The sequence below is a fragment of the Burkholderia sp. AW49-1 genome (genome assembly GCF_053427845.1).
Map to the genome: position 1 here is coordinate 1 of NZ_JBSAXF010000014.1, position 56,341 is coordinate 56,341.

Consider the following 56,341-nt stretch of genomic DNA (forward strand, 5'->3'; position numbering starts at 1 on the left):
TGCCTTGGCCAGCTCCAGTGCGATTTCCTTGCCGATGCCGCTTGCGGCGCCCGTGACGACTGCGGTCTTGCCATTCAGGTTGCTCATTTCGAATATCCCGTGGTGAAAGGTTTGACAGGGAGAAAGGACGGCGGAGGTGTTACTGAGCGAGGTAATCGTAGACGACTTCGCCGAGGCCGAGTGTCAAATCCGCGACGAGGTGGCGCGCCTCGACGATCTCGAGCACCGGCAGGTCGGCCACCGGCGCAAGTGCGTGCGGTGCCAGTTCGAGCGAGGCGGGGCCCGTCCACGCGCCCTTCATCTTGATGTCCTGCATGTAGTAACGCACCAGTTCGCATACGCGTGCGGTGCCGTCGACGTGCGGGATGATCTTGAGCAGGAAGTTCGGGCCGGCGAGGCGCTTCGTCTGCTCGTCGATGTCGAGTTCCTTGTGCTTGTAGCCCATCGTGCCGGTCGCGACGCGCACCTTGCCGTAGTCGAGCGTGCCAAGGATGTGATCGGTGTTCACGTGCAGCGTGGGCGACGCGAGTTTCTTCGGGAAACCCCACAGTTCGCGGCCGCCGGCGATCGGCGGGTGATCGTCGAGATACATCGCGAGCGTATAGCCGCCGGCCTGGCCGTTGTACTCGACGGGGATCACCTGGCCGCTTTCCGTGTAGTCGCCGAAGCCGGTCGAATCGGCCATGCGGATGAATTCGTAATGGACGAGCGGCTCGGTGACCTGCAGCGGCTCGGGCACGATTTCACGCAGACGGTCCGGATCGGTGCGATACGTGATGATCAGAAACTCACGATCGACGAAACGGTACGGGCCCATCGGAAAGGCAGGGCTGGTCAACGGCATCGCAAACGCTTTCGATCGGACATCGCTGGGTTTCATGCGGACTCCTTGTTGTTGATCGCTTCGTGGATGAGTGCTCGTAAGCTCGTAATCCTATGCCTATGCGTTGCCGTTGTGCGATGCCGCATCCGGAATTAATTGTTGCCGATTTCGAATTATTTGCAACGCAAATATTGAGACGAACGGTGCAGACCGCACCGAGCGAGCGCGGCGGCCCGATACTCGCATGTGTCGATGACGCCGCGATGTGAAAAAGGTGAGCCTTTACAGGATGACCGGTGAGCTTTTACGGGAGACGGTCGCGCGGGAATGTGTCAATTGTGTGAACTTGTGTTGCAGTGCAGGCTCTAAGTGCGTTCGCGCGCGACGCGCGCGCCCGGTTCTTATCCCCGGCCGTCCGACGCGTTAAGCATTGCTTAAGCGAGTGAGCACTAGCATCGTTCCAACCGACCGGCACGCCCGGTCCAATCGTTACGCCCCCACGCAACCGCATCCATGCAGAACCTCAATCTCACCCTGTTTTCCGCCGTCAATGCCGGCGCCGTGTCGCACCCCGGTGCTGCTCGCGTCGCGATCTTCGCCGCCGACTGGCTCGTCTATGCGCTGCCCGCGATGCTGCTGCTGACCTGGATCTTCGGCGAGCGCCCGACGCGCCGCCAGGCGATCGAAGCCGGCGTCGGCACGTGCGTGGCGCTGGCGCTCGCGCAGGTGATCGGGCATTTCTGGTTTTCGCCGCGGCCGTTCATGGCCGGCGTCGGCACGCAACTGATTCCGCATGCGCCGGACAGCTCGTTTCCGAGCGATCACATGACGTTCGCGTGGAGTCTCGCGGTCGGCATGATGCTCGCCGGCAGCACGCGGCTGACCGGGTTCGTGATGGCCGCGATGGCCGTCGTGATTGCATGGGGGCGTGTGTATGCGGGCGTGCACTGGCCGTTCGACATGGCCGGCGGCGTGCTGGTCGGCACGTCCGGCGCGCTGGCCGCGCATCTGTACGGACAACGCGTCGTCGAGCTGCTCGAACGGATCGGCGACGCGGTGCACGGGGTGATGATGGGGCGCGAGCGCGCGCCCTGAGCGGGAGAACCAGGGGCCGGACGCCGTCAACCGGGCGTCTTGGCCGCTTCAGCCGAAGCGGACGGGCCGCCGCCCGCTTCGTGCAGTTCGGGCGTCTCGCCCGGGTGCTGTGCGGCGTCACGTTCGAGTGCGCTTTCCTTCAGGATCGCGCACATCGCAACGAACAGCGCGAGCACGACGGCCGCCAGGCCGCAATAGCCGGCGATCTTCAGGTTGCGAAGGAAAGGCGAAGCGTGGCTTTCTTTTGTCATGACCGGGCGCTCCTGGGCGGGCTGCGGCGGCTGTCGCCCGACAGCGGCGTCGCAGACATAGATATATACCAGCCGCCCCGCCGATGCCAAGCCCGCTGCTGCGCGGGCACCCGTTCGCGTCAGTCTTCCAGCGTTTCGTGCACGGCCGCCGCGCCGCGCTTCCAGTATGCCGCCGCGCGGATGCGCGACTTGTCGACGCCGCGCTCGCCGGTCAGGTGCTGCCGCACCGCGCGCATCGACTGCGCTTCGCCTGCCGCCCACACGTAACCGTCGCCCGAGGACGGCAGCGGCAGCTCGCGCACCGCATTCAGCAGCACGTCGCCGTCCGCCGCGTCGGCTTCGTCGCGAAAGCGCCAAATTTCATGCACGTCGGCGCGCGTATCGAACGCGATTTGCGCGGTGCGATCCGCGACTTCCAGCACGACCGCCGCGCGCGCACCGGCCGGCAATTGCTCGAGACGCCGCGCGACTGCGGGCAGCGCCGTATCGTCGCCGATCAGCAGATGCCAGTCGAAATCGATCGGGACCACGAACGAACCGCGCGGACCGCCGATGCCGAGCCACTGGCCGACGCGTGCCTGCGCCGCCCATTGCGATGCGGGGCCCGGATGGTTCAACACGAATTCCAGATCGAGTTCGCAGGCGGCGCGGTCGAAACGGCGCGGCGTGAAATCGCGCGCGACCGGCTTCGGTTGGCCTTCGGGAAATTCGGGGCCATTCGCGCCGAGCGTCGGCATCGTGGGCCGGTCGGCGCCGGGCGGCGGGAAAAACACCTTCACGTGATCGTCGAACGACGACGATTCGAAATCCGCGAGGTCGGGGCCGCCCAGGGTGACGCGCAGCAGGTGCGGCGTCACTGCGTGCACGCGCACGACCTGCAGCAGGCGGAACTTGAGCGTATGGCGCACGCGGGTGACGGCGCGTCCGGATGGGTTCTGCATCAATCCGTTCTCCTTGGGTTTTGACGGGCGGCGCGGATCACGTGCCGGTGCCGCCTTCGATTTCGGCCGTCGCGCGGCGCATGATTGCGGCGATGCGCCGCTGTTCGTCGGCGTCGGCGGCGCTCTTGTGGAGCAGCGCCCGCTTCAGCGCGAGGCGGGCCTCGACGAACTCGGGCAGCCAGCCGGGCTGCGCTTCGTCCCGCGCTTCGCCGCCTGCCGATTCGCCGGCGAACGCGCGGCGCATGAATTCCATCTTGCGCGCGAGGTGCGTGAGGCGTGCGAACAAGGTGTCGACGCGTTCGCGCTGCGCATCGAGATGCGCGCGGCCGGCGTCGGTCAGCGCATAGCGCTTGCGGTTGCCTTCCGCCTGCGAGGCGACGAAGCCGACTTCCTCGAGATACGTGAGTGCCGGATACACCATGCCGGGGCTCGGGCTGTAGAAACCGTTCGAACGCGTGTCGAGTGCCTTGATCAGTTCGTAACCGTGGCTCGGCTGCTCGGCGACCAGCGCGAGCAGCAGCAACTGGAGGTCGTCGGAGCTGAACTGACGGCCGCGCGGCATGCCATCGTCGCCGAAGTCGCCAAAGCCGCCGCGTCCGCCACGGCCACCAAACGGGCCGCCGCCGAATGGATCGTGGCCGCGCCGATGGCGGCCGATCGCTTGCCAGATGCTGGCGTACCAGCCAGGGCCGGCATGCGCACCATGACCGTCGCATCGGGCATGGCCGCGGGAGGGGTTGTGTCGCATGATTGTGTCCTGTATGTCGTAAAACATATCTAAAGATATATATCGAAAGATATAGCGTCAAGCGGCAAATAAGGGGGCGGATGAAGTGAGGGCAGATCCGTAGGTTTGCGGGGAAGGTGGGTTTTTTTGCGGTATTCAGTCCTTCCACCAGCCGCGACCGGATACACGGCAATCTGCCCTTTCGCAGCGAGGGCACTTCAATACGTTGCCGACCACGCCGAGCGGGCCATCGCGATATCGCGACTCCATCGTGACTTTGCGGTGACCGTGGACGCCGTCACGGGCCAGCCTCAAAGCTCGATATGGGTCCAGACCGCGCTGGCGCTGATGATGGGTTATGGCGACGGGAAGACGAGCGCACTGATCGACATACGGGATCCGCTGCATGCCACGATCGTCATGCTGACACCGCCGGACGCCGCGTCGCGGCAGGCGCCCGCAGACGTTCAGCTGGGATTTTTGACGAACCGGATCAACACGTCATGGCGCACGCCCGGCCGCGACGCCGGGCACGGCGCGATGCAGATCGGAGAGCCAGACGATCAGTGCGAACTGCAATTCTTCGAGAAAAGCCCGCGTGTAGGGAATGAGCTTCTGCTGCTCGCTGCTGCCACTCGTGCACTCGAAGAAACGCGGCGCTTGCGCGGTCAGGACCGGACCGAAATCCTGGAGTGCACGATCGATCCATGGGGACATGTCGGCGTAGAGGACCGCCGGCACGCGCTCGCGAAATTGTGCCGGATCTGCGATTTCGACAAAACAGTTGGCAGTACAGAGCGCTACGCTCCAATTTGCGTCGAGCACGCGTGATAGATAAGCTGCCCGCACATCGCCTGGCGCATCAAGTGGTCTTCAGACCGCGCTCGCTGCGTCGATCTTGCGGATATCTTCCTCGTCGAGCCGCACGCGAATCGCTTCGCCCAGCAATGCGAGCTGCCCGAGCGACGTCGCACTCGCGATCGGTGCGGTGATCGTCGGCCGCGCGATCTGCCATGCGAGCGCGATCGCGGCCGGTTGCGTGTCGTGCTTCGCCGACACGTCGTCGAGCGCCGCGAGAATGCGCAGGCCGCGCGCATCGAGATAACGGGCGACGCGATCGCCGCGCACGCTCTTCTTCAGGTCGGCTTCGCTGCGGTACTTGCCCGACAGGAAGCCGCTCGCGAGCGCGTAGTAGTTGACGACGCCCAGTTTCAGGTCGCGCACGACCGGTTCGAGATCGCGCTCGTACTCGGCGCGGTCGATCAGGTTGTATTCCGGCTGGATCACCTGATACGCGGGCAGGCCGTTGCGCTTGCTGACGTCGGCGGCTTCGCGCAGGCGTGCGCCGCTGTAGTTCGACGCGCCGATGATGCGCACCTTGCCCGCGTCGATCAGCGTCTGGTAAGCAGAGAGCGTTTCTTCGAGCGGTGCCGTGTCGGCGAGATCGCGGTGCGAGAAATACAGGTCGATGTAGTCGGTCTGCAGGCGGCGCAGCGACTCGTCGGCGGCCTTCAGGATGTTGTCCTTCGTCAGGCCGGCGCGCGCCGCGAGCAGGCCGACCTTGGTCGCGATCACGACCTGATCGCGCTTGCCGGAACGCTTGAGCCACTTGCCGATGATCGTTTCCGATTCGCCGCCGCTGTTGCCGGGCGCCCAGGCCGAATAGACGTCGGCCGTGTCGATGAAGTTAATGCCGGTGTCGGCGAGCGCGTCGAGCAGCTCGAACGATGTGTTCTCGTCGACGGTCCAGCCGAAGACGTTGCCGCCGAAGGCGAGCGGGGAAACCTGGATGTCCGACGTGCCGAGGGTGCGTAGTGCCATGTTGCTCTCCGGAATCTGAAGGGTGACGGGATGAGACGGCAGGATTGACCGGGATGAATGCGACGGGAAGGCGAACGGGCGAAGCGCCTTCGCCGTTGTCGCGGAGACCGGAACATTCTCACCGATCGAGCGAAATCGTGCAGCCTACGGGGATGGTCCGTCCGGCAGATGGATGATTCGCGCGGCGGCGTTCGATCCGGAACTGAATCTTGATGCGTCCGGGGAGAGGCAGGCGGAGATCCGGCGTATCGCACCACTCCGACGGAGCGGAACGAAAAACGGGCGGCGAAATTGCCGCCCGCGATCGATCGGCGCCCCAATCCGTTACCGCAACTGCACGGCCGCCAGAAACAGCACCATGCTGCCGATCGCACCATCCAGCACGCGCCACGCGACGGCCTTGCGGAACCACGGCGCAAGCAGCCGCGCGCCGTATCCGAGCCCGAGGAACCACACGACGCTGACCGACATCGCGCCGATCGCGAACGCAAGCCGCGAGCCTTCCGGCTCGCGCGCGCCGGCCGTGCCGATCAGCAGGAACGTATCGAGATACACGTGCGGGTTGAGCCACGTGAACGCAAGCGTCATCAGCACGATTGCGACCGCGCTCTGCGGCGGCGGCGCGACGGCATCGCCGCGAACGTCGAGCGTTTCGTGTCCCGGCTTGAACGCGCGACGCAGCGCGTTGATGCCGAACCACGCGAGATATGCGAGGCCGACGTACAGCACGACGTGGACGAAGGTCGGATAGCGTTCGACGAGGACCGACGCGCCACCGACGCCCGCGCCGATCAGGATCATGTCGGACAACGCGCACAGCAGCACGATCTTGCCGACATGCGAGCGCATGATGCCTTGCCGGAGCACGAACGCGTTCTGCGCGCCGATGGTGACGATGAGCGACCCGCACAGGGCGGCGCCGTGGGAAAAAGCGATCCAGTTCATGATGGGAAGAGGTGGAGCAGTAGACGGGTGAATCGGTTGGCGCTAGTCTGCGGTCAGCCATAACGTAAAAAAAGCTAATTCACCTAATGCCGATTAAGGAAATCTAATGCTCGACTACGCATTGCTCGACGCTCTCGCGGCGGTGATCCGGCACGGCTCGTTCGAGCGGGCGGCCAGGGAGCTGAACGTCACGCCATCGGCGGTATCGCAGCGCGTGAAACTGTTGGAGGAGCGCGTCGGCAGCGTGCTCGTCAAGCGCGGGCAGCCGTGCGTCGCGACGACGTCGGGCGCGTTGCTGTGCCGGCATACGGAGCGCGTGCAGTTGCTCGAGGCCGAACTGGGCGGCCGGATGCCGGCATTGCCCGGGCAGATCGCGAGCGCATGGCCGATGTTGCGCGTGGCCGTCAACGACGACAGCGTCGCGACCTGGTTCATCGACGCGGTCGGGCCGTTCTGCACCGAGCGCGAGACCTTGCTCGACCTCGTGATCGACGACCAGGACTACACGGCCGCGCGCATTCGCGACGGCAGCGTGCAGGGCGCGGTGACCGCGCAAGCCGAGCCGATCCAGGGATGCCGTTCGACGCGGCTGGGGCGCATCCGCTATCGCGCGGTGTGTTCGCCGGCGTTTTTCGATCGCTATTTCGGCGCGGGCATCACGCGCGATGCGCTGCGCCGAGCGCCGTGCGTGATGTTCAATCCGAAGGACGGTTTGCAGGCCCGCTTCATCCGGCGCGTGACGCGCGCGGATCTCGATCCGCCGCAACACTGGATCCCGCACGTCGCGGGTTACCTGCGTGCATGCGAAACGGGGCTGGGATGGGGAATGTGCCCGGACCGGATGGTCGATCGCCAGCTGGCGGCGGGCGAACTGGTCGACATGTCGCGCGGGCGGACCGTCGATATCGACCTTTACTGGCAGAGCTGGCGCCTGTCGATCGGCTGGCTCGACGATTTCAGCGCGGCGCTGAAGGCGCGCGCCGCGCTGTTTCTCGACTGAGCGGGGCGGGAGAGACGGACGGCGGCGCGCAGGAGACGCGCCGCGCGGGGTCAGACGTGGTGCAGGCCGTCGAAGTCGACGATCTGTACGAGGCGGCCGTGCATTTCGATCAGGCCGCGCTTCTGGAACTTCGACAGCGTGCGGCTGACCGTTTCGAGCGTCATGCCGAGGTAGCTGCCGATGTCTTCGCGCGTCATCCGCAGGTTGAATTCCGACGGCGAGTAGCCGCGCTTCAGGTAGCGCGACGACACGTCGAGCAGGAACGCGGCGACGCGCTCTTCGGCGTTCAACGAGCCGAGCAGCATGGTTTGCGACGTTTCGCGCACGATCTGCTCGCTCATCAGCTTGTGCATGCGCAACTGCATCGTGCCGGCTTCCGAGCACAGCGACTTGAGCGCGCTGTATGGAATCACGCATACCGAGCTGTCTTCCAGCGCAACCGCGGTGCGCGGGTGCGTGTCGTCGCAGATGCCGTCGAGGCCGAGCGCTTCGCCCGCGAGGTGCAGGCCGGTGACCTGCTCGCGGCCGTCATGGCGCGTGGCGACGGTTTTCAGGGAACCCGAGCGCACGGCGTACAGGTTGTCGAAGGTGTCGCCTTCGCGGAACAGCGCTTCGCCGCGCTTGACCGGGCGCGTCGCGCAGATGACCGATTCGAGGCGGCTGAGCGCTTCGGGTGCGAGGCCCTGCGGCATGCACAGGTGCCGCATTGCGCACGACGAGCAGTGCGGTGCCTGGCGGGGAGCCCAGTTGCCCGCATGGGACGAGGCGGCGGGACGTGTGGCGACGGGCGTCAACATGATCGTTTACTCCGGCATTGAATCGACCGAATCATTGTCCCACCGCAAGTTGCCGCTGTCGGGTGACAAAACGTCGCGACCGCGCGCACATGTCGCGGGCATCGAAGCGACATGCACGCATGCCGTTGCGATGCCCGCCGACGCCGGCGCCGCTCAGACTTCCTGATCGTCCGTATGCGCGGCGGCCGGGATCAGCAGCACGGGCAGCGTCGCATGCCGCACGCACTGTTCGGCAATGCTGCCGAGCACGAGGCGACGGAACCCGCGGCGGCCGTGTGTGCCGAGGACGAGGAGGTCGGCGCCGAACGCTTTCGCACCGTCGAGAATCAGCGTCGACACGTCGTTGAGCGACGACGCCTCGCTCGTCAGCGTCTCGCCCTTTACGCCGGCCGCCTGCATCAGCTTCTTGAACTCTGCCGCGAGCGCATTGCCTTGCGCGATGAGCTGGTCGCGCAGCACGGACGGATCGTAGCCCGGCACGTTGTAGTAGATCGCGGCGTTCTCGACGACGTAGAACGGCTGCAGTTCGGCACCGTGCTCCTTCGCGAGCGCGAGAGCGGCATCGAACGCGTGGCGGGCCGTGTCGCTGCCGTCGATGGCAACCAGAATGCGCTTGTACATGGTGTCTCCAAGTGGCGGGTTGAACGAAAGTCGGCGGAACGGCCGAGCAGGCCGTGCGTTGCTGCGAGGCAGGGTAAACCAACGTCAGGCAGTTTGCAGCGACGTGCCGGTCGTCGCGAGTGTGCATTGAACATCGTCCGTATCGCGACGATGTGACTTCGGTCAACGCCGATGCATCGATGTCGCGAAACCCGAATGTCGAAACCGAGCCCGGCGCTGATGTCGATTTCAGCGCCGGTTCGAACGGCCGGCACGCGAACGCATGTCGCTCCGCCGCCATCGGGCTCGCATCGACCCGCCAAACGAACGATCGATTCAAACGCCGCGCGCGTCACCGCGGCACCGCCGTGATTTCGATCACCCGTTCCGGCCGGCGTCCATGGCCGGGCCAGTACGCGCTGCCGTACATCCGGTGAATCGGGCCGTACAGCGCGTCGCCCCCCTGGGACGGCGCGTCGAATCCCTTCTCGATCACCATGTAGCCCGCACGCAGCGCGAGCGCCGGATGATTGCCGCCCGGCCGGCTGTCGAAGCCGGCGAAGCCGTCGCCGGCTTCTGGCATCGCATTGACGAGCGACGCGTTGCTGCGTGTGATCTGGTCGGGCGAGAAGGCGCCACCGCTCGCGAGACGCGCGGCCTCGCGATTCTTGCCGTCGGTGTCGACGGTGCTGTCGTGCGTGTCGTCGTTGTCGAGTTCGATGCTGCGCGGATGTGCGGCGTGCGCTTGAGCTGACGTTTCCATCACGGCTCTCCTGGCGGCGAAGCGCTCCGGATCGAAGCAAATCCCGTTCCGGGCAAGACGGGAAAACGGCGCGCGGGCGATCGCCGCGGTCGTGTGGCGCGCGCTGATTTGTCATGATTTATTTCAGCTAGAACACCTGTTTTCTACAGAGTATGATTCATTTCCTGCGAAGCGGCGACAGGGGATGCGGTCTTGCCGCCTCTGCCCGCACCGGGGCACCGCAGCACCCTTAAGACGGGTAGTGAACAACAAATCAAGGGACTAGAGGTGGCGGATTCATGCAAGCGACTACTGCCTTCACGCACCGCGGATATCTGTTGAATTGCGCGCCCGCGCGCGCCAGCGACGGCTCGTTCAAACCCTACGTCGTGATCTCCCGATCGAGCGACGGGGAACTCGTCGCGAACCGTTTTTTTCCGACCGAGCTCCAGTTCAACGACGAAGGCGACGCGATCGCGCACGCGCGCGACTGGGCCGTGCGCTGGATCGACGCGAGCAGCATCACGATCTGACGCCGTCGCGCGACGGCGGCCTTTGCCGTCCGGCCGATGCCCCGGCGTGCCGCTGCCGGACGAAAACGCGGTAATCTTCTGGAACCCGTCACTTTATTCGCGGCCGTGCGATCGAGCGCGGCCGCCTGCATTGGCATATGTCGACATCACCCGCCCGTCAGTGGGGCCTCGAAGAAATCGTTGCCGGCTTGCGCGAATCGCGCGAGGAACTTCATCGCACGCGTCACCCGCGCGGCATCCGCGAGCTGCCGTCGCGCGACGCGATCTGCAAGATCGTCACCGGCCTGCGCGCGTCGATGTTTCCGACGCACTACGGCGCGCCGGATCTGACCGACGAAAGCGTCGACTACTACGTCGGCCACACGCTCGAAAGCACGCTGCGGATCCTGTCCGAACAGATCCGCCGCGCGCTGCCGTTCCTGCCCGAGCATGCGGACACACCGTTCGCCGAACTCGACGAGCGCGCGTTCGAGATCGCGCGCGAGTTCGGCCGGCAGTTGCCGGCGGTTCGCGCGCTGCTGGTCAGCGACATCCAGGCTGCCTACGCGGGCGATCCGGCCGCGCAGCACATCACCGAAATCCTGCTGTGCTACCCCGGCGTGCTCGCGATGATGCACCATCGGCTGGCGCACGCGCTGCACCAACTCGGTGTGCCGCTGCTCGCGCGTTTCATCAATGAAATCGCGCACTCGGCCACCGGCATCGACATTCACCCGGGCGCACAGATCGGCCCGAGCTTCTTCATCGACCACGGCACCGGCGTCGTGATCGGCGAAACCGCGATCATCGGCGAGCGCGTGCGCGTGTACCAGGCCGTCACGCTCGGCGCGAAGAGCTTCCCGGCCGATGGCGACGGCGCGCTGGTGAAGGGCAATGCGCGGCATCCGATCGTCGAGGACGACGTCGTGATCTACGCGGGCGCGACGATTCTCGGCCGCGTGACGATCGGGCGCGGTTCGGTGATCGGCGGGAACGTGTGGCTCACGCACAGCGTGCCGCCCGGCACGAGCGTCGCGCAGGGCAAGGTCCGCGAAGGCGGCAGCGCCGAGAAGCCGTAACGCGGCGCGCGAACGGCGCATCGGTCGTTCGCGCAGCGTAGATGAAGGCGTGTGCCGATACCCGTGCGCCGGTGTGCGAAGGGTGCACACGGCTACCGCCGGACATACCGTTCGTCAGTGCTTGCCGGCCGGCGAGCGATGCTTGTACAGCACGTCCTGGTCGACGCGGATCAGGTTCTGCCCCGCATCGACGACGAAATCCACGCCGTTGTATGCACTGCCCGTCAGCAGCAGGATCGCGCCCGCGACGTCGTCGGGGCCGGCAATGCGCGCGAGCGGCGTCGATGCGCGGCTCGCGTGTTCGAAGTCGGCCTGCGTCTGGTCGTCGCTCGGCAGCATCAGCCCGGGGAACACCGCGTTCACGCGCAGCACCGGCGACGACGACAGCGCGAGCATCTGCGTGAGGTTGCCGAGCGCGGCCTTCGCGACTGTATAGCTGAAATGGTCGCGGTGGAAGTTCTCCTTGATCTTCTGGTCGACCACGTTGACGACGACGCCCTGCGTGCCGGCCGCGCGGGCCCGTTCGTAGAATGCGCGCGTGAGCAGGATCGGCGCGCGGCAGTTGACGGCCCATGCCTGGTCGAACGCCGCGAGGTCGAAGCTCGGGAAATGGTCTTGCCAGAACACCGACGCGTTGTTGACCAGCACGTCGAGGCGGCCGAAGCGCGCATACACCTGGTCGATCAGCGTGGTGATCTGCGCGGCATCCGACAGGTCGGCCTGCAGCGCGACCGAATCATGCCCGCGTTCGGCGATCGCGCGGGCCGCCGCCTGAGCAGCATCGGCGGAGCGGTCGTAATGGACCGCGGTGCGATAACCGTGCGCGGCGAAATACTCGGCGAACGCGCGCCCGGCCCGGCGCGCGGCGCCGGTCACGAGCACGACCGGCGCGTTTGCCGCTTGCTTCGTGGACTGCATTACGTATTCGTCAGGTTGACTGAAGAAGGATTCGCGACGATCGACAGGAATTCGCGCCGCGTCGACGGATCGGTGCGGAACGTGCCGAGCATGCGCGACGTGACCATCTCGACGCCCGGCTTGTGCACGCCGCGCGTCGAGATGCATTGATGCGCGGCTTCGAGGATCACACCGACGCCCTTCGGCTGCAGCACGTCGAACAGCGTGTCAGCGATCTGCACGGTCATCTTTTCCTGGATCTGCAGGCGCTTCGCGAACGCGTCGACGAGGCGCGCGAGCTTCGAGATGCCGACGACGCGATGGTTCGGCAGATACGCGACGTGCGCGCGGCCGATGATCGGCACCATGTGGTGCTCGCAGTAGCTCTCGAAGCGAATGTCCTTCAGCACGATCATTTCGTCGTAGCCGTCGACTTCGCTGAACGTGCGGGCGAGGATGTCGCGCGGCTCCAGCGCGTAGCCGGCGAAGAACTGCTCATACGCGCGCACGACGCGTGCCGGCGTGTCGAGCAGGCCTTCGCGGGCGGGATCGTCGCCGGCCCAGCGCAGCAGCACGCGAACGGCATCCTCGGCTTCTTCCCGGCTCGGCCGGGATGCGGCCGGCTCGGGCCGCGCGGATTTTTTACCCATCTAGTCGCTCCATCGAATGCGGCCGCCTGCGGCGGCGCGGATATCCGGGCATTGTTTCATGCTTTCGCGGGTCGTGCGTGCGGCCTGCCGCACACCCCGCGTCACTTCGGCCATTCGTCCTGCTCGTCGTTGAACAGCGACGCGACGACGCCGCGCAGCCACGCGGTGCGCGGATCGTTGTGGAACTTGCGATGCCAGTGCTGCTTCAGGTCGAAGCGCGGCAGCGGCAACGGCGGCTCGACCGGCACGATGAACGCATGCTCGGCCGCATACGCATAGCCGATCGCATGCGGCACCGTCGCGATCAGGTCGGTGCGGCTCAGGATGAACGGCAGGCTCATGAAGTGCGGCGTCTCGAGCACCGCACGGCGGTGCATGCGCTGCTTCGCGAGGTATTTCTCGAGCACCTCCTGGCTGCGTCCCTCGGCACGCACCACCGCATGCCCGCACGCGAGGAACTGCTCGGCCGTGAACGGGCGCGCCTGTTCGAGCGGATGGCCGCGCCGCATCAGGCAGACGAACCGGTGCGTGAACAGACGCTGCTGGAAGAAGTTGTTGCCGTCGAGATCGGGGAAGTAGCCGACCGCGAGATCGATCGACCCGGCTTCGAGGCCGCGGCCGACTTCGTCGTGCGCGAGCGAGACCGAGCGCAGGTTCGCGTGCGGCGCGCGCGTCGCGAATGCCTGCAGCAACTTCGGCAGGAACACGATCTCGCCGACGTCCGACAGCGCGATCGAGAACGTATGCGTGCTCGCTGCCGGATCGAAGTCGTGCGGCGCGACGAGGCCGCGCTCGATCTGCGCGAGCGCATCGCGCGCGGCCGGCAGCAGCGCGAGCGCGCGCGGCGTCGGCTCCATCCCGCGCGACGTGCGCACGAACAACGGATCGCCGAAATACTCGCGCAGGCGGCCGAGCGCGGTGCTCACGCGCGGCTGGCTCACGCCGAGCAGGTCGCCCGCGCGGCTGACGTTGCGCGTGTCGTCGAGCGCGACGAGGTAGGGAATCAGGTTCAGATCGAGCGTATCCATCGTGAGGCCGGTATCCGGAAGGCGTATACAACTTATCTCCAAAATCGCGTTGCCGCATAGTCGGGAAAGCGCTCAAATGGGTTCCATTATTCGAACCAATGTTCAGGAGACGAACAATGCGCACCCAGGTCGCCATCATCGGCGCCGGTCCGTCCGGCCTTTTGCTTTCCCATCTGCTGCGCCTGCAAGGCGTCGATTCCATCCTCGTCGAAGCGCGTTCACGCGAATACTGCGAGAACCGCATCCGCGCCGGCGTGCTGGAGCAGGGCACCGTCGACACGCTGAACGAAGCCGGCCTCGGCGAGCGGATGCGCCGCGAAGGGCTCGAACATCACGGCATCGAGCTGCTGTTCTCCGGCCAGCGCCATCGCATCGACCTGAGCGCGCTCACCGGCGGGCGCGCGATCACCGTCTATAGCCAGCACGAAGTCGTGCGCGACCTGATCGCGGCCGGCGACGTGCATGGCCACCAGATGCACTTCGAAGTCAGCGATGTCGCGCTGCACGATATCGAAAGCGAGCACCCGTTCGTCACGTTCAAGCACGCGGACGGCCGCGCGGACCGCATCGACTGCGACTACATCGCCGGCTGCGACGGCTTCCACGGCATTGCGCGGCAGACGATTCCCGCCGAGCGGCTGAACACGTTCGAGCGCGTCTACCCGTTCGCGTGGCTCGGCATCCTGGCCGACGCGGCGCCGTCGCTCGACGAGCTGGTCTACGCGCATCACGACAACGGCTTCGCACTGTTCTCGATGCGCTCGCCGACGGTCACGCGCCTCTACCTGCAGTGCAAGCCCGACGAAAACCTCGAGGAATGGTCCGACGCGCGGATCTGGGACGAACTGCACACGCGCTTCTCGAACGACACCGGCTGGACGCCGACCGAGGGCCGGATCACGCAGAAGAGCGTGACGCCGATGCGCAGCTTCGTGTCGGAGACGATGCAGCACGGCCGCTTGTTCCTCGCGGGCGACGCCGCGCACATCGTGCCGCCGACCGGCGCGAAGGGGATGAACCTCGCGGTGGCCGACGTCCGTGCGCTGTCCCGCGCGCTCGGCGCGCGCTACCGCAACGGCGACGCGACGCCGCTCGCGCGCTATTCGGCGACCTGTCTCGAGCGCGTGTGGCGCGCCGAGCATTTCTCGTACTTCATGACGAACATGCTGCACTCGTCGCCGGAGGATTCGCCGTTCGTCAATCGCCTGAAGTTTGCCGAGCTGAAGTACGTGACGCGCTCGCGGGCCGCTGCGCAGTCGCTCGCCGAAAACTACGTCGGCCTGCCGTTCGACGACCAGACACCCCCCGAGGGATCCCGCCTTGACAACGCGCTGTGCGCGACTCTATGATCGGCCCATCGTTCGCTAATCGAATCTAGGTTCGAATAGCGAACAAATGCCGAAGGTCGACGATGGCCTTCGACGCGGCACGCGGCTCGCGCGTGCCCCCTCGACAGGCCGCGCATCGTGCCGCGGGTTCGTATCAGGAAGAGACATGGTCAACAAGATTTTCGAATCGCTTCAATCGGCGGTCGCGGACGTTCACGACGGCGCGACCATCATGATCGGCGGTTTCGGCACGGCAGGCATGCCGTCCGAGCTGATCGACGCGCTGATCGAGCAGGGCGCGCGCGGCCTGACGATCGTCAACAACAACGCGGGCAACGGCGAGACGGGCCTCGCGGCGCTGCTCAAGGCGAAGCGGGTGCGCAAGATCATCTGTTCGTTCCCGCGCCAGAGCGACTCGCAGGTGTTCGACGCGCTGTACCGCGCGGGCGAGATCGAGCTGGAGCTCGTGCCGCAGGGCAACCTTGCGGAGCGGATCCGCGCGGCGGGCGCCGGCATCGGCGGCTTCTTCACGCCGACGGGCTTCGGCACGAAGCTCGCGGAAGGCAAGGAAACGCGCGTGATCGACGGCAAGTCGTACGTGTTCGAGACGCCGATCCACGCCGATTTCGCGTTGGTGAAGGCATACAAGGGCGATCGCTGGGGCAACCTCGTGTATCGCAAGACCGCGCGCAACTTCGGGCCGATCATGGCCAGTGCCGCGAAGGTCGCGATCGTGCAGGTGTCGGAAGTCGTGCCGCTCGGCGGGCTGAACCCGGAACACATCGTGACGCCGGGCATTTTCGTGCAGCGCGTCGTCGAAGTGCCGCAGGCCGCGCATGCGGCCGAGCTGGCCGCCGAACGTGCATCGCAAGCCGCCTGACAGCCCGAACTTTGTATGAGACCGGAGTAAGCGCTGAAGCGCCAACTCCGGTCGACAGGAGACCCGACATGAAACGACTGACCCGCGATGAAATGGCCAAGCGCGTCGCCCAGGACATCCCCGAAGGCGCGTATGTGAACCTCGGCATCGGCGTGCCGACGCTGGTGGCGAACCACCTCGACCCGAGCAAGGAAATCTTCCTGCACAGCGAGAACGGCCTGCTGGGCATGGGCCCGGCGCCGGCGCCCGGCGAGGAAGACGACGAGCTGATCAACGCCGGCAAGCAGCACGTGACGCTGCTCACCGGCGGCGCGTATTTCCACCACTCGGATTCGTTCGCGATGATGCGCGGCGGCCACCTCGACTACTGCGTGCTCGGCGCGTTCCAGGTGTCGGCGAACGGCGACCTCGCGAACTGGCATACGGGCGCGCCCGACGCGATTCCGGCCGTCGGCGGCGCGATGGACCTCGCGATTGGCGCGAAGCAGGTGTTCGTGATGATGGAACACCTGACGAAGCAGGGCGAGAGCAAGATCGTCGCGCAGTGCTCGTATCCGGTCACCGGCGTGCAGTGCGTGAGCCGCATCTATACCGATCTCGCCGTGCTCGACGTGACGGCGGACGGCCTCGCGGTGAGCGAGATCTTCACCGACCTGTCGTTCGACGAACTGCAGAAGCTGACCGGCGTGCCGCTGATCGACGCGACGCGCAAGGCCGCGGCCTGAACGGCAAGCGTGCCGGCGCGCGCGATCGCGCGCACGCCGGCACGCTTGGGTAGACAATAGGCGCACGCCGTTTCCCCAATCTGATGCCATGCTCGAAGACAGCGCCCGCCTGACCTCCCTCATTTGCGGCACCGAGCCGCTCAACCGGATCTGGTCGCCGCGCGCGACGATCCAGCGGATGCTCGACGTCGAGGCCGCGCTCGCGCGCGCGCTCGCCGCGCGGCAGGTGATTCCCGCCGCCGCGGTCGCGCCGATCGAACGCGCGTGCGACGCCGGCCGGCTCGATGCCGACGCGCTCGCGCACGGCGCGGCGCTCGGCGGCAATCTTGCGATTCCGCTCGTCAAGCAGCTCACCGCCCAAGTGAAGGCCGACGACCCCGAGGCCGCGAAGTTCGTGCACTGGGGCGCGACGAGCCAGGACATCATCGATACCGCGACCGTGCTGCAACTGCGCGACACGCTCGACGTGCTCGAGCCGCTGCTCGACGAAGCATGCGCGTCGCTCGCGACGCTCGCGCACACGCATCGCGCGACGCCGATGATCGGCCGCACGTGGTTGCAGCAGGCGCTGCCGATCACGCTCGGCCTGAAATTCGCGCAATGGCTCGACGCGCTGCTGCGCCATCGTGCACGCCTCGCCGAATTGCGCGAGCGCGCGCTGGTGCTGCAGTTCGGCGGCGCGGCCGGCACGCTGGCGAGCCTGCGCGAGCAGGCGGCCGGCGTGAGCGCCGCGCTCGCGGCCGACCTGAAGCTCGCGCTGCCGGCCGTGCCGTGGCATACGCAGCGCGACCGCATCGCGGAAGCCGCGTCGTGCTTCGGGATGCTGACCGGCACCCTCGGCAAGATCGCGCGCGACGTGTCGCTGCAGATGCAGACCGAGGTCGGCGAGCTTGGCGAACCGGCGGCTGCCGGCAAGGGCGGCTCGTCGACGATGCCGCACAAGCGCAACCCCGTCGGCTGCGCGGCCGTGCTGACCGCCGCGGTGCGCGCGCCGAACCTCGTCGCGACCGTGTTTGCCGGGATGGTCCAGGAGCACGAGCGCGCGCTCGGCGGCTGGCAGGCCGAATGGGATGCGCTGCCCGACCTCGCGCGCCTGACCGGCGGGGCGCTCGCGCAGATCGCGCAGATCGTCGCGGGCCTCGACGTGAACACCGAACGCCTCGCCGCGAACATCGACCTGACGCACGGGCTGATCCTCGGCGAAGCCGTGATGCTCGCGCTCGGCGACCGGATCGGCCGGCTCGATGCGCATCATGTCGTCGAGCATGCGTCGAAGGAAGCCGTGCGCACCGGCACGACGCTGTTCGACGTGCTCGCCGCCGATCCCACCGTATCCGCCAATCTGTCGCGCGACGCGCTCGCGCGGCTGCTCGATCCCGCACATTATGTCGGCGAGGCGCAGGCCTACGTCGACGCCGTGCTCGCGCTGCACGCGGGCACGAAACAACCAGGAGAACATTGATGCCTTTCGCCACTGTCAACGGCGTGAAACTGCATTACCGGATCGACCGTGCCGCGCGCGACGACGCGCCGTGGCTCGTCTTCTCGAACTCGCTCGGCGCCGACCTGCAGATGTGGGCACCGCAGATTCGCCCGCTCACTCAGCACTTCAACATCCTGCGCTACGACACGCGAGGCCACGGCCATTCCGAAGCACCGGCCGGCTCGTACACGATCGACCAGCTCGCGGGCGACGTGATCGGCCTGCTCGACCACCTCGGCATCGATCGCGCGCACTTCTGCGGGATTTCGATGGGCGGCCTGACCGGCGCTGCGCTCGCCGCGCGCTTCCCGTCGCGCATCGTGCGCGCCGTGCTGTCGAACACCGCCGCGAAGATCGGCTCGCCCGAAGTGTGGGCGCCGCGCGCGCACAAGGCGCGTGCGGAAGGGATGGCCGCGCTGGCCGACGCCGTGCTGCCGCGCTGGTTCACCGACGCGTTCGTCGATCGTGAGCCGCGCCTGTTCGACGCGATCCGCGACACCTTCGTGCATACCGACAAGGACGGTTACGCGGCGAACTGCGACGCGCTGAACGCGGCCGACCTGCGCGAGGAAGTGAAGGGCATCGCGCTGCCGGTGCTCGTCGTGACCGGCGCGAAGGACATGTCGACGCCTCCCGACCAGGGCCGTGCGCTGGCCGCCGCGATTCCCGGCGCGCGTCACGTCGAATTCGACGCCGCGCATATTTCGAACATCGAGTGCACCGACGGTTTCAACCGCGCGCTGCTCGACTTCCTGACCGCGTGAGGCACCGACGATGGACGACCAGCAACGTTACGAAGCGGGGATGAAGGTGCGTCGCGCGGTGCTCGGCGACGCGCACGTCGACCGCTCGATCCAGAACCGCACCGAAGTGACCGACGAATTCCAGAACCTGATCACGCGCTATGCGTGGGGCGAGATCTGGACGCGCGACGGCCTGCCGCGCCATACGCGCAGCCTGCTGACTATCGCGATGATGGTCGCGCTGAACCGCGGCGAGGAACTCGCGCTGCATCTGCGCGCCGCGCGCAACAACGGCGTGACGCGCGACGAAATCAAGGAAGTGCTGCTGCAGACCGCGATCTACTGCGGCGTGCCGGCCGCGAACTCCGCGTTCCATCTCGCGGACAAGATCTTCAAGGAACAGGATGGGGCTGAATAACACGGCCGGCTCGCGCCGGACGTGACCCGATCGCGACGCCTGTCGCTGCCGGCAGGTGTCGACGACGCATGACGCGCCGGCGGCGAATCGGCGCGCAAACAAGGAAAGACGCGGCCATCAGGCCGCGTTGTTTACATAGGAGACTCGCGATGAATCGCGCACCCGTGGTCGATGTTCAGACCTTCATCAACGAGCAGCCGTTCGGCGGCTTCCAGTGGCTCGTATTCCTGATGTGTTTCGTGATCGTGCTGCTCGACGGCTTCGATACGGCCGCGATCGGCTTCATCGCGCCGTCGCTGCTCGGCGAATGGAACCTCACCAAACCCGATCTCGCACCCGTGCTGAGCGCCGCGCTGTTCGGCCTTGCGTGTGGCGCGCTCGTGTCGGGCCCGCTGTCCGACCGCCTCGGGCGCCGTTCGCTGTTGTTGGGCTCGGTGTTCCTGTTCGGCGTCGCGTGTTTCGTTTCCGCATTCTCGACGACCATCGGGCACCTGACGGTGCTGCGCTTCGTCACCGGTGTCGGCCTCGGCGCCGCGATGCCGAACGCGGTCACGATGATGGGCGAGTTCTGCCCGGACAAGCGCCGCGCGACCGTGATCAACCTGATGTTCTGCGGTTTCCCGCTGGGCGCCGCGTTCGGCGGCTTTCTCGCCGCGTGGATGATCCCGCATTTCGGCTGGCGCAGCGTGCTGATGCTCGGCGGCGTGACGCCGCTGCTGCTCGGCGTGCTGTTGCTGCTGAAGATGCCCGAATCGGTGCGTTTCATGGTCGCGCAAGGCCAGAGCGTCGACCGGATCCGCGCGACGCTTTCGCGGATCTCGCGCGATGCGCTGAACGCCGGCTCGTTCGCGATGACCGAATCCGCGCCGCAGACGGGCAGCAAGGGAATCGGCGTCGTGCTGTCGCGCTCGTACGTCGTCGGCTCGGTGATGCTGTGGCTCGCGTACTTCATGGGGCTCGTGATTTTCTACGCGTCGATCAACTGGATGCCGATCCTGCTGAAGGATGCCGGCCTCACGCCGAAGAGCGCGACGCTGATTTCCGCGCTGTTCCCGCTCGGCGGCGTCGGCGCGGTGTTGTGCGGCGTGTTGATGGACCGTTTCAATGCGAATCGCGTGATCGCCGTGTGCTACGCGCTGACCGCGGTCAGCGTGTATGCGATCGGGCAGGCGGCCGGGAACGTCGGGCTGCTCGTGCTGGTCGTGTTCATCGCCGGCGTGCTGATGAACACCGCGCAATCGTCGATGCCCGCGCTTGCCGCTGCGTTCTATCCGACTGAAGGGCGCGGCACGGGCGTGGCGTGGATGCTCGGTGTCGGCCGCTTCGGCGGGATCGCCGGGTCGTTCCTCGTCGCCGAACTGACGCGCCGGCACTTCTCGTTCGCGGGTGTGTTCGCGACCATCGCGGTCGCGGGCTTGCTTGCGTGCCTTGCGTTGTTGATCAAGCAGATGGCCCGGCCGCACGGCGTCGCGCAGCCGGGCGGCAAGATCGAGTCGCTCGGGCATTGAGCAGGATCGGGGCCGGGGCGATGCGCGCCGGCCTTTTGCTTGTTGCGAAAGGTCGTGAGTCGAGCGACACGCAACGACGGACCGGGCCGCGTCAGCGGCCCGTCGACTTTGCGGCCGTCGCGCCGCTACTCTTCCGCGTCGTGTTCCTTGACGAAGTTGCGCAGATACGCACGCAGCGCGGCCTCCTGGCTGCGATGATCGGCATGGTTCGCGGCGCCCATCTCTTCCTCGTCACCGAACAGCGTGGGCGGCGCGCAGTACGTGCCCACTTCGATGTTTTCGCGCAGCACCCGGATCTCGTGCGTGAGTGGGTGGTACTCGGCGATCCAGTGCATGCCCTCGATGTGCTCGCCGGCTTTCAGCATTGGCTTCATCGGCAATCTCCATGCAGGGCAGCGGTGCAGCCGGCGAAGCGGCTGCACGCGCCCTTACCAAAAGGGTACGCCTGCATGGCGTGAAGCTCAACGGGGGCGCTCGTGAGCGCTTACTGCGGGAGCAGGTGCGCGACGAGGGGATACAGCGACAGGATCAGCAGCACGGCCATCGTCACGTTGAAGATGCGCAGCGCGCGGCGGTTCGACAGGAAGCGGCGCAGGCCCTGGCCGAACGCGGCCCACAGGCTGATGCACGGAAAGCCGATCAGGATGAACACGACGGCCATCCACGCGGCGTTCATCCCATAGTCGGCGGACAGGCGGATCGTCGTCGCGGCGGTCAGCACCATCATCCATGCCTTCGGATTGACCCACTGGAACGCGGCGGCTTCGAGGAACGTCATCGGCCGCGGCTTGGCGCCCTGCGCCTTCACTTCGCCCGATGTGCCGATACGCCATGCGAGGTACAGCAGGTACGCGACGCTCGCGATTTCGAGGATGGTATACAGGACCGGCACGCGCCGGAACGCCTCGCCGAGACCGAAGCCGACGCACAGCATCAGTATTGCGACGCCGATGCTGATGCCGAACAGGTGCGGCATCGTGCGGCGGAAACCGAAATTGACGCCGGAGGCGAGCAGCATCGTGTTGTTCGGGCCGGGCGTGATCGACGTGACAAGCGCGAACAGCATGCCGGCGGGCAATGCGCTGACGGTGAGGAAGTCCATCGCGGATTCTCCATTCGTGTTCGGGACTGGGATGGAGCCAGTGTAGCGACGGTTTTCTGTACAGTACCGGTACAGTTTGATGGATGGATGCCGGTACGGGAACGGCGAGATGCGTATTAGATTGAAGTCGCCGGATCGTGCTCGGCATGCTGGCGCGGGCCGGGCCACCAGCCAACAGGTCGATCACGGGTTGGCCGCGCGCGCCGCTTCCATCACACGCAACACCGGCCGGCCGCCAACATCCTTCAGCGGAAAGTACGAGCGATGCGTGGCCGGATCGACAGCGACGACGTGTGCATTCGGCCCGAGCCGGCCTTCGCCGAGTTTGACGACATCCGAGCCTCTGACGCCGAACATCGAAACGACGCCGGCTTCACCCGCGACATAGAGCGCGTCCGACGCGGAATCGAACGCCAGCACGTCCGGGCCGCCGCCGATATGGAACGCTCGAACCACATGCCGCGCGCGCATATCGAAGACGAGAAGCGTGTCATTGTCCTCGCACGCGATGAAGGCGAGGCGACTGCGCGGCTCGATCAGCAAACCGTGATTGCCTTTCGCACCCGGCAAGTCGAGACGGTCGACGACACGGTCCGTCGCCGGATCGATTTCGACGAGCTGACGACGCGTCTGGACGTTCACGAAGATGTGCCGGGAGACCGGATCGTACTGCGTGTTGCCGGCCTCGCCGTCGAGCGGAATCGTCGCGACGCGCCGGTTGCTCCGGACGTCGATGACCGTTTCCGTTTTTCCGTATTCGTCGGATACGTACAGCTTGTGCACGTCGGCTGCATAGGCCATCCCGTCGGGATAATGCCCGCCCGGCATGCGCGCGACGATTTTCAGCGTCGCGGCGTCGATCGCGACGATTTCGTCGGACCCGGTCGCGGATGCGTAGATGCGCGACAGCTCCGGCACGGCAAGGACGCCATGTACCGACGATACCGCCGTGATCCGTGCGATCACGCGTGATGCACGCGTATCGAAAGCAATCACCTCGCCGTCGCCGAGGTGGGCGATCAGGAGCCGGTTGCGGGTCGAATCGAGACTTGCGTAGTCGAGCCGGGTCGGGCGGCCCGGCAACGCAATGTCCGCGACGTGCTTCAGCGGCAGGGCGCCGATCGACGTATCGTCGCCCGCGGCGAATGCCTGGTGAATCGACTGGCTCGACGCGCCGAACCCGCCGCACAGCGCGACGAGCAGGGGCAGGCTGGAGCGCCAGTGTCCGGCGTGCTTCATGATTTCCTCCCGCGACGGCCGCCGCCGCATTTGCGATGCGGCGTCGTCGCTTTGCATGGTTCCCCGCTCGTTTGTTGTTCCACCATGGTCGCCGCTCACCGCGGCCGCTCGTCGTTTGGTTCGACGTGCCGAAAAGCTGCGAGCAGCGTGAGGTCGTACGCGATCTTCAGCACACCGCATGCGACCAGCGGCGCACCGAGCCAGCCGAGACCGAACAGGCCGCCGGCCAATGTCGGCGCGAGCGCGGCCGCGAGGCTGCGCGGGACGGACGTAAAGCTGGCCGCTGCCGGTCGCTCAGCCGGCGTGACGACCGCCATCACGTAAGCGGTTCGTGTCGGCACATCCATTTGCGAAAGCGCGCTGCGCATCAGCAGCAGCGTCAACGTCAGCGGCAACGTTGGCGCGAGGGCGGCGCCGATCAGGCAGACGCTCGACGGGATATGCGTGAACACCATCGTGTTCAGCAGGCCGATCCTGCGCGCCAACGGCGCGGCCGCGAGCTGCGAGCTGGCCGAAAGCAGGCCCGCCCAGAAGAAGAACCGGCCGGCGGCGGCGATCGAGAGGCCGAAGCGCTGCATCAGCCACAGCGACAACAGCGAGTTGACGACGAGACCGCCCGCGAACGCGTCGACGCTGAACAGCATCGCCAGCCGGATGACGATCGGGCGCGACGGGCCGAGCGGCGGCGGCGCTTGCGTTGCCGCGTGCGTCTCCGGGCGCGGCAGTCGCCGATACAGCATGCAGACGACGATACCCGTCGCCGCATAGACCAGAAACATGCCGCGCATCGCGCTCAGCGTCGTGATTCCGGTATGTGATTCGACGAAGATCGGCAGGCCGGCCGCAAGGGATCCGACCGCCGCCGAGACGGCACCGACGAGGCTGTATCGGGCAAACAGCGCCGTGCGAGCGTCGCCGTCGGCTGCTTGCGCCAGACGCGACTGTTCGAGCGGCAGAAACAGGCTGACGTCGCCGGAGCTCGGATTGAGCGTGCCGGCGAAGGCGACGACGAACAGCGGCCACAATGCGGAGAAGCTCGCGAAGCCGATTCCCGTCGCTGCCATCAGCGCGGCCGCGAGCGTCAGCATGCGGCGCTGCGTGAAGCGGCTCGCGAGCATGCCGATCGCGATCGTCGCGAGTGCGGAACCCGCCAACGTCGTGGTGCCGATCAGGCCGACATCCAGTTGCGAAAGCCCGAGCGACAGCAGATACGCGGGCAGCAGCACGGCAACGAATCCATCGCAGAAACCGCGCAGGCCGCGGCTCGCGAGGATGAGCCATGCGGCCTCGTCCACGCCCGCCGGCAGTATTCGGCTGGCGAGCGTCGATGCGCGTCGGCTGTCAGGCAGGGGCATCACGCCGGCACCACGCGTAAAGCGCATCGTCGATGAATCGCGCAGTCAGCCATGACCACTTCCCCGCAGTGAGGCTCAATGATGGAGCAGCGGGTAGGCCACCAGCCCCACGAGCGCGGCAGCCGTGACGATGACCGGCTCCTGCAACTTCTTGAAACGCCACAGCAGCAGCACGGTACCGACGGCGAGCAGTGCGGTCGGCATGTCGACGATCGAGCGTTTCGCGATGACGAGGACGGAGCCCGTGATCGCCCCAACAGCCGCGGCGGTGATTCCGTCCACGAACGCCTTGACGTCCGGGCGGTGCCCGTACTTCTTCACGTACGGCGCGGGAATGACGGTGAACAGATAGCAGGGCAGGAACGTGCCGAGGGCCGCGACGCATGCGCCGGGCAAGCCCGCCACGAGATACCCGATGAAGCCGACGGTGATCACGACGGGACCGGGCGTGATCATCGCGACCGCGACCGCATCGACGAACTGCTTGTCGTTGAGCCAGTGATGTTCGGTGACGACGCCGCCGTAGAGGAACGGCACGATCGCAAGCCCGGAGCCGAACACGAACGCGCCTGCCTTCGTGAAGAACGCGCCGATCTGAACGAGCTGCGGCAGATCGATGCCGCTCAGTATTCCGCTGGCGGCCGGCAGATTGGCCGCGGCAACCGCATTCAGTCCGCCCCGGTGCAGCCACTTGGGCGGGGCGCGCCACAGCCAGCCGACCACGCCCGCGACGAGGAACAGCCACGCGATTTCCGATTCCGTGATGAAGGTCACGGCGGCGAGCGTCACGAAGATTGCGCAGAGCAGCTTGTCGTGGCCAACGGTTTTCGTCGTGAGCTTGTAGGCGCTCATCGCGATGATGCCGACCACCGCGGCGCCGACGCCGTAGAAGACGGCCTGCATCCAGGACAGCCCGCCGAAATGCGCGTACGCGAACCCGAGCGCGAGCACCATCAGAAACGACGGCAGCACGAACGCGAAGCCGACGAGTGTCGCACCGAGAATGCGGTAGTGAACGAAGCCGAGATAAATCGCGAGCTGGGCCGCCATCGGCCCCGGTGCGAGCTGGGCCAGCGTGAGCCCTTCCTTGTAGTCGGCCTCCGTGATCCAGCCGCGGTGCTCGACCAGGTCGCGACGCATGTAGCCCGCAAGCGCAACCGGCCCGCCGAAGCCGAACGTGCCGAGACGCAACATGTAGGCGACCAGCTCGCCGAGCGAGTAGGTCGGTTCGGTCGTGGCGATGGCAGTGGTCATGACCTGGCTCCGGTTTCGTTCTTTCCGCTCGACGAGAAATGCGCGTGCAAGGCGTCGAGCACGGCGCTCATCTGCTCGAGCAATTGATCATCGTTCTCCGTGCGCTGGCGCGTGCCGGCCATCACGGCCTCGAAGCCGATCGCCTCGGGCGCCGCGGGGCCGCCCACGTCGAGTGCGTGCACGATCTCGGCGAGCCGCGCGAGCGCAGGGTTTTTGTCGAGGCCGAAACTGGCCAGCAGCACCTCGAACGTCACGCGCTCGCCGACATGCGTGAACGTCGCACCGTCGAAATCGAAGCCCAGCGCGTCAGCTGGACAATCCGCCGGCGATGCGAGCCAGATGAAGCGGGCGCGTGCGTCGATGAAGCGGCGGATCAGCCACGCGCTGGCGACGCGATCGACCCAAATCCGCTGCCGCGTCGCCCAGGTGCGGCCCTGATATTCGTCGATCGCCAGCGGGCGGATCGCGCGGTCCGCGGCGTGCGGCTCACCCGGCGACAGCACGGTGTCGACCAGTGCGACGAAATCCTGCAGCGCGACTTCGGCGCGGGTGGCCGAGTCGCCCGGGAAATAGTCGATCGCGCGGATGGCGTCGAAATCCTTGCGCATGCGCCGCAGCAAACGTGTCAACTCCGTGGCCGACTGGCCCGCGAGCGTCTTGCGGGCGTCCGCAAGGGCCTGGATAAAGGCGGCGTCATCCTCTCCGCGATCGAAGAGCGCGCGGAATTCCAGTTCCTGCTGCGCATCCAGGCTCGGCGCGCGTAACAGGTGAGCCGTGCCGCCACTTTCGGCAATCGACCCCGCGAGGTCGCGCAGCGTGCCCTCATGTTCTTCGGTGTACGGCAGCAGGTAGATGCCGTCGCGCAATACCGCGCAGCCCTTTGCCTTCAGCGCGCGCCAGAACCGCATGCGGGCCGTCGCGTTTTCAGTCGGAAGGGTCAGAACGAGGAGCGACCAGGTAGAGATTGAATTCATGTAGGTAAATCTACGTGAAGGTTGCGATTGCTACAAAAATACTTCGCGCATGGCCATCTGATGTCGCCCCCCGCCTTGCGTTAGCCGGGTCTATGCCCCTCCCCCCTATATGGAAAGGCGATTTGAGATATAGTCCCCCCCGCTATAGGAAGGAACCACCATGAGCCACACCATCAAGGACAAGCAGAAGCTGCTGAACCGGGTCCGCCGTATCAAGGGACAGGTCGAAGCGATCGAACGCGCGCTGGCGGACGAGCGCGGTTGCAACGAAATCCTCCGCCTCATCACCAGCGGCCGTGGCGCGATGAACGGCCTGCTCGCGGTCGTGCTCGAGGAGCACATCCGCAGCCATCTGGTCGACGCCGAAGGGCACGACGACGAAGGCAGCGCGACCGAGCAACTGATCGAAGTCGTACACAGCTACTTCAAGTAAAGGGAGGCGGAATGAGCAATTTCAGCGACGACGCCTTCGGCGAAGCGCACGACCACATTTTTCTCGGTGCGGCGCACGAGCAGAACGAACGCAGGACCTGGATGGTCATCGCGCTGTGCGCGGCGATGATGGTGGCCGAGATCGTCGGCGGGTCGCTGTTCGGCTCGCTGGCGCTGATCGCGGACGGCCTGCACATGTCGACGCACGCGGGCGCGATGCTGATCGCCGCGTTCGCCTATACCTATGCGCGCAAGCATGCGAACGATCCGCGCTTCGTGTTCGGCACCGGCAAGCTCGGCGACCTCGCCGGTTTCACGAGCGCGATCGTGCTCGCGATGATCGCGCTGCTGATCGGGTACGAAGCGGTCGCGCGCCTGCTCGCCCCGGTCCCGATCCATTTCGGCGAGGCGATCCCGATCGCGGTAGCCGGCTTGCTCGTCAACATCGCGAGCGTCTGGCTGCTGAGCGGCGATCATCATGGCCATAGCCACGGTCATGGCCACGGTCATCACCACGGGCACGACCATGGCGATCACGACGATCACGACCACGACCACGAAGAGGAAGCGCACCGAATCTTCGACCCGCAGGGCGCATTCGTCGTGTCGGTGTTCGAGGCGGGCGTCCCGCCGGTTTTCCGCGTCGCGCCTGCGACGCACGAGACGACGCTCGTCGATGCGGGCGCCGTGTCGGTGACGACGATCCGCCCGGACGGCTCGCGTCAGGTGTTCGCGATGCAAAGCCGCGATGGGTATCTGGAGTCGACCGAAGCCATTCCCGAACCGCATGAATTCAAGGCGATCGTGCGCTTGAACGGCCGCGAACACGAACTGGCGTTCGAGGAACACGATCATGGCGCGTCCGCGGCGGCGGCGCGCGATCACAACATCCGCTCCGCCTACATCCACGTGATCGCCGATGCCGCGGTTTCCGTGCTGACGATCGGCGGGCTGCTGCTCGCGCGTGCGTTCGGCTGGGTGTGGATGGATCCGCTGGCCGGCATCATCGGCGCGTTGGTGATCGCGAACTGGTCGTACGGCCTGATGCGCGACACGGGCGGCATCCTGCTCGACATGAGTTCGGATCGCCGTCTGGCGGACAAGGTGCGCGGCGCGATCGAAGGCACTGGCGACCGTGTCGGCGACCTGCATGTGTGGCGGCTCGGGCCGGGGCACATGAGTGCGGTCGTGTCGGTGACGACGACCGATCCGGATCGGGATGCGCGCTTCTATCATGGCGTACTGCAGCGATTCAGAAATCTGTCGCACGTCACCGTCGAAGTCGTGCCCGCGACGCGAGGACGATGAGCATGGCGGTCAAGTCCCCTTGTGTGGACGTGTGTTCGTTCGACGGTCGCACCGGCTACTGCGTGGCATGCCTGCGAACGCGCGACGAGGCGCGTGGCTGGAAGAAGATGACGGACCACCGGCGCCATCAAATCGTGAACGACCGCGCGCGGCGGCATGCGAAACTGACGCGGGAAACGACCGACTGATCACGACACCATGAGCGCTCCGTCACCGATTGTCCGCAAACCTGCGATTCCACGGACCGTGTGGGCCCTGGGCCTCGTGAGCCTCTTCATGGACCTGTCGTCCGAGCTGATCCATGCGTTGTTGCCGATCTACCTGGTGTCGACGATGGGCATGAGCGTCGCCGCGCTCGGCGTCCTCGAAGGGGCGGCCGAAGCGACGGCGATGATCGTCAAGGTGTTCTCCGGTGCGATCAGCGACTGGCTCGGGCGCCGCAAGGGGCTGCTGCTGGTCGGCTACGGGCTCGCGGCGCTGACCAAGCCGTTGTTTCCGCTGGCGTCCACGCCGGCCGTCGTCGTGGCGGCCCGCCTGCTCGACCGCGTCGGCAAGGGGATTCGCGGCGCGCCGCGCGACGCGCTGGTGGCCGACATCGCGCCGGCCGAAATCCGCGGCGCGTGCTTCGGCCTGCGTCAGTCGATGGATACCGTGGGCGCGATTTTCGGGCCGATGCTCGCGATCGTGCTGATGCTGTGGTTCGGCGATCGCATTCGGACCGTGCTGTGGTTTGCCGTGGTGCCGGCCTTCGTCGCGATTGCATTGATCGTTTTCGGCGTGCGGGAGCCCGAGCAGTCGAAACCGGACCGGCGCTTTCGCTCGCCGCTGCGCTGGAACGCCCTGCGCGAGTTTCCCCGCAGCTACTGGTTCGTCGTCGCGGCCGGCGCGACGTTTACGCTCGCGCGCTTCAGCGAGGCGTTCCTGGTGCTGCGTGCGCAGCAGACGGGGCTCGATGCGGCATGGATTCCGGCCGTAATGGTCGCGATGAGCGTCACCTATTCGCTGTCGGCCTGGCCGGTCGGCAGCGTGTCGGACCGGCTCGATCGCCGCGTGCTGCTCGCGGCCGGCATGGTGTTGCTGATCGTGGCCGACCTGCTGCTCGGCATCGGCACGTCGACGATCTCGATGTTCGCCGGCGTGGCCGTGTGGGGGCTGCACATGGGCTTCACGCAGGGCATCCTCGCCGCGATGGTGTCGGAAACCTCGCCGGCCACGCTGCGCGGCACCGCGTTCGGCGTATTCAATCTGGTGAGCGGCATCTGCATGCTGCTCGCGAGCAGCATCGCCGGCGCGCTGTGGACGCATTTCGGCGCGTCGGCCACGTTTCTCGCGGGCGCGGCGCTGGTCGTCGTGCCGCTGTGCCTGTGCCGGTTCATGCCGCGACCCGGCACGTCCCACGCGTGACGCGACGCCAGCCGGGTCTGCCGACGTTCGGCTCAAGGCCGAGCTGACGGCCGGGCACGACGGTGCCCGAAGAACGCACCCGCCGTCGCGGTCCACCCGTCCCCGACCCCGGCCGGCGAGGGTCCGCCTCGCCTCCTTTCCCGCGCCGCGCATCGCCCGCTGCTTTCAGATTTGAAAGATTGTCCGGTGTTTGCGATAGAATGCCCCCCCTGTTCGTCGTGGCCGTGCCCGCGGACGGGCACCGGCACTCGAAACGGCGCGCCGCGCTCGTGGACCACCGCTCTCATTTCGATGCCGGCGATCTCCCTGCCGTTGGAAACACAAGTTCTGTAATTTGGATTGCTAATGAAGAAGAAGCACAACATCACCAAGTACATCGTCATCGCGATGGTGCTTGGCATTGCCGTGGGCTACGCCTGTCATAGCGCGTTTCCCGACCCGAAAATGGCCAAGGAAGTCGCCGGCTACGTGTCGCTGCTGTCCGACGTGTTCCTGCGGCTGATCAAGATGATCATCGCGCCGCTGGTGTTCGCGACGCTGACGGTCGGCATCGCGCAGATGGGTGACAGCGGCTCGGTCGGCCGCGTGGGCGTGAAGGCGTTCGGCTGGTTCATCATCGCGTCGTTCACGTCGCTGCTGCTCGGCCTCGTGACCGCGACGATCCTGAAGCCGGGCAGCCACCTGAGTCTGCCGTTGCCTGCCGCCGACGCGGCGCTGAACCTGAAGACGGGCGCATTCACGCTGAAGGACTTCATCGTCCACCTGGTGCCGAAATCGATCGCCGAGGCGATGGCGAACAACGAGATCCTGCAGATCGTCGTCTTCTCGATCTTCTTCGGCACCGCGCTGTCCGCGCTCGGCGACGCCGGCAAGCGCCTGACCGGCGTGATCGACGATCTCGCGCAGGTCATGCTGAAAGTGACGGGCGCGGTGATGTGGTTCGCGCCGGTCGCCGTGTTTGCCGCGCTGGCGTCGACGATCACGACGGAAGGGCTCGGCATCCTGCTCACGTTCGCGAAGTTCATGGCGAGCTTCTACCTGGCGCTCGCGCTGCTGTGGGGCGTGCTGACGCTCGCCGGCGTGGCGTTCCTCGGCAAGCGCGCGTTCACGCTGATCCGTCTGATTCGCGAGCCGTTCCTGCTGTCGTTCGCGACGGCGAGTTCCGAAGCCGCGTATCCGAAGCTGCTCGACGCGCTCGACCGGTTCGGCGTGAATCGCAAGATTTCCAGCTTCGTGCTGCCGATCGGATACTCGTTCAACCTCGACGGCTCGATGATGTACTGCACGTTCGCGGTGCTGTTCATCTCGCAGGTGTACGGGATCGACCTGCCGCTCGCCACGCAGATCACGATGCTGCTGATGCTGATGGTGACGTCGAAGGGGATGGCGGGCGTGCCGCGCGCGTCGCTCGTCGTGATCGCGGCGACGCTCAACCAGTTCCATCTGCCGGAAGCCGGGCTGTTGCTGATCATGGGCGTCGACATGTTCCTCGACATGGGCCGCTCGGCTACCAACGCCGTCGGCAATTCGATCGCAGCGGCGGTGGTCGCGAAGTGGGAAGGCCAGCTTGGCGAATCGCGCGACGACGCGGATTCGGACGGCGGCGGCGAGATCAAGCAGGTGAAGGCACGGGAGACGGCGTAGTCCGCGTGATTTCCCTGCTGTAAATGATGTGCACCGGCCCGGATTCCACATGGATTCGGGCCGGCGCGATAACCGCCAGCGGTCATTCCTTTACCCGTCTTTACCCGCATCCGGCGATTTTCCCGATTCGCCGAAAAACCTTCCGCCATTTCCGATACGCCGCATTCGACACCGCGGCGATATTCCCGCCATCGATAGCTGCACGGCCCCGATAGCATGCGCGAACGCGCAAGTGATCGTTCACTCTCGCGCAGTCGCACGCCCCGCCTGCACGAGCAGCTCGCAATTTTTTTCGATTTATATGACGCTATTCTCGGCGTTGCCGATTATCGAATGCACGCGCGATGTAATACCGACTGCACCGGGTGATTTAGCGGAAGTATTTACGCATTGCCGATTTTCAAACCATCCGGCTGCTCCTTCATGTGAATGACTCCACCATTCAGGAGAGCATCAGCCATGGTCGTCAGAAAACCGATTCAGGTCGTGCTGCTCGCCGCCACGATCGCCGCGATCGCGCCGGCCGGAAACGCGGCCAATACCACCGACTGGATCGCGAATACCTACGGCACGCTCGCGGCGCACGTCGGCAACGTCGCGCGCTCGATGTGGGTCGCGCCCGAAGGCGTGATCTACACCGCGTCGATGTGGGACGAGGACGAGGGCGGCGTCGCGATCTACCAGAACGGCAAGAGCGTCGGCTCGATCGGCACGCATTCGGAGTTCCAGGGTAGCGCGATCACGGGCAATGCGACGTCGCTGTTCGTCGCGCTGCAGCCCGGCAACGGATACGGCAGCGGCGCGGTCGGGCGCTACAACCGCGCCACGCGGTTCCGCGACAAGCTGATTCAGGTGACCGCGGCGACCAACCAGCCGCGTATCGACGTCGTCACCGGGCTCGCCACGGCCGGCTCGCTGCTCTATGCGAGCGATTTCTACGGCAATCGCGTGCGCGTGTTCACGACCGACGGCGTGTGGCAGCGCGACATCGGCGTGTCGGCACCCGGCGCGCTCGCGGTCGACGGTGCGGGGAACATCTGGGTCGCGCAGAAGAGCGCGGGCTCGGTCGTCGAATTCAGTCCGGCCGGCGCGCCGTTGAACACGATCCGGCTGGCCGCCGGGTCGCAGCCGTCGGCGCTCTATTTCGACGCGGCGGCGGGGCAGCTGATGGTCGGCGACGAAGGCCCCGACATGAACATCAAGCGCTATTCCGTCGCGGGGCGGCCCGCGCTGGCCGGTACGTTCGGCGTGCGCGGCGGCTATCTCGACACGACGACGGGCATCAAGGGGCAGGTCGGCGCGAAGCGCTTCACCCGCATCGCCGGCATCGGCAAGGACACGGCCGGCAACCTGTACGTGCTCAACAACCCGTGGGGCGGCAGCTGGGATCTCGGACGCAACGGCGCGACCGACATTCACGCGTACAGCAGCGCCGGCAGCCTGCGGTGGACGCTGCAGTCGCTCAACTTCGAAGGCATCGCCGCACCGGATCCGGTCACCGACGGCGCGCTGTTCTACAGCGGCACCCACGTCTACAGCGGCACCGCGGGCGGCACCTTCGTCGCGAACACCGTTGATCCGTTCGCGTATCCGTCGGATCCGCGCATCAACATGAGCGACACGCAGCGCGACGAGCACTTCGGGCTGCTGACGTCGGTCGGCGCGAACCGGATTCTCGTCGCGGCGGGGCAGAATCCGCCGGTTTACTACTTCTTCCACTTCAACGCGGCCAATGGCTACGTCGCGATTCCCGACGGTTCGATCCCGGGGCCCGCGTTCAACACGACCCGGCGCGTGTCGGCCGGCTTCAGCCTCGACGGCAAGGGCGGCGTCTGGGCCGGCCTCGACAAGACCGGCGCCATTTATCACTATCCGCTGACCGGTTTCGACGCAAGCGGCAAGCCTTCGTGGGGGCCGGGCGTGCCGACGCCGGTGCCGGCCAGCATCCAGCCGCTGACGCGCATCGTCTATCTCGCCGACAGCGACACGATGGTGCTCGCGCAAGGTGTGGTCGGCAGTACCGACTGGACGTCGATCGGCACGCGCATCGAGGTGTACCACGGCTGGAGCGCCGGTAACACGACGAAGCCGAATCCGGTGATCACGCTGCCGCACAGCGGCGCGAAGTCGATCGACGCGGCCGGCAATCACCTGTTCGTCGGCTACTGGTTCAGCAGCAGCGGGCCGCTGTGGCCGAACATCGATGCGTTCAACCTCGACACCGGCAATCTCGACACGACGCTCGTCAACGCGAGCCCCGCGACCGTGGATACCAGCAGCGCGATCGATGCCATGTACAGCGTGCGCGCGTACCGCCGCTCGAACGGCGAATACGTGGTGACGAAGAACAACGTGAAGGGAAACAGCATCACCGTCTATCGGTGGACGCCGTGACGGCGACGCATCGAACGTGACGATGACACCGCGATGGCTGTCATCGAAACGCCTTCGCTGTAACCATGTGTAATAAGCCGGCCCGCAACGGAGCCGGTCATCCGCTTGACATTGGGCGGCGATGTAATGCCGGCACGTCGGCGATCGCCGACGCAACGCACTCGATCGATTGGCACAGGCCCCCGCCACCGCGCGGCACGGGCAGACGAGGCCAGGATCATGCCGGACACGTCAGACGGTAATCGCCCCCACAGGTATAGAGGATTCCTATGAGAAATAGCCAGGTCAAGCGCGCGCTCCGACTCGGAGCCGTCATGTCGGCCGTGCTGCTTGCGTCGCACGCGCACTCGGAAGGTTTCGACGCCGCCGACGCCACCCGCGTGCCGAGCGGTCAGTTCGTCACGCCGCTCGCCGTGCGCGGCGCGGTCCAGCAGTTCCTGAATCCGGGGTTGCCGGCCTATCCGCATTTCGTCGCGGGGGAAGCCGTGCGCTCGCAATTGAGCCCGGACGGCAAGACGCTGGCGATCATCACCGCCGGCCAGAACTCGCTGTACAAACCGGACGGTTCGGTCGACACCGCGGCCTCGACGCAATTCATCTTCCTGTACGACGTCGGCGGCGCGAACAAGACGCGCCCGATGCTCAGGCAGGTGCTTCAGCAGACCAATGCGTTCGTCGGCCTGGCGTTTTCGCATGACGGCAGCAAGCTGTATGCGACCGGCGGCAGCGACGATGCGGTCTACGTCTATGCGCAGCAGGGCGGCGCGTGGGCGCTGTCGACGACGATCGCGCTCGGCCACGCGGGCAAGGGCGTCGGCATCCGCGTGCAGCCGAACGCGGCCGGGCTTGCGTTGTCGGCCGACGGCAAGACGCTCGTCGTCGCGAACAACTACAACGATTCGATCAGCGTGATCGATACCGCGACCAACAACGTGCGTTACGAGCACGACCTGCGTCCGTTCTTCTCCGGCAACGAAGGTCGCAGCGGCGACGCCGGCGGCACGTTCCCGTTCGCGGTCGTGATGAAGGGCAACGGCATCGCGTACGTGTCGTCGGATCGCGATCGCGAGATCGTCGCGGTCGACGTGTCGTCGCCGTCTCGAGGCCGGCTGGTCAAGCGCATCAAGCTGGACGGCAACGCGCTCGGCATGACGCTCGATGCGTCGCAATCGCGGCTGTTCGTCGCGCAGGACAATGCCGACCAGGTCGCGGTGATCGACACGAACGCCAACGCGATCGTGACCCGGATCGACGCGCGCGCGCCGGCGGGCGTGCTCGCGCACGGCCAGGCGCATACGGGCGCGGCGACGTATGCGGTCACGCTGTCGCGCGATGGCCGCACGCTGTATGCGACCAACGCCGGCGCGAACGAAATCGCCGTCATCCCGCTCGTCGGCGAGCGCGCCTATCGCGTCACCGCCCTGATTCCGACCGCGTTCGAGCCGCACGACGTGACGTTCAGCGCCGACGGCACATGGATGTACGTGGTGAACGGCAAGAGCACGACCGGCCCGAACCCCGGCCACCTGTTCGGCGCGACCCCCGCGCAGGCCGCCGCGTCGCACGCGTCGAACGAGTATCAGTTCCAGCTCGAGCGCGCGTCGCTCGTGAGCGCGCCGGTGCCGGCGGCCAACGAGTTGCCGACGCTCACGCAGCAGGCCGCGCGCAACAACTTCTATCGCCCGGAAGACAACGACAGCGACAACGAGGTGATGGGCTTCCTGCGCCGTCACATCAAGCACGTGATCTACGTCGTCAAGGAAAACCGCACGTTCGACCAGGTGCTCGGCGACATCGGCAACGGCGCCAACGGCGATCCGAAGCTGGCCCAGTTCGGCCGCAACATCACGCCGAACTTCCATCGTCTGGCGAGCCAGTTCGTGACGCTCGACAACTTCATGAACCCGGGCGACGGCAGCATGGACGGCTGGTCGTGGGCGCTGCAGGGGCGCGTCACCAACACGGAGACGATCACCCAGCAGATCAACTACGCGGCGGTCAATCGCGGCCTGTCGTACGAGAGCGAGGGCACGAACCGCAACGTGCCGGTCAACTGGGCGTCGGTGCAGCAACGCGATGCGGCGGCCGGGCCGGCCGGCACCACGAACTACAGCAACGCGGCCGCCGGCCTGCCGGGCGGCGCGGCGAACCTGCTGCCCGGCACCGGCAACCATGCGTCGTCCGATGCGCCGTTCGGCCGCCAGCGCGGCTACATCTTCGACGCGGTGCTCGCCGGCGGCGGCACCGTCCGCAACTACGGCTTCCTCGTGAACAACATCGGCAGCATCGGCACGGCGGCGAACCCGATCGTCGATCCGCGCGCGGCAGGCGTCGTTCAGGTCGCCGCGCTCGACCCGCGGCTGGCGTCGATGACCGACGTGTATTTCCGCGGTTTCGACCAGACGTATCCGGACCAGTGGCGCCTCAACGAGTGGAAGCGCGAGTTCGACCAGTACGTCGCGAGCGGCAACCTGCCGACGCTGTCGCTGGTGCGCCTGTCACACGATCACATGGGAGCGTTCGGCACGGCGTTCGCCGGCGTGAACACGCCGGAGACGCAGCAGGCGGACAACGATCTCGCGGTCGGCCGGCTGGTCGAGGCCGTCGCGAAGAGTCCGTATGCGAACGACACGCTGATCGTCGTGACCGAGGACGACGTGCAGGACGGCCCCGACCACGTGGATTCGCATCGCGGGCCTGCATACATCGTCGGGCCGTACGTGAAGCAGGGCGCGGTGATCCGGACGCGCTACAGCCAGGTCAATGCGCTGCGCACCATCGAGGACGTGCTCGGCACGCAGCACATGAACCTGAATACCGCCTACCAGCGGCCGATGACCGACGTGTTCGACGTGCACGGCCCTGCGTCGTGGAGCTACACGGCCGTCGCGTCGACGGCGCTGAAGGGCACCGGGTTGCGGCTGGCCGAAGGGGCGGGCGAGAACCTGCTGCAATACGCATCCGGGCCGGATGTCACGCCGAAGCATGACGCGGCGTACTGGGCGAAGGTGACGGCGAAGTTCGACTTCGACGATGCCGACGAGGTGCCGGCGGATCAGTTCAACCGCGTGCTGTGGAAAGGGATGATGGGCGCGAAGCCGTATCCGAAGCTCAGGGGTGTGACGCAGAAGGTCGCGAGCCGCGACGACGACTGATCGCTCTGCCGCCCGGTGTGGAAGCGGGCCTTCCTCGCGGGAGGGCCCGTGTTTTTTGCAAGGCGAGCGGTGACCGTCGACACGGGCGGGATCGGACGCGTCCGGGAACGGCGGGCCGGAGCGCCCAATGTCATGCACGCCACATCAGCGTCGCACTGCTTTCCGTTTCCGCCACGAGCCGGAACCCGAGCCGCTCGTAGAGACGCCGCGCCGGGTTGCCGTGCAGCACGCTGAGCGACACGGGCACGTGCGCGCGTGCGGCTTCGATCAGCAACTCACGCAGCACGGCTTCGCCGATGCCTTGTCGCTGTCGCGACGGGAGGATCTGGATCTGGTGAACGTGCCATTCGTCGACGGAGCGTGTGACTTTCAGCAAACCGATTGCATCGGCGCCGGCGCCTGCGGAGACGATCATCGCGTCCTCGAAGTTCGCGCGAATGCGCCGGTCGTGCGCTTCGTCGTCGGTGGGGGCGCCGACGCGTTGAAGATGCTCGGTCATCGTGAGTCGGCGGAGCGTCAGCAGGAACGGCAGGTCGGCGGCGGACGCCGGGCGCAGGCAAATGGCGGGGGGCATGGTCGGGCAGCGTTCGCGCGTGGATTCCATGGATCGATTCGTGACGTGAAGCGCAACGGCGACACGAGGCCCCGCTCAAGCGCGCTTGACGGACGCAGTATACGAAGGGTCGAAGGCACCGCTCGCCGCCGTTCGGTCGGCGCCCGCGAACTCGTCGCGCAATGCGCGATACAGCCGCCGATAGCGCGCGAGCCGGCTTGCAAGCAGATCCGCCGCGACGGACTCGGGCGCGATCGCTTCAGTGACGGGCGGGGCGACGCAGACTTCCGCGAGCGTGTCGTCCGTCGCGGCGAGACGCGCGAGCCGCGCGGCGCCGAGTGCTGCACCGACCGCGCCGTCCGCATGGCGATGGATCGCCAGCCCCGTCGCATTCGCGCACAGCCGCGCCCAGAATGCGCTTCTCGATCCGCCGCCGATGAACGACGCGGTGCCGAGTGTCGTGCCGGCCGCGCGCAGCGCATCGTAACCGTCGGCCATCGCGAATGCGACGCCCTCCATCACCGCATACGCGAGGTCGTCCGCATCGTGTTCGCCGGATAGCCCGAAGAACACCCCGCGCGCATGCGCGTCGTTGTGCGGCGTACGCTCGCCGCCGAGATACGGCAGGAACAACGGCGCCCGGGCGGGGTTCGCGCGTTCGGCGCGCGCGGCCAGCGCGCCGGCGGTCGTGGCGTGCGCGCGGGCCAGCCAGTCGAGGCTCGCGGCCGCGGAGAGGATCACGCTCATCTGGTGCCAGCGCCCTTCGATGCAATGGCAGAACGCATGCACGGCGGCGTCCGGGTTCGGCATGAAGCGGTCGTTGCCTGCGAACAGCACACCGGACGTGCCGAGCGACAGGAAGCCGCTGCCGGCCCCGATGACGCCCATGCCGATCGCCGATGCGGCGTTGTCTCCCGCGCCGCCCGCGATGGTCACCGGCCCGGCGATGCCCCATTCGCGCCGCAGCGCGTCGCGCAGTTGCGCGGCGGCGGCATTGCCTTCGACGAGGCGCGGCATCTGCGCGCGCGACAGCTCGGTCGCGGCGAGCATCCGGTCGGACCAGTCGCGCCGCGCGCAATCGAGCCAGAGCGTGCCCGATGCGTCCGACATGTCGGAGACGAATTCGCCGGACAGGCGCCAGATCAGGTAATCCTTCGGCAGCAGCACCTTGTGCACCGCGCGGAACACGGCGGGCTCGTATTTGGCGAGCCACAGCAGCTTCGGCGCGGTGAAGCCCGGCATCGCCATGTTGCCCGTGATCGCGCGCGTGTTCGGCACCAGCGCCTCGAGCTCGACGCATTCGGTGCCGGCGCGCGTGTCGTTCCACAGGATCGCGGGGCGCAGCACCTGGTCCGCGCGATCGATCAGCGTCGCGCCGTGCATCTGCCCGGACAGCGCGATCCCGCGCAGTGCGGCGAAGCCGGCCGGATGCGCGGCACGCACGGCCGCGATCGCGTCGAGCATCGCGTGCCACCACGCCTGCGGGCTCTGTTCGGACCAGTGCGGATGCGGCCGGCTGATCGACAGCGCGGCCGCGCCGCTCGCGAGCGGCACCGATCGGGAATCGGTGAGTAGAACCTTGACCTCGGACGTACCGAGATCGATGCCGAGAAAAGTCACGTATGAAGCATCCTGTCTGGGGTGCGCGACGGCGCTCGCCGCGGCGGCGGTGCATCGTCGCCGCCATGCGGTTCGTTGAGCCGGTGCAGCGCGCGGAATTTCGACGGCGGCACCTGCTTCATCGCGAGAAACTGACGGTTGAAATTCGACAGGTTGTTGAAACCAACCCGGTAGCAGATGTCGGTCACCGTCAGATCGGAAAACATCAGCAACTCGCAGGCTTCCTTGATGCGCAGCCGGTTCAGGTAGCGCACGAACGACGAACCGGTGTGGCGCCGGAAAAAGCGCGTGAACGTGCTGACGCTCATGCCGGCGAACGCGGCGACGTCGGCTTCGCGCAGCATGCCGGGCAGGTTCTGTTGCAGGTACGACAGCACCTGGTTGATGGTCGACGACATATAGTGCTGTGCGTCGCTGCGATAGCCGGGACCAGCGAGCATGCGTCGTTCGCCGCACGACGACAGCCGGTCGAACAGCGACATCAGGACCTCGACGCGCCGGCAGCCGTGTGCGTTCGCGAGTTCGAGCATGAGCGGCGCGACCTCGACACCGACGTGATCCGGAAACTGCACGCCGCGCGCGGCATCGTCGATCAGGTCGATCACCGGCTGCAGCTCGCTGAACGCGCCGACCATCTTGTCGATCGCGTCGCGCGAGAACTGCAGCACGACGTCGCGCGACGGCACGCGTTCGCCGTCGGCAAGCTCGCTGACCCAGTTGTGCGGCAGGTTCGGCCCCGTGACGATCAGGTTGCCGGGGCCGAAATCGCCGATGTGGTCGCCGACGAACACCTTGCCGTGCGACGCCTGGATCAGATGAATCTCGTACTCCGGATGAAAGTGCCACTTCGCGACCGAATGCGGGTAGTCGTGAACCCACGCGCGGAACGATTCGTCGCGGTGGGTGGGAACGATCTCGAGATCCGGGTTCATCGTGTGCTCCGTCGTGGCGTGCCGGCGTGCTACGAACGGGACATCGACCAGCCCGTCGCGGCGGGCGGCGTGGCGCGCGTCGCGGCCGCCGGCGGCACCGCGTGCGCGATCGGGTTCGCGTCCGGCAGCGCGACGTTGCGCTCGGTGCCGGCGTCGAACAGGTGCAGCGCTTCTTCGTCGAAGCGGAACGCTACCACGGCGCCGGGCGCCGGGGCCATCGGTGCCGGCACGAGGGCCGCGCAGGGCTGGCCGTGCCAGTCCAGCGTGACGAGCGCCTCGGCGCCGAGCAGCTCGACGAGTTCCACCGTGCCGGTCAGCGCGAGCACGCCCGGGGCCGGATCGCCTTCGGCAACGAGTCGCAGGTGGTTCGGGCGGATTGCCGCCTTCACCTGCTGGCCGTGCTGCAGCCGCGCGAAGCGCGGCGACGCGAGCGGCCAGCGCGCGCCGTTGCAGTCGAGCAGCAGGTTCGCGCCGGCGCGCTCGATCGTGCCGTCCGCGAAGTTCATCGCGGGCGTGCCGACGAACCCCGCGGCGAATACGGTGTGCGGCTGGCCGTACAGCTCGGCGGGCGTGCCGATCTGCTCGATGTGGCCGCCGCGCATCAGCACGACGCGGTCCGCGAGCGTCATCGCCTCGAGCTGGTCGTGCGTGACGTACAGTGTCGTCGTCTTCAGCCGGCGGTGCAGCCGCTTGATGTCGCCACGCAACTGCGTGCGCAGCTTCGCGTCGAGATTCGACAGCGGTTCGTCGAACAGAAACACAGCCGGCGTCTTGATCATCGCGCGCGCGATCGCCGCGCGCTGCTGCTGACCGCCCGACATGGCGCGCGGCCGCCGCTCGAGCAGCGCATCGAGGCTCAGGATGCGCGCGACGTCGCGCACGCGGCGGTCGATCTCGTCGGCCGGTACCTTCAGCCGACGCAGGCCGAACGCGATGTTGTCGTACACCGTCATGTGCGGATACAACGCGTAGTTCTGGAACACCATCGCGACGTTTCGCTCGCGCGACGGCAGATCGTTGACGACGGCGTCGCCGATCACCAGCTCGCCGCCGGTGATCGCCTCGAGACCGGCGATCATCCGGAGCATCGTCGACTTGCCGCAGCCGGACGGGCCGAGCAGCACGATGAATTCGCCGTCGGCGATCTCGAGGTCGAGCGGGTGCAGCACGGCGGGGCCGCCGTCGTAGTGTTTCGACAAAGCCTTGCAGATGATCTGGGCCATGGCTCAATCCATTTCGATCTGAATCTTGACGTCGCGCGGCTGCCCGCTCGCCGCTTCCTCGAACGCGCGCACGCCTTCGGAAAACGGGAACGTGCGCGAGATGAACGGCTTGACGTCGATCGCGCCGGACGCGATCAGCGCGAGTGCGCGCGGAAAGATGTTCGCGTAGCGGAACACCGATTCGATGCGGCCTTCCTTCGCCTGCAGCGCGACCACGTCGAGGGGGACCGGCGCGACCGGCATCCCGATCAGCACCGCGCAGCCGCCGGGGCACATCAGCTCGACGAGGCTGGCATACGCGTTCGCACTGCCGCTCGCCTCGAACACGACGTCCGCGCCCCAGCCGCCGGATGCCTCGGCCACCGCGTCGGCGAGCGGCTGCGTGCGCACGTCGACGGTCGTGACGGCCGGGTTGTCGGCGAACAGTGCGAGCTTGTCCGGCACCACGTCCGCGAGGATCACGCGTGCGGCGCCGCCCGCGAGCGCGGCGAGCGCCGTCATCGCGCCGATCGTACCGGCACCGATCACGACCGCGAGGTCGCCCGGCTTCATCGCGGCCTTCTTCGCGGCCTGCAAGCCGATCGACAGCGGCTCGACGATTGCGCCTTCGGCGAACGACACGTTGTCGGGCAACCGGTACGTGAACGCGGCCGGATGCACGACGAACGGCGTCAGGCAGCCATGTATGGGAGGCGTCGCCCAGAAGCGGACGTCGGGGTCGAGGTTGTAGAGGCCGCGCAGCGTCGCGGGCGAATCGAGGCGCGGCACGCCGGGTTCCATGCAGACGCGGTCGCCGACGCGCAGGTGCGTGACGGCGGCGCCGGTCTCGACGACGGTGCCGGATGCCTCGTGGCCGAGCACCATCGGCGCGTCGACGCGGAACGGGCCGATGCCGCCGTGCGCGTAGTAATGCACGTCGCTGCCGCAGACGCCGACCGTATGCACCTTGATCCGGACGTCGCCGGGGCCGACCTCTTGCGGCAGGTCGATGTCGCGCAGCGCGAGCTCGCGCGTGCGTTCGAGTACGAGCGCTTTCAACGCATCCTCCTTATTTTCCCTTGACCATCGAATTGAGCAGGCGGCTCAGCATGCCGACGAACACGAGCGGCGGCAGCGCGAGCAGCACCGTCGACGCATTGATCACGCCCCACGGCACTTCCTGGCCGAGCGACGTGAACGCGGACGCGACCACCGGCAGCGTCGCGCTGCGTGACGACGTGAGCGCGAGTGCGATCATCAGTTCGTTCCACACCAGCACGAAGCTGAACACGATGCCGCCGAGCAGCGTGCTCGCGCACACCGGCAACGCGATATGCAAGAACACGGCGTACGGACCGTAACCGTCGAGCGCAGCGGCTTCCTCGATCTCGCGCGGCAGGCGCCGGAACACCGGAATCGACAACCACGTGATGGTCGACAGCGTGACGAGCAGGTACGTGACGATCATCGACAGCTTCGTGTCGTACAGCCCGAGATCGACCCAGATCGCGATCAGCGGCAATGCGACGGCGACGGGCGGCAGGAAGCGCAGCGACAGCAGGAAGAACTGGATGTCGCGTTTGCCGCGCACCGGGTAGCGCGCGATCGCATACGCGGCCGGCACACCGAGCAGCGCGCCCAGCAGCACGGCGGCGCCGACGATCGCGATGCTGTTGCCGAGCCCGATCAGCACTTCGGGGCTCGACAGCACCTGCTCGTAGTTCGCGAGCGTCGGCACGAAGAAGAAGCGTGGCGCGGGCGTGACGATGTCGAGCAGATGCTTGAGCGAATTGAGCACGGCCCAGAACAGCGGGAACGCGGCGACGAGCAGGATCGTGCCGGCGCCCACGGCCGTGGAAATGGTGGCGGCACCGCGCCGGGCCATCAGTCGTCCCATTTGTTGACCCTCTTCCAGATGAGCGTGAAGACGAGCGTGGTCGCGACCATCATCAGCACGGCCATGCCCGACGCATACGACACCTTGCCGGCGAGGCCGATGCCCTGCTGATACGCATACAGGTCGAGCGTTTCGGTCGCGATGCCGGGGCCGCCCTTGGTCATCACGTAGATCAGGTCGAACGAGCGCAGCGATTCGACCATCTTGATGAACACCAGGCTCACGAGCGGCGCCTTCAGCATCGGCAGCGCGATGTACGCATGCACCTGCCACGTCGTCGCGTAGTCGAGGCGTGCGGCTTCGAGCGGCTCGGGCGGCAGCGTCTCCAGCAGCTTCAGGATCACGACCGCGAAGAACAGCCCCCATTGCCACACGTCGACGAGCGCGACCGCGTACAGCGCGAGATGCGGATCGGCGAGGAACGCGGTGTGTTCGACGCCGAGCATGCCGAGCAGCCAGCTCAGGATGCCGGTGAGCGGCGCGTACATGAACTTCCAGATGAACGCGGCGGACACGCGCGGCAGCAGCACCGGCATGATCAGCACCAGCGACGCGAAGCGGCGCCAGCGGCCATGCACGCGCTCGAACAGGAACACGGCGAGCGCGATCCCCACGAGCACCGCGCCGGCGACCGTGACGACTTCCCACAGCACCGACACCTCGATCGCGTTCAGGAAGCGCCGGTCCGACGCGAGCCGGACGAAGTTGCGCAGGCCGACGTATTCGCTGTCCGGGTAGCGCAGCACGCGGTTGCGCAGCGCGAGATTGATCGCGGCGACGGTCGGGACGAGGCTCAGGACCGCGAGCAGCGCGAGCGTCGGCGCGAGGAAAACCCACGGCAGGCTCGTGCGGTCGCGGCGTGCGCGACCGCGCCGGGCGGGAATGGCAGGCTGGACACCGAGCGCGTGTCCGGCGGCCCCGTCATTTGCGTGCGCCATGTTCGAGCGCATCCTTCGCGTACTGGACCGAATCGTCGAGCGTGCCGCGCACGTCGGGCTGCGTACCGGTGAACACCTGCTCGAGCGCGATGCCGAGGTTGTCGCCGATGTCCGGCCACTGCGGCGTGCGCCAGATCGTCACCTGCGTGACCGGGTTCGTGTCGTTCAGCCCGGCCTGGATCTGCGGCGCGACGTGCTGTTTGAAGTACTGGCTGCCGATCGTGCTCGCCCGGTTGTAGTCGCTGAACACGCCGTTGCGCAGCCGTGCCTGCTCCTGGTCCTTGCTGGTTGCCCACGCGATGAAACGGCCGGCGGCCATCCGCGTGCAGTCGTCCTTCGCGCCGACCGCCGAGATCGCGAAACCGTGCCCGTACGCAGCCGACGGCAGCGGCGCGGGCGGGCGCGTGTAGCCGACCTTGCCGGCCACGCTCGACTTGCTCGAATCCTCCATCCAGTCCGCGAACGGTGTCGATTCGATCATGAACGCGACCTTGCCCGAACGGAATGCCTCGAGCGCATTGCTCCAGTCGTAGGTCGCGGCGCCCGGCGGCGCGTACTTGAACAGGTCGGTGTAGAGCTGCGTGGCCTTCACGGCGGCCGGCGAACCGAACGCGGGCTGGCCGCCCTTGTCGGTCCATGTGCCGCCCATGCCGAGCATGAACGGGGACCAGCGCCACACGTTCATCCCGGAGCCGCGCTGACCGCGAGCGACCCAGCCGTACAGCTTCGGCGGCGCATTGAGCTTCTTGATCGCCGCAACCAGCTGGTCGACCGTTTTCGGCACCGGAATGTGCGCGGCGTCGAGGATGTCGCGGCGATAGAACAGGAAGTCGCCGCCGCCGATCAGCGGCGCGAAATACGCGACGCCGTTATAGCTTGCGACCGCGCGCCGGCCGGGCAGAAAGTCGTCGTAGTCGTACTCCTTCGGGTAGTACTTGAGGAGCGGAACGATCCAGCCGGCCGAGGCGAATTCCGCGACGTTCGCCTCGTCGACGTAATAGACCTGATAGGAGCCGGCGCCCGTCGATGCGTCGAGGCGCGATTTCGCGCGGCGATCGTTCTCGCCGAAGTAGCTGATCTCGACCTTGGTGTCGTTCTTCTTCTCGTAGTCGGCCAGCGATTTCTCCATGACCGACAGGCCTAGGCTCTTCTGCGCGAGCACCCGCAAAGTCGGCACCTTGCAGACCTGTGCGGCCGCGATGCCCGGCAGACAGGCGCCGAGCAGCAGCCCGGCTGCGACGATTCGCATCTTGTTCACCCGTGTCTCCTTGATTCTGCTTGTTCGATCGCCGTCGGGCGACGGCAGGATCAATGGTGGGACGCGGGCGATGTGTTCACCACATCAAAAGAAAAGCCGGATCGATACTTTCTGCTCAGGATCCGTCGTGCGATGCACAAAATGTGTTGGTCGATGGCGATGCCGGGTTGGCATTCATCGCCGGCTTTTGTAAAGAAGCCACGGCAGCGCGATCGAACGACGCGTGCCTGTTCAACCGGCACGCGTCATCACGCTCAAATGTGGCCCAGCAGCACCAATATCACGACGATGACGACGATCAGCCCGAGGGAGCCCGATGGCCAGTAACCCCAGCTTCGACTGTGCGGCCATGAAGGAAATGCTCCGATCAACAGCAGAATCAGAACGATGATAAGGATTGTACCGAGCATCGCACCCCTCCTGAACTTGTTCGACATGACGGTGCTTGCGGGCGCAATTCCCGTGCCGCCAGGCACGGTCGTCGGCGCGAGCCGGTGACAGCGCACTGTTTGAATACCGTGAATTCATGCAATGAATACCGTCCGATTCAGAAAATAAATTTCAAAAATGCAAACCCGGTCGCTATGCTGAGCCATCGGTTTCCCCTCAGGCGGGCATGCAATGGCTGAACTTTTTCTGGTGCGGCACGGGCAGGCGTCGTTCGGCACGGACGATTACGACCGGCTGTCCGCGGCCGGCGACCAGCAGGGCGTCTGGCTCGGCGAATACTTCGCGCGGCAGGGCCTGACGTTCGACCGCGTGATCTGCGGCACGATGAACCGGCATGCGCAGACGGTCGATGCGATCCTGCGCGGGATGGGCGGCGAAGGCGTGCAGGTCGACCGCCACCCCGGCCTGAACGAATACGACTTCCACGGGCTGTTCGCGGCAGCGGCGAACGACTATCCGGAGGTCGCGCGGCTCGCGGCCGGCTCGATGAAGGAATACTTTCGCGCGCTGCGGCAGGTGCTGCACCTGTGGGCCGACGACAAGCTCGGCGACACCGCGCCCGAAACCTGGGCGCATTTCCAGCAGCGCGTCGCCGATGCCCGCGCCGCGATCCGCCAGGGAGGCGGCCAGCGCGTGCTCGCGGTGAGCTCCGGCGGCCCGATCGCGGTGACCGTGCAGCAGGTGCTTGCCGCACCGCCGTCGAGCGCGATCGCGCTGAACCTGCAGATCCGCAACAGCAGTCTTTCGCAGTTTTTCTTCAACGCCGAAGCGTTTCACCTCGCGTCGTTCAACGGCATTCCGCATCTGGAGGATTCGGAACGACACGCGTGGCGCACCTACGGCTGACCCCACGAACGATCGCGACGATGACGAACCCTTCCCAGCCCCTCGACGTAGCTCGCCTCACGCGCTATCTGGAAGCGCACGTGCCGGGTTTCGAAGGCCCGCTCGACATGGAGAAGTTTGCCGGCGGCCAGTCGAACCCGACCTTCCTGCTGCACGCGAAGAGCGGCCGCTACGTGCTGCGCCGTCAGCCGCCCGGCGAGCTGCTGAAATCCGCGCATGCGGTCGATCGCGAATTCCGCGTGCTGAGTGCGCTGTCGGGCACGGCGGTGCCGGTCGCGCATCCGTATCACCTCTGCGAAGACCGCGACGTGATCGGCAGCCTCTTCTACGTGATGAGCTTCGAGGACGGCCGGATCTTCTGGGATCCAGCGCTGCCGGAGCTGCCGAAGGCCGATCGCGCGATCTGCTACGACGCGCTGCTGCGCACGATGGCCGCGCTGCACGACGTGGACGTTCACGCGGTGGGCCTCGCCGACTACGGCCGCCCCGGCAACTACTTCGAGCGACAGATCGGCGTGTGGACGAAGCAGTATCGCGCGGCGGAAACGGAGCGCCTCGACGCGATGGAGACATTGATCGACTGGCTGCCGAAAGCCTGCCCCGAGGACACCGGCCGGCCCGCGCTGGTGCACGGCGATTTCCGGATCGACAACCTCATGTTCGCGCGCGACGACTATCGCGTGCAGGCCGTGCTCGACTGGGAACTGTCGACGCTCGGCAACCCGCTCGCCGATCTCGCGTATTTCTGCATGTGCCTGCGCCTGCCGTCGGGCGGCGAGGTGCGCGGGCTCGCGGGCCAGGATCGCACCGAACTCGGCATTCCCGACGAAGCGGCGATCGTCGCGCGCTACTGCGAACTGCGCGGGATCGCGCCGATCCGCGACTGGCATTTCTATCTCGCGTTCAGTTTCTTCCGGCTCGCGGCGATCGCGCAGGGCGTGAAGGCGCGCGCGTTGCAAGGCAACGCGTCGAGCGAGCAGGCGCTGCGCGTGGGCGCGATGGCCGGCCGGCTGGCCGAAATGGCGGTCGACGTGATCGGCGCGCATCGCTGACATCGCGGACATCGCTGGCATCGCTGGCATCGCCGGCATCGCTGGCATCGCCGGCATCGCCACGCGGCGGCACGAAAAACATCAATGGAGGAGCACAGCAACATGGCAACGAATCTGTTCGACCTGACGGGCAAGGTCGCGCTGGTGACGGGCGCGAGCCGCGGCATCGGCGAGGAAATCGCGAAGCTGCTCGCGGAGCAGGGTGCGCACGTGATCGTGTCGAGCCGCAAGCTCGACGATTGCCAGGCGGTCGCGGACGCGATCGTCGCGGCGGGCGGTCGCGCGGAAGCGCTGGCGTGCCACGTCGGGCGGCTGGAGGACATCGCCGCGACCTTCGAGACGATCCGCGGCAAGCACGGCCGGCTCGACATCCTCGTGAACAACGCGGCCGCGAATCCGTATTTCGGACACATCCTCGATACCGATCTCGCCGCGTATGAAAAGACCGTCGACGTGAACATCCGCGGCTACTTCTTCATGTCGGTCGAGGCCGGCAAGATGATGAAGGCGCAAGGCGGCGGCGCGATCGTCAACACAGCGTCGGTGAACGCGCTGCAGCCGGGCGACCGTCAGGGCATCTACTCGATCACGAAGGCCGCGGTCGTCAACATGACGAAGGCGTTCGCGAAGGAATGCGGACCGTTCGGCATTCGCGTGAACGCGCTGCTGCCGGGCCTCACGAAGACGAAGTTCGCGGGCGCACTGTTCGCCGACAAGGATATCTACGAAACCTGGATGGCGAAGATTCCGCTGCGCCGCCACGCGGAGCCGCGCGAGATGGCCGGCACGGTGCTCTATCTCGTGTCGGACGCGGCGAGCTATACGAACGGCGAGTGCATCGTCGTCGACGGCGGCCTGACGATCTGAGCGCGCGATGAAACTCGACAGCTACGCCGGGCAGGCCGTGATGATCACCGGCGCCGCGAGCGGCTTCGGCGCGCTGCTCGCGAGCGAGCTGGCCGCGATGGGCGGGCGGCTCGTGCTCGGCGACCTGAACGAGGCCGCACTCGAACGGGTGGCCGCGCCGCTGCGGGCGGCCGGTGCCCATGTGATCGCGCAGCGCTGCGACGTGCGCATCGAAGCGGAGGTCGCGGCGCTGGTGCAGGCGGCGGTCGGGTGCTTCGGGCGGCTCGACGTCGGCATCAACAACGCGGGCATCGCCCCGCCGCTGAAGGCGCTGATCGATACCGAGGAAGCCGATCTCGACCTGAGCTTCGCGGTGAACGCGAAGGGCGTGTTCTTCGGAATGAAGCACCAGATTCGCCAGATGCTCGCGCAGCGCGAAGGCGTGATCCTGAACGTCGCGTCGATGGCCGGGCTCGGCGGCGCACCGAAGCTGGCCGCGTACGCGGCGTCGAAACACGCCGTGGTCGGGCTCACGAAGACGGCCGCGATCGAATACGCGCGCCACGGCATTCGCGTGAACGCGGTGTGCCCGTTCTACAGCACGACGCCGATGGTCACCGACAGCGACATCGGCGATCGCCAGGATTTTCTCGCACAGGGCTCGCCGATGAAGCGGCTCGGCCGCCCGGAAGAAATCGTCGCGACGATGCTCACGTTGTGCGCGAAGGAAAACACCTATCTGACCGGGCAGGCCGTCGCCGTCGACGGTGGCGTCTCGGCCTTCTGAAACGAACGGACGGAACACGAAAATCTCGAGGAGTCGATCATGGACTTTGGCTACACCCCGAAAGTGGAAGAACTGCGCGAGCGCGTGCGCGCGTTCATGGACGCGCACGTCGTGCCGCGCATCCGGCAGTGGAACGAGGAGGTGCATGCAGGGCAGTATCCCGTGTCGTTCATGGAGGAACTCAAGGAACGCGCGAAGGCCGAAGGGCTGTGGAACCTGTTCCTGCCGCACCTGAAGGACGACGAGCCCGGCACGGGCCTGACGAACCTCGAATACGCGCCGCTCGCCGAGATCATGGGGCGCGTGGGGTGGGCGTCGGAGGTGTTCAACTGCAACGCGCCGGACACCGGCAACATGGAGCTGCTGCACATGTTCGCGACGCCCGAGCAGCGCGAACAGTGGCTGCTGCCGCTCTTGCGCGGCGAGATCCGTTCGGCGTTCGCGATGACGGAGCCCGACGTCGCGTCGTCGGACGCGACCAACATCACGACCCGCATCGAGCGCGTGGGCGACGAATACGTGATCAACGGCCGCAAGTGGTTCATCACGAACGCCGCGCATCCGAATTGCCGAATCTTCATCGTGATGGGCAAGACCGATCCCGACGCGGAATCGCACCAGCAGCAGAGCATGATCCTCGTGCCGCGCGACACGCCGGGCGTGACGGTCGTGCGCAACATCACGGTGGTCAATCACTACGCACCCGAAGGGCACTGCGAGATCACGTTCGACAACGTGCGCGTGCCCGCGCGCAACCTCCTCGGCGAGGAAGGCAGCGGCTTCGCGCTCGCGCAGGCGCGCCTCGGGCCGGGCCGGATTCATCACTGCATGCGTTCGATCGGCGCGGCCGAGCTCGCGCTGGAACTGATGATCGACCGCGCGCAGTCGCGCGAGGCGTTCGGCAAGCCGCTGAACCGGCACGGCACGATCGGCGAATGGATCGCGCGCTCGCGCATCGAGATCGACCAGGCGCGCCTGCTGGTGCTGAAAGCCGCATGGATGATCGACAAGGTCGGCGTGAAGGCGGCGCGCAAGGAAATCTCGATGATCAAGGCGCTCGTGCCGACCGTCTACACGGACGTGTGCGACCGCGCGATGCAGGTGTTCGGCGCGATGGGCCTGAGCCCCGACACGCCGCTCGCCGACCTGTGGACCTGGGGCCGCGCGCTGCGCTTCGCCGACGGCCCGGACGAGGTGCACCTGCAGGCGATCGCGCGCATGGAGATCAAGGACGCCGTGCGCGGCTCGACCGAGCCGTATCTGACGCGGCCGCCTCGCGGCTGAGCTGCCCGCAGCGCGGGAGGCGACGTGGCGAAGCGGGAGACGCACGCTGTATTAAGATGCCGGCAAGGAGATCCGGCGATGCGCCTTTCGAAGATTGATCTGAACCTGTTCGTCGTATTCGAGGCGGTCTACAACAAGCGCAACCTGACGCGCGCGGCCGAGGTGCTGAACCTCACGCAGCCGGCCGTCAGCAATGCGCTGGCGCGGCTGCGCAAGACGCTGAACGACCCGCTGTTCGTCAGCACGCCGGGCGGGATGATGCCGACGCCGATGGCCGAGAACATCGTCGGTCGCGTGCGCGAGGCGCTGCAACTGCTCGATTCGAGCGCGCACGAAGGCGACGTGTTCGACCCCGCTTCGTCGGAGCGCGTGTTCCGGCTCAGCATGAGCGACCTGACCGAGGCGCTGCTGCTGCCCGCGCTCGGTGAACTGCTGCAGACGCATGCGCCCGGCATGCACGTGCGCAGCTACACGATGGATCGCCGCGAAGTGGCGACCGCGTTTGCGAACGGCTCCGTCGACATCGCGATCGACGCGCCGCTGATCGGCGATCCGCACCTGCGCCAGGCGCTGCTCGTGCGCGACCGCTACGCGTGCATGATCCGTGACGATCATCCGTTCAGGGGCGACACGCTGACCATGGACGACTACCTGTCGATGGGACACATCCACGTGTCGAGCCGCCGCAAGGGCAGCGGGCACGTCGATGCGGAACTGACGCGCCTCGGGCTGCGCCGCAACATCCAGATGCGCGTGCAGCACTACATGGTCGCGCCGCTGATCGCGATGCGCGGCGATCTCGCGCTGACGGCGCCGCTCAGGCTGCTGCAGCGCTACCCGGCGCGGATTCTCGAACTGCCGTTCGAGATGCCGGCGCTCGAATACTTCTGCTACTGGCATCGCAGCGCCGATCAGGATCAGGGCAGTCGGTGGCTGCGTGAGCAGTTGATGATGCTGATGGGCGGGATGGGCGAGCCGCAGTGAAGGGCGCGGTGTGCGCATCGCGCGTTCGCCCGCGTGTACCGGCTCAATACGAATCGTCGTCGAAGCGCGACGATGCGGGCCGGCGCTTCATGTCCTTCACCCAGGCCCTGACCTGATCCGGATCCTCGAATTCGCGCAGCGCGACGGTCAGGTCCTGGTTGCCGCGCTGCATGCCGGCGATGTCGCGCGCGAGCATGCGCAGGACCGTATCGGGCGCGACCTTGGTGGACGACGCGATGCCGTAGCTCCGCCGAAAATCGTTCTCGACGTGCTGGATCTCCTGATCGAGTTCGCGCAGTTGTTCCTCGAGGATGTCGTTGTAGCGCGCGAGCCGCGCTTCGCTGAGGCCGTCGATCGCGCGCCGATCGATCTGTTCGATCTCCAGCTGCAGCTCCAGCAGTTGCAGCAGGTTGCCCTTCTCGTATGCGCGGTTGACTCGCTGCATCAGCGCGGTCTTGCGTTGCTGTTCCTGCGGATCGGTTTCGCGATCGGGGTGCAGCGCGCTCGCGAGCTTGCGATAGATCTCGCGGATCGATTTGCTCGATTCGGCCTGCTCGGCCTCGATCCTGGCCTGCGCGGCCGACTGCTTCGGCGATTTCTTGCGCTTTGCGCGCTGGGCCTCGCGGGCTGCGTGAGCGGCCATGTCGCGTTCGAACTGTGCGTCGAGTTCGGCCTGCATCCGTTCGGCGAGTTCGTCGGGCGACAGTGAGTCGAGATCCTTGGCCGGCTGCGATTGCGATTGGGGCTCCCGTTCCCGTTCCGGTTCCGTCGGCTCGGGCTCGGCCGCCGCGTTGCCGACCCGCCCGGATTCGGTGTGCCGGTTGTAAATGACCTTCAACGTCGCGTCGTCGGTGACGTTCAGCAGGTCACGCGCCATGTCGGCGATCAGGTCGGACAGCGTGCGCTGTTCGGCCTTGCTCAGGCCCTTCTGCAGGAACGTGTCGTCGAGCAGGTGAATCAGCCTGATCCGCAGCGTCGTCGACTCCCGTTCGAGCGGCAACAGCCCGTCGACGAACTTCTTCTGGAACGCAGGCATCACGGCTTCCCACGCGCCGAGCCGCTCGCGCCGCTTTTCGATGTACTTGACGAGCGTATTGAAGGTTTTCTGGGCTTTCGACAGGCTGGCTGTCTCGTGACCGGGCGCGATGGCGACCGCGGCACCGCGACGTGCGGTCATGATGAATGTCCTCCGGCCGCGGCAGGGGGCGCGGCAGGCCGGTATTTTAGCCGGACGGGCGCGCTCCGTCCGGCGTGCGGCGTTACAGCACGGCCATCGATTTCGTCATGTTCCGCTTCATGTAGTCGAGGAAGCGCATGTGGAACGGCATCGTGTGTTCATGCGCGCCGCACCGAACGTCGACGCGTTACCGCTTCGCCGCCGCCACCGCCGGCGCACCCGAGAACGAGCCCGGTGCGCCGGTCGAGCCGTAAGCGGCTTCGCTGCTCTTGTGTTCGGCGAGGCGCTTCGCGGCGAGGCGTTCCTGCGCGGCGAGGATGTCGTCCGGATAGTTGTCGCTGTCGCCGGTCGACGGGTTGTAGCCGACCGATTCGAGGTCGAGCAGTTCCTGGCGCACCTGCGCACGCGTGAGCGTCGAGTGCGACGACTGCGCGTAAGACGCGGTCGGTGCGGCGAGCGGCACGGTGGCGATAGCGGCGGCGATGGTGGCGATAATGGATTTCACGATTTCCTCAGAAGGTTTCGTTGCGGTCCGGCGCGAATTCGACGAGCCGGACCGACGTGACAAGTTCGGGACCCCGGATCGATCGGATAAACGGCGAATCCTGGCGAGCTGTGTTCCGGAATGCGCGAGAGGACGCGGCATATGACAACGCGATTTACGCGTCGGCGTTCGCCGCGACCGCACGCCTCGCGTTGACTGGGGCGGCCGCATCAGCGGCGCGCGGCGCGGTAATCGATGGCAACCGGAACCGTTCGGCGGCGAGATCGACGAACGCGCGCACCTTGCCGGGCAGGAACTCGCGGCCCGGGTACACGAGCGACACGGCCACACCGTCGTTCACGATGCGGTAGTCGCCGAGCACGCGCGTCAGCGTGCCGATGCGCAGGTCGTTCGCGATCGCGTATTCCGGCAGCAGCGCGATGCCGCTGCCCGCGAGCGCAAGCTGACGCTGCATCAGCGCGCTGTTCACGGCGACGGTCGCATCGAGCTGGATTGCGTCGAGCGTGCCGCTCGGGCCGGCCCACCGGTAAGTTCTCGCGCCGGCTGCGAGGCCGACGATCCGGTGTCCGTCGAGATCGGCCGGCCGCCGCGGCGCCGCTACGTCGAGCAGGTAGCCGGGCGATGCGACCGCGACGAGCGGCGCATGCACCAGCGTGCGCGACACGACGGATACCGACGTGATCATCGTGTCGGCGACGATGCCGGCGTCGAACCCGCCGCCGAGCAGGTCGACTTCCGATTCTGTCGGCGCGATGTGCAGCGACACGTCCGGATGACGTGACTGGTATTCGGCGAACAGACCGGCCAGCTCCGTCGACATCAGGCTGTGCAGCACGACGACGTGCAGATCGCCGCAGATCCTGCTCGACTCCTGGGTGGCGCGCGACTCGATTTCGGAGAGATCCATCAGCAGCGCGCGGCAGCCTTCTGCATAGCGGACGCCGACTTCGGTCAGCACCGTCTTGCGGGTCGAGCGTTGCAGCAACTTCACGCCGAGGTGCGATTCGAGATCGCCGACGTAGCGCGTCACCAGCGACGGAGAAAGATTCAGCTGGTTGGCGGCATGGGAAAAATGATGCGTGTCTGCAACCTTGAGAAAGACCCGCATCGCACTGAACAGATGATTCACGACGGCTCCTGTAGCAGTGGTGTCACGGACGGCGGGATCAACTGCCGAAGTAGACGTTGCAGAAGCTCACGGGGCCAACGCAGTCCGAATCCTGCGCGGCCGGGGTGCGGATTGGCGTCTGGCCAAGCGGAGCCGCAACCTTCGGTGCGGCATTGGCGCGCACGCTGCTGCCATCGTTCGAGCGCGCGGCGAGTTGCGCAGTACCGGGTTCGGTGGTCGCGTTTGCTTGTTGCCGGGCTGTGGGCGCCGCCGGTTGATGCTGGGCGAATGCGCTGGCGGTGACGGCGGCGCCGGACAGCGCGATGAGTGATGCGGCTAAAGAGGTAACGACAGGCTTGAACATTTAGGATTCCGAGATTAAGAATGTGGTTTATTGCCAATTCGATTCGGGATGTCGGCGTGGTCGAGTCGTCTTGTCGATGGCCGGGGCGTGTCGGATTCTTCTTGTCGAATGTGTCGGCGTAGTGCGGAAGGATCGTGCGACATGGGTACCGGGGCCTCTCGACGCCGGGATTCGGCGCGGCCGATTCACCAGGAATCGATGACGAAAGGATGAAGGAAAACCCTAATCGTGTCCAAGGCGAATTTCCGATGTGGTCGATAAGGCAAATCGATCATTCGTCGATAAATCCGGCATGCGTTTTCACATGCCGAAGAATTCGGAATCCAAAGTTAAAAGGGAGATGTGCAGGCGAACATGCACGCGCGCGTCGCATCCGTCATGCGGATGCGGCGTCGTAGCGTAACGGCGGGATGTGCAACGTGTGCGGTTGGCCCCGCCTTGCGGAGAACGTCAGGACGGGGTGCGTGAAGTCAGCGTGCGCAGCGACGACAGGCTGCCGTGCTCGAGCATCTCGCGCACCATCTCCGCGAAGGCCGTCGACGCAACCGTGCGATAGGCGCCCTTGCGGCGCAGTAGCGCCACCGTGCGCACCGGAAACGGCGGATCCAGAGGCACGTACTGCAGGTCGCGATGCTCGAACTCGATCGTGCCGGGCAGGATCGTCGCGATCTTGCCGCGGCTCACGATCTTCAGCACTGCACTGATCGAATTCGCCTGCAACGCGACATCGGGCTGCATGTCGTACGACTGGAAATAGCTGTCGACGTAGAAGCGCGACACGAAGCTGGTCGTCAGCAGCGCGAGCGGCGTGCCGGCGAGCTGGGTCGGCGTGACGGGCTCGCGCTGCGCGGTCAGCGGATGCGTGCGGCCGACCACCAGCATCAGTTGCTCGGGAAACAGCGCCTCGGCCTCGATTTCGTCGGAACGCACGTCGACGAACCCGAACGCGAGGTCGACCTGGTCGTCGCCGAGCGCGTTCTCCACCGCGTCGAGGGACATCTCGGTGATCTCGACGACGACGCCCGGATAGCGTTCGTGAAACTGCTCGATCACGGGCGCGACGAGGTATTCGGTGAAGGTGGGCGTGAAGCCGATCCGCAATTGCCCGCGCGACAGGTCGTGCACGTCGTGCAGTGCGCGCTGCGCGGTGAGCAGGTCGGCGTACGCGCGTCGCGCGTATTCGAGGTAGACGCTGCCGAAATCGGTGAGCTGCACCATGCGTCCGCTGCGGTCGAACAGCTGTGCGCCGAGCTCGTCCTCGAGTTGACGCACCTTCTGCGACAG

General features: G+C 66.6%; 56 protein-coding genes and 2 pseudogenes (1 of these 58 cut by a window edge). 24 read left to right on the forward strand and 34 right to left on the reverse strand.

Features of this window, described 5'->3' with window-relative positions; genetic code table 11:
- Positions 1-87 (reverse strand): annotated as a pseudogene (locus ACV22W_RS20915) (3-hydroxybutyrate dehydrogenase); the annotation flags it as partial.
- Between the two features lie 52 nt (positions 88-139).
- The gene (locus ACV22W_RS20920) at positions 140-880 is read right to left on the reverse strand and encodes an acetoacetate decarboxylase (RefSeq protein ID WP_006485181.1); all 741 of its coding nucleotides are present in this window, start codon (positions 878-880) and stop codon (positions 140-142) included.
- 456 nt (positions 881-1,336) lie between these two features.
- Between ACV22W_RS20920 and ACV22W_RS20925 the strand changes: the two genes are divergently transcribed.
- Positions 1,337-1,918, forward strand: coding sequence for an undecaprenyl-diphosphatase (locus tag ACV22W_RS20925; protein ID WP_448021439.1), 582 nt, complete (start codon positions 1,337-1,339; stop codon positions 1,916-1,918).
- Positions 1,919-1,944: 26 nt separating this feature from the next.
- Here ACV22W_RS20925 and ACV22W_RS20930 read toward each other — a convergent pair whose 3' ends face one another.
- From ACV22W_RS20930 to ACV22W_RS20955, 6 genes are all read right to left on the reverse strand, one after another.
- Complete coding sequence (locus ACV22W_RS20930) at positions 1,945-2,169, reverse strand: hypothetical protein (RefSeq protein WP_059533537.1); 225 nt, start codon at positions 2,167-2,169, stop codon at positions 1,945-1,947.
- Between the two features lie 119 nt (positions 2,170-2,288).
- Positions 2,289-3,110, reverse strand: coding sequence for a siderophore-interacting protein (locus ACV22W_RS20935; protein WP_448021441.1), 822 nt, complete (start codon positions 3,108-3,110; stop codon positions 2,289-2,291).
- 37 nt (positions 3,111-3,147) lie between these two features.
- On the reverse strand, positions 3,148-3,858 hold the full coding sequence (locus ACV22W_RS20940; protein WP_448021442.1) for a PadR family transcriptional regulator: 711 nt from the start codon (positions 3,856-3,858) through the stop codon (positions 3,148-3,150).
- Between the two features lie 480 nt (positions 3,859-4,338).
- Entirely contained in the window at positions 4,339-4,686 is a 348-nt protein-coding gene (locus ACV22W_RS20945) for a GH3 family domain-containing protein (RefSeq protein ID WP_448021443.1), read from the reverse strand.
- Between the two features lie 24 nt (positions 4,687-4,710).
- Positions 4,711-5,658, reverse strand: a complete 948-nt coding sequence (locus ACV22W_RS20950) for an aldo/keto reductase (protein WP_448021445.1) — start codon at positions 5,656-5,658, stop codon at positions 4,711-4,713.
- 324 nt (positions 5,659-5,982) lie between these two features.
- On the reverse strand, positions 5,983-6,603 hold the full coding sequence (locus tag ACV22W_RS20955; RefSeq protein WP_059447451.1) for a LysE/ArgO family amino acid transporter: 621 nt from the start codon (positions 6,601-6,603) through the stop codon (positions 5,983-5,985).
- Between the two features lie 106 nt (positions 6,604-6,709).
- Between ACV22W_RS20955 and ACV22W_RS20960 the strand changes: the two genes are divergently transcribed.
- Complete coding sequence (locus ACV22W_RS20960) at positions 6,710-7,603, forward strand: LysR family transcriptional regulator ArgP (protein WP_448021446.1); 894 nt, start codon at positions 6,710-6,712, stop codon at positions 7,601-7,603.
- Positions 7,604-7,653: 50 nt separating this feature from the next.
- On the opposite strand, the gene fnr is transcribed toward ACV22W_RS20960, so the two are convergent.
- The 3 genes from fnr to ACV22W_RS20975 form a co-directional block, all read right to left on the reverse strand.
- Entirely contained in the window at positions 7,654-8,400 is a 747-nt protein-coding gene (gene fnr, locus ACV22W_RS20965; RefSeq protein ID WP_448021448.1) for a fumarate/nitrate reduction transcriptional regulator Fnr, read from the reverse strand.
- A gap of 153 nt (positions 8,401-8,553) precedes the next feature.
- Positions 8,554-9,021 (reverse strand): universal stress protein, encoded by a 468-nt coding sequence (locus tag ACV22W_RS20970; RefSeq protein ID WP_448021450.1) that lies wholly within the window; start codon positions 9,019-9,021, stop codon positions 8,554-8,556.
- 331 nt (positions 9,022-9,352) lie between these two features.
- Complete coding sequence (locus tag ACV22W_RS20975; RefSeq protein WP_448021451.1) at positions 9,353-9,763, reverse strand: DUF3005 domain-containing protein; 411 nt, start codon at positions 9,761-9,763, stop codon at positions 9,353-9,355.
- A gap of 278 nt (positions 9,764-10,041) precedes the next feature.
- Here ACV22W_RS20975 and ACV22W_RS20980 point away from each other — a divergent pair, with 278 nt between their 5' ends.
- Together ACV22W_RS20980 and epsC are read left to right on the forward strand one after the other, a co-directional pair.
- A complete protein-coding gene (locus tag ACV22W_RS20980; RefSeq protein ID WP_011659947.1) occupies positions 10,042-10,275 on the forward strand; it encodes a hypothetical protein in 234 nt (77 codons plus the stop codon).
- Between the two features lie 137 nt (positions 10,276-10,412).
- A complete protein-coding gene (epsC, locus tag ACV22W_RS20985) occupies positions 10,413-11,333 on the forward strand; it encodes a serine O-acetyltransferase EpsC (RefSeq protein ID WP_059533573.1) in 921 nt (306 codons plus the stop codon).
- A gap of 114 nt (positions 11,334-11,447) precedes the next feature.
- On the opposite strand, the gene ACV22W_RS20990 is transcribed toward epsC, so the two are convergent.
- The 3 genes from ACV22W_RS20990 to ACV22W_RS21000 all read right to left on the reverse strand — a co-directional run bounded on the left by ACV22W_RS20990 (position 11,448) and on the right by ACV22W_RS21000 (position 13,908).
- Positions 11,448-12,251: an SDR family oxidoreductase gene (locus ACV22W_RS20990; RefSeq protein ID WP_059692675.1), complete on the reverse strand. Its 804-nt coding sequence runs from the start codon at positions 12,249-12,251 to the stop codon at positions 11,448-11,450.
- Entirely contained in the window at positions 12,251-12,880 is a 630-nt protein-coding gene (gene folE, locus ACV22W_RS20995) for a GTP cyclohydrolase I FolE (protein ID WP_048250599.1), read from the reverse strand. The genes ACV22W_RS20990 and folE overlap by 1 nt, the downstream gene beginning before the upstream one ends.
- 101 nt (positions 12,881-12,981) lie before the next feature.
- A complete protein-coding gene (locus ACV22W_RS21000; RefSeq protein WP_448021453.1) occupies positions 12,982-13,908 on the reverse strand; it encodes a LysR family transcriptional regulator in 927 nt (308 codons plus the stop codon).
- A 116-nt stretch (positions 13,909-14,024) separates the two neighbouring features.
- On the opposite strand from ACV22W_RS21000, the gene pobA reads away from it, so the two are divergent.
- From pobA to ACV22W_RS21035, 7 genes are all read left to right on the forward strand, one after another.
- On the forward strand, positions 14,025-15,257 hold the full coding sequence (pobA, locus tag ACV22W_RS21005) for a 4-hydroxybenzoate 3-monooxygenase (protein ID WP_448021454.1): 1,233 nt from the start codon (positions 14,025-14,027) through the stop codon (positions 15,255-15,257).
- A 145-nt stretch (positions 15,258-15,402) separates the two neighbouring features.
- Complete coding sequence (locus ACV22W_RS21010; protein ID WP_014900666.1) at positions 15,403-16,116, forward strand: 3-oxoacid CoA-transferase subunit A; 714 nt, start codon at positions 15,403-15,405, stop codon at positions 16,114-16,116.
- 68 nt (positions 16,117-16,184) lie between these two features.
- Entirely contained in the window at positions 16,185-16,841 is a 657-nt protein-coding gene (locus tag ACV22W_RS21015) for a CoA transferase subunit B (protein ID WP_012365076.1), read from the forward strand.
- Between the two features lie 88 nt (positions 16,842-16,929).
- The gene (locus tag ACV22W_RS21020) at positions 16,930-18,303 is read left to right on the forward strand and encodes a 3-carboxy-cis,cis-muconate cycloisomerase (protein WP_448021455.1); all 1,374 of its coding nucleotides are present in this window, start codon (positions 16,930-16,932) and stop codon (positions 18,301-18,303) included.
- On the forward strand, positions 18,303-19,088 hold the full coding sequence (gene pcaD / locus ACV22W_RS21025) for a 3-oxoadipate enol-lactonase (protein ID WP_448021457.1): 786 nt from the start codon (positions 18,303-18,305) through the stop codon (positions 19,086-19,088). Before ACV22W_RS21020 ends, pcaD begins: the two co-directional genes overlap by 1 nt.
- A gap of 10 nt (positions 19,089-19,098) precedes the next feature.
- A complete protein-coding gene (gene pcaC / locus ACV22W_RS21030) occupies positions 19,099-19,485 on the forward strand; it encodes a 4-carboxymuconolactone decarboxylase (RefSeq protein ID WP_448021458.1) in 387 nt (128 codons plus the stop codon).
- A gap of 149 nt (positions 19,486-19,634) precedes the next feature.
- Positions 19,635-20,993, forward strand: coding sequence for an MFS transporter (locus ACV22W_RS21035; protein ID WP_448021459.1), 1,359 nt, complete (start codon positions 19,635-19,637; stop codon positions 20,991-20,993).
- Between the two features lie 125 nt (positions 20,994-21,118).
- Here the strand turns inward: ACV22W_RS21035 and ACV22W_RS21040 are convergent, their stop codons facing one another.
- From ACV22W_RS21040 to ACV22W_RS21065, 6 genes are all read right to left on the reverse strand, one after another.
- On the reverse strand, positions 21,119-21,367 hold the full coding sequence (locus ACV22W_RS21040) for a hypothetical protein (RefSeq protein ID WP_059818331.1): 249 nt from the start codon (positions 21,365-21,367) through the stop codon (positions 21,119-21,121).
- Between the two features lie 110 nt (positions 21,368-21,477).
- Positions 21,478-22,095, reverse strand: coding sequence for a LysE family translocator (locus ACV22W_RS21045; RefSeq protein WP_059692651.1), 618 nt, complete (start codon positions 22,093-22,095; stop codon positions 21,478-21,480).
- A gap of 183 nt (positions 22,096-22,278) precedes the next feature.
- The gene (locus ACV22W_RS21050; RefSeq protein ID WP_448021461.1) at positions 22,279-23,334 is read right to left on the reverse strand and encodes a YncE family protein; all 1,056 of its coding nucleotides are present in this window, start codon (positions 23,332-23,334) and stop codon (positions 22,279-22,281) included.
- Between the two features lie 95 nt (positions 23,335-23,429).
- A complete protein-coding gene (locus ACV22W_RS21055; RefSeq protein ID WP_448021640.1) occupies positions 23,430-24,590 on the reverse strand; it encodes an MFS transporter in 1,161 nt (386 codons plus the stop codon).
- 174 nt (positions 24,591-24,764) lie between these two features.
- The gene (locus ACV22W_RS21060) at positions 24,765-25,943 is read right to left on the reverse strand and encodes a chromate transporter (protein ID WP_448021463.1); all 1,179 of its coding nucleotides are present in this window, start codon (positions 25,941-25,943) and stop codon (positions 24,765-24,767) included.
- On the reverse strand, positions 25,940-26,917 hold the full coding sequence (locus tag ACV22W_RS21065; RefSeq protein WP_448021464.1) for a chromate resistance protein ChrB domain-containing protein: 978 nt from the start codon (positions 26,915-26,917) through the stop codon (positions 25,940-25,942). The genes ACV22W_RS21060 and ACV22W_RS21065 overlap by 4 nt, the downstream gene beginning before the upstream one ends.
- Before the next feature lie 160 nt (positions 26,918-27,077).
- Between ACV22W_RS21065 and ACV22W_RS21070 the strand changes: the two genes are divergently transcribed.
- From ACV22W_RS21070 to ACV22W_RS21100, 7 genes are all read left to right on the forward strand, one after another.
- Positions 27,078-27,350, forward strand: a complete 273-nt coding sequence (locus ACV22W_RS21070; RefSeq protein WP_448021465.1) for a metal/formaldehyde-sensitive transcriptional repressor — start codon at positions 27,078-27,080, stop codon at positions 27,348-27,350.
- Positions 27,351-27,361: 11 nt separating this feature from the next.
- Positions 27,362-28,657, forward strand: a complete 1,296-nt coding sequence (dmeF, locus tag ACV22W_RS21075; RefSeq protein ID WP_448021467.1) for a CDF family Co(II)/Ni(II) efflux transporter DmeF — start codon at positions 27,362-27,364, stop codon at positions 28,655-28,657.
- A 2-nt stretch (positions 28,658-28,659) separates the two neighbouring features.
- On the forward strand, positions 28,660-28,845 hold the full coding sequence (locus tag ACV22W_RS21080; RefSeq protein ID WP_059508013.1) for a DUF1289 domain-containing protein: 186 nt from the start codon (positions 28,660-28,662) through the stop codon (positions 28,843-28,845).
- Between the two features lie 10 nt (positions 28,846-28,855).
- On the forward strand, positions 28,856-30,061 hold the full coding sequence (locus ACV22W_RS21085; protein ID WP_448021469.1) for an MFS transporter: 1,206 nt from the start codon (positions 28,856-28,858) through the stop codon (positions 30,059-30,061).
- Positions 30,062-30,406: 345 nt separating this feature from the next.
- Entirely contained in the window at positions 30,407-31,705 is a 1,299-nt protein-coding gene (locus ACV22W_RS21090) for a dicarboxylate/amino acid:cation symporter (protein ID WP_448021471.1), read from the forward strand.
- 459 nt (positions 31,706-32,164) lie between these two features.
- Positions 32,165-34,099: an SMP-30/gluconolaconase/LRE-like region family protein gene (locus ACV22W_RS21095; protein WP_448021473.1), complete on the forward strand. Its 1,935-nt coding sequence runs from the start codon at positions 32,165-32,167 to the stop codon at positions 34,097-34,099.
- Positions 34,100-34,368: 269 nt separating this feature from the next.
- Positions 34,369-37,254, forward strand: coding sequence for a beta-propeller fold lactonase family protein (locus ACV22W_RS21100; protein ID WP_448021474.1), 2,886 nt, complete (start codon positions 34,369-34,371; stop codon positions 37,252-37,254).
- A 130-nt stretch (positions 37,255-37,384) separates the two neighbouring features.
- On the opposite strand, the gene ACV22W_RS21105 is transcribed toward ACV22W_RS21100, so the two are convergent.
- The 9 genes and pseudogenes from ACV22W_RS21105 to ACV22W_RS21145 all read right to left on the reverse strand — a co-directional run bounded on the left by ACV22W_RS21105 (position 37,385) and on the right by ACV22W_RS21145 (position 46,064).
- Positions 37,385-37,828 carry a GNAT family N-acetyltransferase gene (locus tag ACV22W_RS21105; protein ID WP_448021642.1) on the reverse strand — a complete coding sequence of 148 codons (444 nt, stop codon included), beginning with the start codon at positions 37,826-37,828 and terminating at the stop codon, positions 37,385-37,387.
- 141 nt (positions 37,829-37,969) lie between these two features.
- A pseudogene (gene xylB, locus ACV22W_RS21110) lies at positions 37,970-39,427 on the reverse strand (xylulokinase); the annotation flags it as partial.
- The gene (locus ACV22W_RS21115; RefSeq protein ID WP_448021475.1) at positions 39,424-40,359 is read right to left on the reverse strand and encodes an AraC family transcriptional regulator; all 936 of its coding nucleotides are present in this window, start codon (positions 40,357-40,359) and stop codon (positions 39,424-39,426) included. The gene ACV22W_RS21115 and the pseudogene xylB, both read right to left, overlap by 4 nt.
- 29 nt (positions 40,360-40,388) lie before the next feature.
- Positions 40,389-41,582 (reverse strand): ABC transporter ATP-binding protein, encoded by a 1,194-nt coding sequence (locus tag ACV22W_RS21120; protein WP_448021476.1) that lies wholly within the window; start codon positions 41,580-41,582, stop codon positions 40,389-40,391.
- A 3-nt stretch (positions 41,583-41,585) separates the two neighbouring features.
- Positions 41,586-42,620, reverse strand: coding sequence for an NAD(P)-dependent alcohol dehydrogenase (locus ACV22W_RS21125; RefSeq protein ID WP_448021477.1), 1,035 nt, complete (start codon positions 42,618-42,620; stop codon positions 41,586-41,588).
- A 10-nt stretch (positions 42,621-42,630) separates the two neighbouring features.
- Complete coding sequence (locus tag ACV22W_RS21130) at positions 42,631-43,458, reverse strand: carbohydrate ABC transporter permease (protein ID WP_448021478.1); 828 nt, start codon at positions 43,456-43,458, stop codon at positions 42,631-42,633.
- The gene (locus tag ACV22W_RS21135) at positions 43,446-44,396 is read right to left on the reverse strand and encodes a carbohydrate ABC transporter permease (protein ID WP_448021479.1); all 951 of its coding nucleotides are present in this window, start codon (positions 44,394-44,396) and stop codon (positions 43,446-43,448) included. The genes ACV22W_RS21130 and ACV22W_RS21135 overlap by 13 nt, the downstream gene beginning before the upstream one ends.
- On the reverse strand, positions 44,380-45,645 hold the full coding sequence (locus ACV22W_RS21140) for an ABC transporter substrate-binding protein (RefSeq protein ID WP_448021644.1): 1,266 nt from the start codon (positions 45,643-45,645) through the stop codon (positions 44,380-44,382). The genes ACV22W_RS21135 and ACV22W_RS21140 overlap by 17 nt, the downstream gene beginning before the upstream one ends.
- A 263-nt stretch (positions 45,646-45,908) precedes the next feature.
- Complete coding sequence (locus ACV22W_RS21145) at positions 45,909-46,064, reverse strand: DUF3309 family protein (protein ID WP_448021480.1); 156 nt, start codon at positions 46,062-46,064, stop codon at positions 45,909-45,911.
- A gap of 211 nt (positions 46,065-46,275) precedes the next feature.
- Between ACV22W_RS21145 and ACV22W_RS21150 the strand changes: the two genes are divergently transcribed.
- From ACV22W_RS21150 to ACV22W_RS21175, 6 genes are all read left to right on the forward strand, one after another.
- The gene (locus ACV22W_RS21150) at positions 46,276-46,950 is read left to right on the forward strand and encodes a histidine phosphatase family protein (protein WP_448021482.1); all 675 of its coding nucleotides are present in this window, start codon (positions 46,276-46,278) and stop codon (positions 46,948-46,950) included.
- A gap of 20 nt (positions 46,951-46,970) precedes the next feature.
- On the forward strand, positions 46,971-48,002 hold the full coding sequence (locus ACV22W_RS21155) for a phosphotransferase (RefSeq protein ID WP_448021484.1): 1,032 nt from the start codon (positions 46,971-46,973) through the stop codon (positions 48,000-48,002).
- A 102-nt stretch (positions 48,003-48,104) separates the two neighbouring features.
- Positions 48,105-48,869, forward strand: a complete 765-nt coding sequence (locus ACV22W_RS21160; RefSeq protein ID WP_448021486.1) for an SDR family oxidoreductase — start codon at positions 48,105-48,107, stop codon at positions 48,867-48,869.
- A gap of 7 nt (positions 48,870-48,876) precedes the next feature.
- Complete coding sequence (locus ACV22W_RS21165) at positions 48,877-49,635, forward strand: SDR family NAD(P)-dependent oxidoreductase (protein WP_448021488.1); 759 nt, start codon at positions 48,877-48,879, stop codon at positions 49,633-49,635.
- Positions 49,636-49,674: 39 nt separating this feature from the next.
- On the forward strand, positions 49,675-50,919 hold the full coding sequence (locus ACV22W_RS21170; protein WP_448021490.1) for an acyl-CoA dehydrogenase family protein: 1,245 nt from the start codon (positions 49,675-49,677) through the stop codon (positions 50,917-50,919).
- A 78-nt stretch (positions 50,920-50,997) separates the two neighbouring features.
- Entirely contained in the window at positions 50,998-51,903 is a 906-nt protein-coding gene (locus ACV22W_RS21175; RefSeq protein WP_448021492.1) for a LysR family transcriptional regulator, read from the forward strand.
- Between the two features lie 43 nt (positions 51,904-51,946).
- Here the strand turns inward: ACV22W_RS21175 and ACV22W_RS21180 are convergent, their stop codons facing one another.
- The 5 genes from ACV22W_RS21180 to cynR form a co-directional block, all read right to left on the reverse strand.
- Positions 51,947-53,080: a molecular chaperone DnaJ gene (locus ACV22W_RS21180; RefSeq protein ID WP_448021493.1), complete on the reverse strand. Its 1,134-nt coding sequence runs from the start codon at positions 53,078-53,080 to the stop codon at positions 51,947-51,949.
- A gap of 187 nt (positions 53,081-53,267) precedes the next feature.
- On the reverse strand, positions 53,268-53,585 hold the full coding sequence (locus tag ACV22W_RS21185) for a DUF4148 domain-containing protein (protein WP_448021495.1): 318 nt from the start codon (positions 53,583-53,585) through the stop codon (positions 53,268-53,270).
- Positions 53,586-53,739: 154 nt separating this feature from the next.
- The gene (locus tag ACV22W_RS21190; RefSeq protein WP_448021497.1) at positions 53,740-54,714 is read right to left on the reverse strand and encodes a LysR family transcriptional regulator; all 975 of its coding nucleotides are present in this window, start codon (positions 54,712-54,714) and stop codon (positions 53,740-53,742) included.
- Between the two features lie 37 nt (positions 54,715-54,751).
- Positions 54,752-55,057 (reverse strand): hypothetical protein, encoded by a 306-nt coding sequence (locus ACV22W_RS21195; RefSeq protein ID WP_448021499.1) that lies wholly within the window; start codon positions 55,055-55,057, stop codon positions 54,752-54,754.
- 450 nt (positions 55,058-55,507) lie between these two features.
- Positions 55,508-56,341 carry the 3' portion of a transcriptional regulator CynR gene (gene cynR, locus ACV22W_RS21200; RefSeq protein WP_448021501.1) on the reverse strand. 114 nt of this gene lie beyond the right edge of the window, so 834 of the gene's 948 nt are visible here — the last part of the coding sequence; its start codon lies beyond the right edge, outside the window; it ends in the stop codon at positions 55,508-55,510.

Bases quoted from the DNA above. Each gene is read 5' to 3' on its own strand.
- ACV22W_RS20920 (WP_006485181.1), bottom strand. From the start codon at position 880: ATGAAACCCAGCGATGTCCGATCGAAAGCGTTTGCGATGCCGTTGACC.
- ACV22W_RS20925 (WP_448021439.1), top strand. From the start codon at position 1,337: ATGCAGAACCTCAATCTCACCCTGTTTTCCGCCGTCAATGCCGGCGCC.
- ACV22W_RS20930 (WP_059533537.1), bottom strand. From the start codon at position 2,169: ATGACAAAAGAAAGCCACGCTTCGCCTTTCCTTCGCAACCTGAAGATC.
- ACV22W_RS20935 (WP_448021441.1), bottom strand. From the start codon at position 3,110: ATGCAGAACCCATCCGGACGCGCCGTCACCCGCGTGCGCCATACGCTC.
- ACV22W_RS20940 (WP_448021442.1), bottom strand. From the start codon at position 3,858: ATGCGACACAACCCCTCCCGCGGCCATGCCCGATGCGACGGTCATGGT.
- ACV22W_RS20950 (WP_448021445.1), bottom strand. From the start codon at position 5,658: ATGGCACTACGCACCCTCGGCACGTCGGACATCCAGGTTTCCCCGCTC.
- ACV22W_RS20955 (WP_059447451.1), bottom strand. From the start codon at position 6,603: ATGAACTGGATCGCTTTTTCCCACGGCGCCGCCCTGTGCGGGTCGCTC.
- ACV22W_RS20960 (WP_448021446.1), top strand. From the start codon at position 6,710: ATGCTCGACTACGCATTGCTCGACGCTCTCGCGGCGGTGATCCGGCAC.
- fnr (WP_448021448.1), bottom strand. From the start codon at position 8,400: ATGTTGACGCCCGTCGCCACACGTCCCGCCGCCTCGTCCCATGCGGGC.
- ACV22W_RS20970 (WP_448021450.1), bottom strand. From the start codon at position 9,021: ATGTACAAGCGCATTCTGGTTGCCATCGACGGCAGCGACACGGCCCGC.
- ACV22W_RS20975 (WP_448021451.1), bottom strand. From the start codon at position 9,763: ATGGAAACGTCAGCTCAAGCGCACGCCGCACATCCGCGCAGCATCGAA.
- ACV22W_RS20980 (WP_011659947.1), top strand. From the start codon at position 10,042: ATGCAAGCGACTACTGCCTTCACGCACCGCGGATATCTGTTGAATTGC.
- epsC (WP_059533573.1), top strand. From the start codon at position 10,413: ATGTCGACATCACCCGCCCGTCAGTGGGGCCTCGAAGAAATCGTTGCC.
- ACV22W_RS20990 (WP_059692675.1), bottom strand. From the start codon at position 12,251: ATGCAGTCCACGAAGCAAGCGGCAAACGCGCCGGTCGTGCTCGTGACC.
- folE (WP_048250599.1), bottom strand. From the start codon at position 12,880: ATGGGTAAAAAATCCGCGCGGCCCGAGCCGGCCGCATCCCGGCCGAGC.
- ACV22W_RS21000 (WP_448021453.1), bottom strand. From the start codon at position 13,908: ATGGATACGCTCGATCTGAACCTGATTCCCTACCTCGTCGCGCTCGAC.
- pobA (WP_448021454.1), top strand. From the start codon at position 14,025: ATGCGCACCCAGGTCGCCATCATCGGCGCCGGTCCGTCCGGCCTTTTG.
- ACV22W_RS21010 (WP_014900666.1), top strand. From the start codon at position 15,403: ATGGTCAACAAGATTTTCGAATCGCTTCAATCGGCGGTCGCGGACGTT.
- ACV22W_RS21015 (WP_012365076.1), top strand. From the start codon at position 16,185: ATGAAACGACTGACCCGCGATGAAATGGCCAAGCGCGTCGCCCAGGAC.
- ACV22W_RS21020 (WP_448021455.1), top strand. From the start codon at position 16,930: ATGCTCGAAGACAGCGCCCGCCTGACCTCCCTCATTTGCGGCACCGAG.
- pcaD (WP_448021457.1), top strand. From the start codon at position 18,303: ATGCCTTTCGCCACTGTCAACGGCGTGAAACTGCATTACCGGATCGAC.
- pcaC (WP_448021458.1), top strand. From the start codon at position 19,099: ATGGACGACCAGCAACGTTACGAAGCGGGGATGAAGGTGCGTCGCGCG.
- ACV22W_RS21035 (WP_448021459.1), top strand. From the start codon at position 19,635: ATGAATCGCGCACCCGTGGTCGATGTTCAGACCTTCATCAACGAGCAG.
- ACV22W_RS21040 (WP_059818331.1), bottom strand. From the start codon at position 21,367: ATGAAGCCAATGCTGAAAGCCGGCGAGCACATCGAGGGCATGCACTGG.
- ACV22W_RS21045 (WP_059692651.1), bottom strand. From the start codon at position 22,095: ATGGACTTCCTCACCGTCAGCGCATTGCCCGCCGGCATGCTGTTCGCG.
- ACV22W_RS21050 (WP_448021461.1), bottom strand. From the start codon at position 23,334: ATGAAGCACGCCGGACACTGGCGCTCCAGCCTGCCCCTGCTCGTCGCG.
- ACV22W_RS21060 (WP_448021463.1), bottom strand. From the start codon at position 25,943: ATGACCACTGCCATCGCCACGACCGAACCGACCTACTCGCTCGGCGAG.
- ACV22W_RS21065 (WP_448021464.1), bottom strand. From the start codon at position 26,917: ATGAATTCAATCTCTACCTGGTCGCTCCTCGTTCTGACCCTTCCGACT.
- ACV22W_RS21070 (WP_448021465.1), top strand. From the start codon at position 27,078: ATGAGCCACACCATCAAGGACAAGCAGAAGCTGCTGAACCGGGTCCGC.
- dmeF (WP_448021467.1), top strand. From the start codon at position 27,362: ATGAGCAATTTCAGCGACGACGCCTTCGGCGAAGCGCACGACCACATT.
- ACV22W_RS21080 (WP_059508013.1), top strand. From the start codon at position 28,660: ATGGCGGTCAAGTCCCCTTGTGTGGACGTGTGTTCGTTCGACGGTCGC.
- ACV22W_RS21085 (WP_448021469.1), top strand. From the start codon at position 28,856: ATGAGCGCTCCGTCACCGATTGTCCGCAAACCTGCGATTCCACGGACC.
- ACV22W_RS21090 (WP_448021471.1), top strand. From the start codon at position 30,407: ATGAAGAAGAAGCACAACATCACCAAGTACATCGTCATCGCGATGGTG.
- ACV22W_RS21095 (WP_448021473.1), top strand. From the start codon at position 32,165: ATGGTCGTCAGAAAACCGATTCAGGTCGTGCTGCTCGCCGCCACGATC.
- ACV22W_RS21100 (WP_448021474.1), top strand. From the start codon at position 34,369: ATGAGAAATAGCCAGGTCAAGCGCGCGCTCCGACTCGGAGCCGTCATG.
- ACV22W_RS21105 (WP_448021642.1), bottom strand. From the start codon at position 37,828: ATGCCCCCCGCCATTTGCCTGCGCCCGGCGTCCGCCGCCGACCTGCCG.
- ACV22W_RS21115 (WP_448021475.1), bottom strand. From the start codon at position 40,359: ATGAACCCGGATCTCGAGATCGTTCCCACCCACCGCGACGAATCGTTC.
- ACV22W_RS21120 (WP_448021476.1), bottom strand. From the start codon at position 41,582: ATGGCCCAGATCATCTGCAAGGCTTTGTCGAAACACTACGACGGCGGC.
- ACV22W_RS21130 (WP_448021478.1), bottom strand. From the start codon at position 43,458: ATGGGACGACTGATGGCCCGGCGCGGTGCCGCCACCATTTCCACGGCC.
- ACV22W_RS21135 (WP_448021479.1), bottom strand. From the start codon at position 44,396: ATGGCGCACGCAAATGACGGGGCCGCCGGACACGCGCTCGGTGTCCAG.
- ACV22W_RS21140 (WP_448021644.1), bottom strand. From the start codon at position 45,645: ATGCGAATCGTCGCAGCCGGGCTGCTGCTCGGCGCCTGTCTGCCGGGC.
- ACV22W_RS21145 (WP_448021480.1), bottom strand. From the start codon at position 46,064: ATGCTCGGTACAATCCTTATCATCGTTCTGATTCTGCTGTTGATCGGA.
- ACV22W_RS21150 (WP_448021482.1), top strand. From the start codon at position 46,276: ATGGCTGAACTTTTTCTGGTGCGGCACGGGCAGGCGTCGTTCGGCACG.
- ACV22W_RS21155 (WP_448021484.1), top strand. From the start codon at position 46,971: ATGACGAACCCTTCCCAGCCCCTCGACGTAGCTCGCCTCACGCGCTAT.
- ACV22W_RS21160 (WP_448021486.1), top strand. From the start codon at position 48,105: ATGGCAACGAATCTGTTCGACCTGACGGGCAAGGTCGCGCTGGTGACG.
- ACV22W_RS21165 (WP_448021488.1), top strand. From the start codon at position 48,877: ATGAAACTCGACAGCTACGCCGGGCAGGCCGTGATGATCACCGGCGCC.
- ACV22W_RS21170 (WP_448021490.1), top strand. From the start codon at position 49,675: ATGGACTTTGGCTACACCCCGAAAGTGGAAGAACTGCGCGAGCGCGTG.
- ACV22W_RS21175 (WP_448021492.1), top strand. From the start codon at position 50,998: ATGCGCCTTTCGAAGATTGATCTGAACCTGTTCGTCGTATTCGAGGCG.
- ACV22W_RS21180 (WP_448021493.1), bottom strand. From the start codon at position 53,080: ATGACCGCACGTCGCGGTGCCGCGGTCGCCATCGCGCCCGGTCACGAG.
- ACV22W_RS21195 (WP_448021499.1), bottom strand. From the start codon at position 55,057: ATGTTCAAGCCTGTCGTTACCTCTTTAGCCGCATCACTCATCGCGCTG.